The organism is Actinopolyspora mzabensis (assembly GCF_900101095.1).
Taxonomy (GTDB): domain Bacteria; phylum Actinomycetota; class Actinomycetes; order Mycobacteriales; family Pseudonocardiaceae; genus Actinopolyspora; species Actinopolyspora mzabensis.
In genome coordinates this window covers 345787-403311 of the sequence record NZ_FNFM01000004.1, presented here as the reverse complement: position 1 = coordinate 403311, position 57525 = coordinate 345787, and the positions used below count along the sequence as shown (strand labels likewise).

53 protein-coding genes (2 of these 53 cut by a window edge) are annotated in these 57525 nt (G+C 66.2%); 34 read left to right on the top strand and 19 right to left on the bottom strand.

The window, feature by feature from the left end; all coding sequences use genetic code 11:
- The 13 genes from BLR41_RS08930 to BLR41_RS22825 all read left to right on the top strand — a co-directional run.
- Positions 1–966 carry the 3' end of an SDR family oxidoreductase gene (locus tag BLR41_RS08930; protein WP_092627506.1) on the top strand. Its footprint begins 1035 nt before the window's first position, so 966 of the gene's 2001 nt are visible here — the last part of the coding sequence; its start codon lies beyond the left edge, outside the window; the stop codon is at positions 964–966.
- Between the two features lie 102 nt (positions 967–1068).
- Complete coding sequence (locus BLR41_RS08925) at positions 1069–2313, top strand: MFS transporter (protein ID WP_245694010.1); 1245 nt, start codon at positions 1069–1071, stop codon at positions 2311–2313.
- Between the two features lie 6 nt (positions 2314–2319).
- Positions 2320–2709 (top strand): phosphopantetheine-binding protein, encoded by a 390-nt coding sequence (locus tag BLR41_RS08920; protein WP_092627505.1) that lies wholly within the window; start codon positions 2320–2322, stop codon positions 2707–2709.
- Positions 2706–3482 (top strand): 4'-phosphopantetheinyl transferase family protein, encoded by a 777-nt coding sequence (locus BLR41_RS08915; RefSeq protein ID WP_092627504.1) that lies wholly within the window; start codon positions 2706–2708, stop codon positions 3480–3482. The genes BLR41_RS08920 and BLR41_RS08915 overlap by 4 nt, the downstream gene beginning before the upstream one ends.
- Before the next feature lie 48 nt (positions 3483–3530).
- Positions 3531–5075 carry an acyl-CoA carboxylase subunit beta gene (locus BLR41_RS08910; RefSeq protein WP_092627503.1) on the top strand — a complete coding sequence of 515 codons (1545 nt, stop codon included), beginning with the start codon at positions 3531–3533 and terminating at the stop codon, positions 5073–5075.
- Positions 5076–5089: 14 nt separating this feature from the next.
- A complete protein-coding gene (locus BLR41_RS23985) occupies positions 5090–5293 on the top strand; it encodes an acyl-CoA carboxylase subunit epsilon (RefSeq protein WP_092627502.1) in 204 nt (67 codons plus the stop codon).
- Positions 5239–6252, top strand: coding sequence for an NmrA family NAD(P)-binding protein (locus BLR41_RS08900; RefSeq protein ID WP_245694009.1), 1014 nt, complete (start codon positions 5239–5241; stop codon positions 6250–6252). Before BLR41_RS23985 ends, BLR41_RS08900 begins: the two co-directional genes overlap by 55 nt.
- Positions 6253–6273: 21 nt before the next feature.
- Positions 6274–6957: an antibiotic biosynthesis monooxygenase gene (locus tag BLR41_RS08895; RefSeq protein WP_176797887.1), complete on the top strand. Its 684-nt coding sequence runs from the start codon at positions 6274–6276 to the stop codon at positions 6955–6957.
- Between the two features lie 64 nt (positions 6958–7021).
- Positions 7022–7888, top strand: a complete 867-nt coding sequence (locus BLR41_RS08890) for an alpha/beta hydrolase (RefSeq protein WP_092627500.1) — start codon at positions 7022–7024, stop codon at positions 7886–7888.
- An 89-nt stretch (positions 7889–7977) separates the two neighbouring features.
- Positions 7978–9213, top strand: coding sequence for a cytochrome P450 family protein (locus BLR41_RS08885; RefSeq protein ID WP_245694008.1), 1236 nt, complete (start codon positions 7978–7980; stop codon positions 9211–9213).
- Positions 9214–9227: 14 nt separating this feature from the next.
- On the top strand, positions 9228–9440 hold the full coding sequence (locus BLR41_RS23980; RefSeq protein WP_092627499.1) for a ferredoxin: 213 nt from the start codon (positions 9228–9230) through the stop codon (positions 9438–9440).
- Between the two features lie 31 nt (positions 9441–9471).
- The gene (locus tag BLR41_RS08875; protein WP_092627498.1) at positions 9472–10260 is read left to right on the top strand and encodes a class I SAM-dependent methyltransferase; all 789 of its coding nucleotides are present in this window, start codon (positions 9472–9474) and stop codon (positions 10258–10260) included.
- Positions 10261–10717: 457 nt separating this feature from the next.
- Complete coding sequence (locus BLR41_RS22825; RefSeq protein WP_176797886.1) at positions 10718–10861, top strand: hypothetical protein; 144 nt, start codon at positions 10718–10720, stop codon at positions 10859–10861.
- A gap of 455 nt (positions 10862–11316) precedes the next feature.
- Here the strand turns inward: BLR41_RS22825 and BLR41_RS08870 are convergent, their stop codons facing one another.
- Complete coding sequence (locus tag BLR41_RS08870) at positions 11317–11922, bottom strand: TetR/AcrR family transcriptional regulator (protein WP_245694007.1); 606 nt, start codon at positions 11920–11922, stop codon at positions 11317–11319.
- Between the two features lie 103 nt (positions 11923–12025).
- Between BLR41_RS08870 and BLR41_RS08865 the strand changes: the two genes are divergently transcribed.
- From BLR41_RS08865 to BLR41_RS08845, 5 genes are all read left to right on the top strand, one after another.
- Complete coding sequence (locus BLR41_RS08865; protein WP_092627497.1) at positions 12026–13546, top strand: MDR family MFS transporter; 1521 nt, start codon at positions 12026–12028, stop codon at positions 13544–13546.
- A 134-nt stretch (positions 13547–13680) separates the two neighbouring features.
- A complete protein-coding gene (locus tag BLR41_RS08860; RefSeq protein ID WP_092627496.1) occupies positions 13681–14328 on the top strand; it encodes a DsbA family oxidoreductase in 648 nt (215 codons plus the stop codon).
- A gap of 171 nt (positions 14329–14499) precedes the next feature.
- Positions 14500–14823 carry a VOC family protein gene (locus BLR41_RS08855; protein WP_092627495.1) on the top strand — a complete coding sequence of 108 codons (324 nt, stop codon included), beginning with the start codon at positions 14500–14502 and terminating at the stop codon, positions 14821–14823.
- 231 nt (positions 14824–15054) lie between these two features.
- Positions 15055–15645 (top strand): NADPH-dependent FMN reductase, encoded by a 591-nt coding sequence (locus tag BLR41_RS08850; protein ID WP_092627494.1) that lies wholly within the window; start codon positions 15055–15057, stop codon positions 15643–15645.
- A 493-nt stretch (positions 15646–16138) separates the two neighbouring features.
- Positions 16139–17914: an acetyl/propionyl/methylcrotonyl-CoA carboxylase subunit alpha gene (locus BLR41_RS08845; protein ID WP_092627493.1), complete on the top strand. Its 1776-nt coding sequence runs from the start codon at positions 16139–16141 to the stop codon at positions 17912–17914.
- Positions 17915–18158: 244 nt separating this feature from the next.
- Here BLR41_RS08845 and BLR41_RS08840 read toward each other — a convergent pair whose 3' ends face one another.
- The gene (locus tag BLR41_RS08840; RefSeq protein WP_342745350.1) at positions 18159–18536 is read right to left on the bottom strand and encodes a hypothetical protein; all 378 of its coding nucleotides are present in this window, start codon (positions 18534–18536) and stop codon (positions 18159–18161) included.
- Between the two features lie 260 nt (positions 18537–18796).
- Between BLR41_RS08840 and BLR41_RS08835 the strand changes: the two genes are divergently transcribed.
- A complete protein-coding gene (locus BLR41_RS08835) occupies positions 18797–20098 on the top strand; it encodes a sensor domain-containing diguanylate cyclase (protein ID WP_176797885.1) in 1302 nt (433 codons plus the stop codon).
- Positions 20099–20344: 246 nt separating this feature from the next.
- Here BLR41_RS08835 and BLR41_RS08830 read toward each other — a convergent pair whose 3' ends face one another.
- The 3 genes from BLR41_RS08830 to BLR41_RS08820 form a co-directional block, all read right to left on the bottom strand.
- On the bottom strand, positions 20345–21052 hold the full coding sequence (locus BLR41_RS08830; RefSeq protein ID WP_092627491.1) for a GNAT family N-acetyltransferase: 708 nt from the start codon (positions 21050–21052) through the stop codon (positions 20345–20347).
- A 267-nt stretch (positions 21053–21319) separates the two neighbouring features.
- The gene (locus tag BLR41_RS08825; RefSeq protein WP_092627490.1) at positions 21320–22039 is read right to left on the bottom strand and encodes an ABC transporter permease; all 720 of its coding nucleotides are present in this window, start codon (positions 22037–22039) and stop codon (positions 21320–21322) included.
- Positions 22040–22073: 34 nt separating this feature from the next.
- Entirely contained in the window at positions 22074–22958 is an 885-nt protein-coding gene (locus BLR41_RS08820) for an ABC transporter ATP-binding protein (protein ID WP_092627489.1), read from the bottom strand.
- Between the two features lie 263 nt (positions 22959–23221).
- Here BLR41_RS08820 and BLR41_RS08815 point away from each other — a divergent pair, with 263 nt between their 5' ends.
- From BLR41_RS08815 to BLR41_RS08800, 4 genes are all read left to right on the top strand, one after another.
- Positions 23222–24364: a sensor histidine kinase gene (locus tag BLR41_RS08815; RefSeq protein ID WP_092627602.1), complete on the top strand. Its 1143-nt coding sequence runs from the start codon at positions 23222–23224 to the stop codon at positions 24362–24364.
- Complete coding sequence (locus BLR41_RS08810; protein ID WP_092627488.1) at positions 24361–24963, top strand: response regulator transcription factor; 603 nt, start codon at positions 24361–24363, stop codon at positions 24961–24963. The genes BLR41_RS08815 and BLR41_RS08810 overlap by 4 nt, the downstream gene beginning before the upstream one ends.
- A gap of 429 nt (positions 24964–25392) precedes the next feature.
- The gene (locus BLR41_RS08805) at positions 25393–25806 is read left to right on the top strand and encodes a hypothetical protein (RefSeq protein WP_143013027.1); all 414 of its coding nucleotides are present in this window, start codon (positions 25393–25395) and stop codon (positions 25804–25806) included.
- A 92-nt stretch (positions 25807–25898) separates the two neighbouring features.
- Entirely contained in the window at positions 25899–26321 is a 423-nt protein-coding gene (locus BLR41_RS08800) for a nuclear transport factor 2 family protein (protein WP_092627601.1), read from the top strand.
- Between the two features lie 180 nt (positions 26322–26501).
- On the opposite strand, the gene BLR41_RS23675 is transcribed toward BLR41_RS08800, so the two are convergent.
- Both BLR41_RS23675 and BLR41_RS22820 read right to left on the bottom strand, forming a co-directional pair.
- Positions 26502–26630, bottom strand: a complete 129-nt coding sequence (locus tag BLR41_RS23675; RefSeq protein ID WP_281240947.1) for a hypothetical protein — start codon at positions 26628–26630, stop codon at positions 26502–26504.
- A gap of 9 nt (positions 26631–26639) precedes the next feature.
- Positions 26640–26813, bottom strand: coding sequence for a hypothetical protein (locus BLR41_RS22820; protein WP_176797884.1), 174 nt, complete (start codon positions 26811–26813; stop codon positions 26640–26642).
- Between the two features lie 221 nt (positions 26814–27034).
- Here BLR41_RS22820 and BLR41_RS08795 point away from each other — a divergent pair, with 221 nt between their 5' ends.
- From BLR41_RS08795 to BLR41_RS08785, 3 genes are read left to right on the top strand one after another with little or no spacing between them, the layout of a single operon-like run.
- Positions 27035–27895 (top strand): helix-turn-helix domain-containing protein, encoded by an 861-nt coding sequence (locus BLR41_RS08795; protein WP_218120010.1) that lies wholly within the window; start codon positions 27035–27037, stop codon positions 27893–27895.
- Positions 27892–28242, top strand: a complete 351-nt coding sequence (locus BLR41_RS23465) for a DUF397 domain-containing protein (RefSeq protein WP_092627485.1) — start codon at positions 27892–27894, stop codon at positions 28240–28242. Before BLR41_RS08795 ends, BLR41_RS23465 begins: the two co-directional genes overlap by 4 nt.
- A gap of 31 nt (positions 28243–28273) precedes the next feature.
- A complete protein-coding gene (locus tag BLR41_RS08785) occupies positions 28274–28849 on the top strand; it encodes a YdeI/OmpD-associated family protein (RefSeq protein WP_092627484.1) in 576 nt (191 codons plus the stop codon).
- A 49-nt stretch (positions 28850–28898) separates the two neighbouring features.
- On the opposite strand, the gene BLR41_RS08780 is transcribed toward BLR41_RS08785, so the two are convergent.
- The gene (locus tag BLR41_RS08780) at positions 28899–29270 is read right to left on the bottom strand and encodes a cupin domain-containing protein (RefSeq protein ID WP_092627483.1); all 372 of its coding nucleotides are present in this window, start codon (positions 29268–29270) and stop codon (positions 28899–28901) included.
- A 444-nt stretch (positions 29271–29714) separates the two neighbouring features.
- Between BLR41_RS08780 and BLR41_RS08775 the strand changes: the two genes are divergently transcribed.
- Positions 29715–30947, top strand: coding sequence for a PucR-like N-terminal domain-containing protein (locus tag BLR41_RS08775; protein ID WP_092627482.1), 1233 nt, complete (start codon positions 29715–29717; stop codon positions 30945–30947).
- Positions 30948–31146: 199 nt separating this feature from the next.
- Here BLR41_RS08775 and BLR41_RS08770 read toward each other — a convergent pair whose 3' ends face one another.
- From BLR41_RS08770 to BLR41_RS08755, 4 genes are all read right to left on the bottom strand, one after another.
- Positions 31147–32721 carry an acyl-CoA carboxylase subunit beta gene (locus BLR41_RS08770; RefSeq protein ID WP_092627481.1) on the bottom strand — a complete coding sequence of 525 codons (1575 nt, stop codon included), beginning with the start codon at positions 32719–32721 and terminating at the stop codon, positions 31147–31149.
- 3 nt (positions 32722–32724) lie between these two features.
- On the bottom strand, positions 32725–39246 hold the full coding sequence (locus BLR41_RS08765) for a type I polyketide synthase (RefSeq protein ID WP_092627480.1): 6522 nt from the start codon (positions 39244–39246) through the stop codon (positions 32725–32727).
- A complete protein-coding gene (locus BLR41_RS08760) occupies positions 39239–41008 on the bottom strand; it encodes a fatty acyl-AMP ligase (RefSeq protein WP_092627479.1) in 1770 nt (589 codons plus the stop codon). The genes BLR41_RS08765 and BLR41_RS08760 overlap by 8 nt, the downstream gene beginning before the upstream one ends.
- 664 nt (positions 41009–41672) lie before the next feature.
- Entirely contained in the window at positions 41673–42227 is a 555-nt protein-coding gene (locus BLR41_RS08755) for a GNAT family N-acetyltransferase (protein ID WP_092627478.1), read from the bottom strand.
- 285 nt (positions 42228–42512) lie between these two features.
- On the opposite strand from BLR41_RS08755, the gene BLR41_RS08750 reads away from it, so the two are divergent.
- On the top strand, positions 42513–43151 hold the full coding sequence (locus tag BLR41_RS08750; protein ID WP_092627477.1) for a class I SAM-dependent methyltransferase: 639 nt from the start codon (positions 42513–42515) through the stop codon (positions 43149–43151).
- On the opposite strand, the gene BLR41_RS08745 is transcribed toward BLR41_RS08750, so the two are convergent.
- From BLR41_RS08745 to BLR41_RS08730, 4 genes are all read right to left on the bottom strand, one after another.
- Complete coding sequence (locus BLR41_RS08745) at positions 43107–44207, bottom strand: prenyltransferase/squalene oxidase repeat-containing protein (protein ID WP_092627476.1); 1101 nt, start codon at positions 44205–44207, stop codon at positions 43107–43109. The genes BLR41_RS08750 and BLR41_RS08745 overlap by 45 nt on opposite strands.
- Entirely contained in the window at positions 44200–44922 is a 723-nt protein-coding gene (locus tag BLR41_RS08740) for a class I SAM-dependent methyltransferase (protein WP_092627475.1), read from the bottom strand. Before BLR41_RS08740 ends, BLR41_RS08745 begins: the two co-directional genes overlap by 8 nt.
- Before the next feature lie 4 nt (positions 44923–44926).
- Positions 44927–46165, bottom strand: coding sequence for a glycosyltransferase family 4 protein (locus tag BLR41_RS08735; protein ID WP_092627474.1), 1239 nt, complete (start codon positions 46163–46165; stop codon positions 44927–44929).
- 332 nt (positions 46166–46497) lie between these two features.
- Entirely contained in the window at positions 46498–47937 is a 1440-nt protein-coding gene (locus BLR41_RS08730) for a GH25 family lysozyme (protein ID WP_092627600.1), read from the bottom strand.
- 258 nt (positions 47938–48195) lie between these two features.
- Between BLR41_RS08730 and BLR41_RS08725 the strand changes: the two genes are divergently transcribed.
- Together BLR41_RS08725 and BLR41_RS08720 are read left to right on the top strand one after the other, a co-directional pair.
- Entirely contained in the window at positions 48196–48588 is a 393-nt protein-coding gene (locus tag BLR41_RS08725; protein ID WP_092627473.1) for a DUF2237 family protein, read from the top strand.
- 117 nt (positions 48589–48705) lie between these two features.
- Positions 48706–49206: a SixA phosphatase family protein gene (locus BLR41_RS08720; protein WP_092627472.1), complete on the top strand. Its 501-nt coding sequence runs from the start codon at positions 48706–48708 to the stop codon at positions 49204–49206.
- Positions 49207–49469: 263 nt separating this feature from the next.
- Here the strand turns inward: BLR41_RS08720 and BLR41_RS08715 are convergent, their stop codons facing one another.
- Entirely contained in the window at positions 49470–50495 is a 1026-nt protein-coding gene (locus tag BLR41_RS08715) for a coiled-coil domain-containing protein (protein ID WP_092627599.1), read from the bottom strand.
- Between the two features lie 235 nt (positions 50496–50730).
- Entirely contained in the window at positions 50731–51342 is a 612-nt protein-coding gene (locus tag BLR41_RS08710; protein ID WP_092627598.1) for a TetR/AcrR family transcriptional regulator, read from the bottom strand.
- A gap of 477 nt (positions 51343–51819) precedes the next feature.
- Between BLR41_RS08710 and BLR41_RS08705 the strand changes: the two genes are divergently transcribed.
- Positions 51820–53367, top strand: a complete 1548-nt coding sequence (locus BLR41_RS08705; RefSeq protein ID WP_092627471.1) for an aldehyde dehydrogenase family protein — start codon at positions 51820–51822, stop codon at positions 53365–53367.
- A 223-nt stretch (positions 53368–53590) separates the two neighbouring features.
- The gene (locus tag BLR41_RS08700; RefSeq protein ID WP_092627470.1) at positions 53591–55144 is read left to right on the top strand and encodes a GMC family oxidoreductase; all 1554 of its coding nucleotides are present in this window, start codon (positions 53591–53593) and stop codon (positions 55142–55144) included.
- A gap of 68 nt (positions 55145–55212) precedes the next feature.
- On the opposite strand, the gene BLR41_RS08695 is transcribed toward BLR41_RS08700, so the two are convergent.
- A complete protein-coding gene (locus BLR41_RS08695) occupies positions 55213–55854 on the bottom strand; it encodes a cyclase (RefSeq protein ID WP_092627469.1) in 642 nt (213 codons plus the stop codon).
- A gap of 408 nt (positions 55855–56262) precedes the next feature.
- Here BLR41_RS08695 and BLR41_RS08690 point away from each other — a divergent pair, with 408 nt between their 5' ends.
- Together BLR41_RS08690 and BLR41_RS08685 are read left to right on the top strand one after the other, a co-directional pair.
- Positions 56263–56925, top strand: coding sequence for an HAD family hydrolase (locus BLR41_RS08690; protein ID WP_092627597.1), 663 nt, complete (start codon positions 56263–56265; stop codon positions 56923–56925).
- Positions 56926–56927: 2 nt separating this feature from the next.
- Positions 56928–57525, top strand: the 5' portion of a protein-coding gene (locus BLR41_RS08685; protein ID WP_092627468.1) for a phosphotransferase family protein. The gene runs 443 nt beyond the window's last position; only the first 598 of its 1041 coding nucleotides appear in the window; its start codon is at positions 56928–56930; its stop codon lies beyond the right edge, outside the window.

Sequence of the window (57525 nt, the reverse complement as noted above, 5' to 3'; positions counted from 1 at the left end):
ATCGAGGCACAGGCGCAGCTGCTGCTCGGCGGGCCCGAGGTCGAAGCCCTGCGCGAGGTCGTCGGCGAACTCATGGAGCTGGGGACAGCGCGTCGTCATCTGGCAACCATGATCAGCGGACTGGACACCCCTTACCCGGCCCGAGAGACGCGACAACGGCGCGACACGGAATCGACACCTTCCAGGCAGAGGAGCACCGCGATGGGCAAGCTCAGCGAAAAGACCGCACTCGTAACGGGATCCAGTCGAGGAATAGGTCGGGCGACCGCGATTCTGCTGGCTCGGGAGGGCGCACTTGTGGCCGTGCATTGCGCGAACAACCGTACGGCAGCGGACGAGGTCGTGGCCGAGATCGAGAAGGAAGGTGGGCGCGCGTTCGCCGTGCAGGCCGAACTCGGTGTAACCGGCGACATCCACGAGCTCTTCCTCGCACTGGAACACGGACTGAAGGAACGTACCGGCAGCACCGACCTCAACATCCTGGTCAACAATGCCGGTGTGATGGGTGGTGTGGCTCCCGAGGAACTCACCTCAGAGCAGTTCGACCGGCTCTACACCGTCAATGCCAAGGCACCGTTCTTCATCGTCCAACGCGCGTTGGAGAACATGCCCGACGGCGGTCGCATCATCAACATCTCCTCCGGGCTCACCAAGTTCGCGAACCCGCAGGAGGTCGCGTACGCGATGACCAAGGGTGCGGTCGATCAGATCACGCTGCACTACGCCAAACACCTGGGCAGCCGCGGTATCACCGTGAACAGTGTGGGCCCCGGCATCACCAACAACGGCACCGAGGTGTTCGACATCCCCGAGGCCGTGGAGCAGATGGCAGCGCTGTCGGTGTTCAACCGTGTGGGTGAGGGAGACGATGTCGCGTCAGCCGTGGCGTTCCTCGCCAGTGACGACGCTCGCTGGATCACCGGCTCCTACATCGACGCCAGCGGGGGAACGCTGCTGGGGGGTTGATTCGGCCCCGCCGGTCTCGCAGCGGACGGGCCGGCCGAGGCCTCGCACCACGGCCGGCCCCTTCCCGAATCCCGACAACCTCGACATCCGCAAGGAACAGGCATGGAGGGTGCCACCGAAATGGTTACCAAACCCACCCCTCGGTCGGTCACGAAAGGAGGCTGGGACGCGCGGCTGTGGATGCTGCTCTTCGTGCTCTCCGGGAACATGCTCATCGATGCGCTCGAAGTCTCGGTGGTGTTGCCCGCTCTTCCCGGTATAGCCGACGATTTCGAGCTGCCGCTGTGGCAGGTTCAGCTGGTGATGAGCGGCTTCGCGCTCGGATTCGGCTCCCTCCTGCTGCTGGGACGGCGGGTGACCGCGTACTGGGGCAGGCGCCGGGTGTATCTGATCGCGCTGCTCGTCTTCGCCGCCGCCTCGTTGATCGGTGGATGGACCACCAGCTGGGCAGTACTCGTGCTGACCCGAATCGTGAAGGGCATGTGCGCCGCTCTCACCGCACCGGTGGGGCTGGCGATCATCAACGCGACCTTCTCCGAAGGACCGGACCAGCGGCGCGCGGTTTCGTTCTACTCCATGTTCGGGGCCGCGGGTTTCACCGGAGGACTGGTGTTGTCCGCGGCGCTGAACGCACTGAGCTGGCGTTGGCTGTTCGTGGTTCCGGCACTGGCAGCCCTGGTGCTGGCACCGTTCGCGGCACGACTGATCCCCGCACAGGCCCCCGCTCGGATCCGACCGCCCGGGCACGGACTTTCATCGACGGTCAACGGACCACTGGTCCGCTCGTCAGTCGGCGCTGCGGTGCTCAACGGGACGTATCTGAGCACGCTGTTGTTACTGACCTTCGAACTACGAGATCACTGGGACTGGGACAGATGGCAGGTCGCGCTGGCATTTCTGCCCGCTTGCCTGCCACTGGCGTTGTCCTCCCCGTTCACGGGAAGGATGGTCGAACGATTCGGCACCGGGTCGTTGATAGCCCTCGGGGCGATGGCCGCGACAGCGGGATACGCGTTCCGCCTGACTCCGCTCGCCGCTGAGTCCTACTCGGTCGGAGTGCTCCCCACGTTGCTGCTCGTCGGAGTCGGCTTCGTGCTCTCGTTCGGGGCGCTGAACATGCGGGCCACTTCCCGAGTACGTCCGCAGGACCGAGAACGAGCGGTTGCCATGTACCAGAGTGCGGTGCAGTTCTCGGCCGTAATCATGTTGTCCCTGGTAGCGGTAGTGCTGGCGGTGTCCGAGCAGGACCGCCCGGCTCTGCTGCTCATCACAGCTGTCGGAGTCGTCGGTGTGCTGGTCGCGGTATCCGGACGCGGATCCGACGAGGCAACACGGCAGGAAGGGTGATCGACGATGAACACGAGGAGCACAGCACGCGATCGCGCACCGTGCACGGATCCGGAGACGCTGCGCGCCACCGACATCGACGAACGCGTGGAAAGCATCGAGAGATTCCTCTGCCAGGAGGTGACCAGGGCCCTGGAACTTCCCTCCGAGCACAGTGTGGATCCTAGTAAGCCGTTGCACACCCAGGGAGTGGGCTCCATAGTGGCGCTCCGGCTCGAGCGGAGGATCCGGCTGCTCCTGCGCATCGACATCGGGGCGGTCCGGATCCTGCGGGCGTCAAGTGTGACCGAACTGGCCGCGTTGTGCGCGATGCGAATCGTGGATCCGTACCCGCTGAGGAGCGATCCCGAGGGTGTGAGCGACTCGGTGCCGTGGACGGACGGCGGGCGATTATGAGTCCGCATCGAAACGGAGCGGGATGGTTGCACCTGTGGCTGCTCCGGCAGCCGTGGACCGAACCGCCAGGGGCTCCGTTGCAGACCGGCGAGCTCGACGAGAGCGAGCGGCAACGCGCTTCGGCGTTCCTCCGGCCACACGACAGGCTCCTGTACCTCACCGCGCATATCGCCTTGAGACGTATCCTGGCCGCCTACCTGGACACCGTTCCCGGTGAGGTTCGCCTGAGCCGGACCTCCTGCCCCGCTTGCGGGGGGCTGCACGGCAAGCCGGTCATGGTCGGTACACCACTGCACTACTCGTTGTCGCACACCAGTGGTCTCGCGCTCTTCGGCGTGGCAACGGAACCGGTCGGAGTAGACGTGGAGGTGCTGCCCTCCGAGGAAACAGTGGAAATGTGCAGCCCTGCGCTGCACCCGGACGAACAAGCGGAACTGGCGCGATACCCGAGTGCACGGCGCCAGCTTCCCTTCGGACGCCTGTGGACGCGCAAGGAGGCCTACCTCAAGGGACTCGGCACCGGGCTCTGCCGTGACCTGGCAGCCGATTATTTGGGGAGGGCCGACGATGGTCCGGCTCCCTCCGCCCCGCCCGGGTGGGTGGTCGACAACATCGCCTGCGGCTCCGAACACGTCAATCACGTCGCAGCGGCAGCGGTGGTCGACGGTGTCAGCCGTCCCACCAACGCACGCTGGTTGCCGGCCGACTGCCTCTATTCCGCGTATTCGGCCGAATTGCTCGGAACGGACTTCCGCGTGGGCACGAAATCCTGATTTCCAACGCGTAACGGGTGGATTCAATTCCGAAACGGAGGAGCGACGATGCGGGAATGTGTCGACGAACTCGTCGAGAACAGGCGGTGGGTTCAGCAGGGACCTGATCCGAAGGCCACCGAACGACAGCACGCCAAGGGCAAGCAAACCGCGCGGGAGCGAATCGACTCGCTGCTGGACGAGGGAACCTTCCAGGAGTTGGAGCAGTTCCGGCGCCACCGCGCGAGCGGGTTCGGTCTGGAGCAGCGCAGGCCCTACACCGATGGCGTGGTAACCGGCTGGGGAACGGTGTACGGACGAACGGTGTTCGTCTACGCGCACGACTTCCGGATCTTCGGTGGCGCGCTCGGGGAAGCGCACGCACAGAAGATCCACAACCTCATGGACCGGGCCATCGCCGCCGGTGCACCTTTGGTCTCCCTCAACGACGGTGCGGGCGCGCGAATCCAGGAAGGCGTCACCGCACTGGCCGGTTACGGCGGTATCTTCAGCCGCAACACCAAGGCGTCCGGTGTCATCCCGCAGATCAGCGTGATGCTCGGGCCGTGCGCCGGTGGTGCGGCGTACTCCCCGGCGTTGACCGACTTCGTGTTCATGGTGCGGGACACCTCGCAGATGTTCATCACCGGACCCGACGTGGTCCAGTCCGTGACGGGTGAGGAGATCAGCCACGACGGCCTCGGCGGCGCCGATGTGCACGCGGGCACCTCGGGAGTGGCCCACTTCGCCTACGACGACGAGGAGACCTGCCTGGATGAGGTTCGATATCTGCTGTCGATGCTGCCCTCCAACAACCGCGAGCTGCCCCCCGTCGAGTCGACGGGGGACCCGGTCGACCGACGCAACGACTCTCTGGGTGACCTGGTGCCGGTCGACGGGAACCGTCCCTACGACGTCCGCGGGGTGATCGGTGAGGTCGTCGACGACGCGGACTACTTCGAGATCAGCCCCTCCTGGGCGGACAACGTGGTATGCGCGCTCGCCCGACTCGGGGGTGAGACGGTCGGCATCGTGGCGAACCAGCCGCAGTCACTGGCCGGGGTTCTGGACATCCACTCCAGTGAGAAGGCGGCGCGATTCGTCCAGTTCTGCGACTCGTTCAACATCCCGCTCATCACGCTGGTGGACGTCCCCGGCTTCCTCCCGGGGGTGGGACAGGAGCACGGCGGCATCATCCGGCACGGCGCGAAACTGCTCTACGCCTACTGCAACGCCACGGTGCCGCGGATCTCGCTGGTGCTGCGCAAGGCCTACGGTGGCGCCTACATCGTGATGGACTCGCGCTCCATCGGATCCGATGTCTCGCTGTCGTGGCCCACGAACGAGATCGCGGTCATGGGCGCGGAGGGGGCCGCCAACGTCATCTTCCGCAAGGAGATCGACGCCGCCGACGATCCCGAGAGCGTGCGGCAGCAACGCATCAAGGAGTACCGGGCGGATCTGATGCACCCGTACTACGCGGCCGAACGTGGTCTCGTCGACGACGTCATCGATCCCGGGGAGACACGACAGGTACTGGTCCGCTCCTTGGGGATGCTGCGAGCCAAGCACGCCGAACTACCGAGTCGCAAGCACGGCAACCAGCCACAGTGAGCCGGGTAATCCTAATGGACGAATCGACAACGCACGAAAGAATCAGCATAACCAAGGGCAGACCGAACGCCTCCGAGATCGCCGCGCTCACCGCGGTGCTCCTCGCCTGCGAAGCCACCGTCGAAAACATCGCGGAAGATTCAACGAGCCACCGTTCCGCGGATTGGACGGAACCGGTCACCCAAGGGGGACGAAGCTGGCGGCAAAGAAACCGCTGACAACCCTTGACGAATTGTCCGCAAACTCCGAAACTTTCCAGCCGAAACCTCGAACCAGCACGGGAACAAACTCGAAAAGATTGGACAACACCATGACGGAAAAACAGAAAGTGGTTGTCATCGGGGCAACCGGAAACGTTGGACCTCACGCAGTTTCACAGCTTCTCGAAAAGGGCGTCGAAACGCGAGCCCTGACACTGCCTGACGACCCGAAAATCAACAGGCTCGAAGAGGGCGTGGAGGTGTTTCACGGCGATCTGAGCGATCCCGATTCGCTGGATCGCTGCCTGGAAGGAGCAACGAGCGTGTTCCTGATGTGGCCTTTCTTCACCCTGGACGTGGAAACTGTCCCGGACGTGCTCAAGCGCATTAAGCAACACACCGAGAAAGTGGTTTTCGTCTCCTCGATCGGTGTGCAAAACGGAATCGAAACGGTGGACAACCGCTGCCATGCTTTCGTCGAACGGGAGATCGAGCGCCTCGGGATGGAGTGGACCTTCCTCCGCACTACCGGCTTCTGCTGCAATGCCGGGACCGGCTGGGCACATCAGATCCGATCGGAGGGAGTGGTTCGTTCTCCTTACGGCAACGCCACTCGTAGCCCGATCCACGAGGCTGACCTGGCAGCTGTCGCGGTTCGGGCGCTGACCGAGGAAGGCCACTCCGGACAGCGGTACGTCGTAACCGGCCCCGAGGCACTGAGTCAGATCGAACAGTTGCGGATCATCTCCGAGGTGAGCGGACGAGAAGCGCGATGGGTCGATGTTCCCCACGAGTCGGCCAGCACGAATATGATCGAAAGCGGCTGGCCCGCCGCGTACGCCGAGGGCGCGCTGGAGTACTTCGCGATACTGACCAAGGAGCCCGAGAGGGTCACTTCGACCGTCGAGGAGGTCCTCGAAAGGCCTGCGCGCACGTTTCGGCAGTGGTCGGAGGAGAACTCCGACCTGTTCCGCTGAGCGAGCGGTTTGGAGGCGATGATGAGCACGACGAGCACCTCGGAAACGAACTCGGAATACGTCACCTTCTGCACCTTGCGGACAACCGATCCCGAAACCGGCCGGGAGCTCGCCGAAACAGCCGCGAGAGAAGTCCGCGACTCGATCAGCGATTCAGAAGGTTTCCGCTCCGCACTCGTACACATCAGTACGGACGACACAACAGTGGTTATCCTGACCGGATGGTCCGGTGCTGCCGACCACCGGCGAATCATCCTGGAATCCCCGGAGGCCGAGAAACTCCGTACGTTGGCGGACCGTCCCGGCGTCGTTTCAGCCGAGAGCTTCAGCGGAGTTCCCGCGCCGGGTATCCACGGTCCGGATTCGGACAAGGAACCCGGAATAGTGGTACTGGCGACACGGCAAGTCGGCGGACACGACAACGCGAATGCGCTCGCCGATTTATTGGTGCGCAGCGGGGAGTGGAAGCGTCACTTCCCCGGCTTCGTCGGTGCCACGCCGTACATCAGCGTCGACGGCGAGACGTACATCAACTACCCGGGCTGGGTCGACGACGAGGCGTGCGACGCCTACCTGGCGGATCCGCGAAACGCGGCCGGGCAACCGGACATCGCCGCGCTCGAGGTGTCCGAACCGAAATTCCTGTGGTGCACGGTCTTCCGAAGGATATCCGGACGGAAAAAGGGAGATCGAGAACCGGCGTGATCGAGAGCCGGTGAGCCGCCAGCCGGGAATACCCACCCTGTCGGAGCGCCGCAGGAGAACACAGATGAACGAATCCACCGACGAGATCACCCTGGACGCGGCGGGAGTTCCGCTGTCCGGCTTGTTGGCCGAGCCCACTCACACGGAACCCCGGGGGGTCGTGGTCGCACTGCACGGTGCGGGGATGCGGGCAGGGTACTTCCACGGTCACTCGTACCCCGGGCAATCACTTCTGGAAACCGGAACGAGGTTGGGGTGGACTGTACTCGCGCTCGACCGCCCGGGGTACGGCTCATCGGCTCACCGCCTACCGCGGGGGCAGGAACTGGACGAACAGGCAGCCACGCTACGCGCTGGTTTGAAGGACTTCACCGACCGTTATTCCAGCGGAGCCGGTCTGTTCCTGCTGGGACACTCCTTCGGAGGAAAGCTCGTGCTCACAGTGGCCGGAAACGGTGGTGAGCAAGAGCTGCTCGGTGTCGATGTCTCGGGATGCGGACACCAGTACGCGGTGAGTCCCGATGAAATCTCCGACCTGCACGACAGAAGACGCTGGTGGCTGAACTGGGGCAAACTCGGATTCTACCCACCCGGTACCTTCCGCCACAGCGAGTCGATAGTGACACCGGTCCCCTGCCGTGAGATCGACGTGGCGAAGCGCTGGCCCGACATCTTTCCGACCATAGCGGCGAGGATACGTGTTCCGGTGCGCCTCACATTCGCCGAGCAGGAGAAATGGTGGCTCCACGGGGACGAGTCCACGACCGCCCTGGAAGAGCTGTTCCGCTCCACCACCGTCAAGGTGGAGCGGCAGCCGAACGCGGGCCACAACATCAGTCTGGGATGGGCGGCTCGCTCTTACCACCTCCGTGCAATCTCCTTCGCGGAAGAGTGCTTGGTGCGGCGCACCGTCGCTTTCGCACGAAAATAGCGAAATCCAACCTCAGCAACGTCGGTCCGAGCGCAATCGGACGCGATCGCTGACGAACTCATCACGAGACGCGAAAGAGTGGAACAAATATGACGCCGATCGAACATTTCCCACCAGCCGAGTTGTTCACCAAGGATTACTACCAGAACCCCTACCCCACTTTCGAGTGGCTGCGCACCAACTCTCCGGTGCACGAGTTCGATTTTCCGGTGGGCAACGTCCGCACCTGGATGGTTACACGCTACGACGACGTGAGAACGGTGCTGGCGGACCCACGGTTCAGCTCCGAGGGCGGGACGTGGGGAAACGCCGAGTTCCGCGAAGCCGGGCTGGTCAGCGGTTCCGGCAGCGTGCTGGAACGAGCGATCACAGTGGTGGATCCGCCTGCGCACACCCGGTTGCGGCGGCTGGCCATGAGTACCTTCACAACCCGTCGTATCGCTCATTGGCGGGACACCGTTCAGCGCATTGTCGAGAACACCCTGGACGATTGCGCGCGGCGTGGTTCCTTCGACGTGATGGACGATTACGCCGGTGTCGTCTCGTCCGATGTGCTGGGCGAGATCCTCGGATTCCGCATCGAACGGCACCGTGAACTGGTCGAGGCCATCGGCCAGGCGTTTCCGTCCGACCCGGGGCTCATGGATCAGGTTCCCGAAGGATTCAGGCGGATCTGCGAGTACGCCGAGGAGCTCGTCGCCGATAAACGTCGCGAGCCCGGTGATGACCTGACCTCGGCACTGGTGCACGCCAGCGAGGACGGTGACCGGCTGGACCACGAGGAACTGGTCGCCATGGTAGCCGCGATGATCATGGCCGGGAGCGACACGGTACGTGCGTTCGTGGGCAATGCCGTACTCGCGCTGCTGGACCATCCGGAACAGTGCGGATTGATGCTCTCCTCGCCGGAGTACACCAGCTCGGCGGTCGAGGAGCTACTGCGCTACGAGGGAGCGCTCAGCACCGCGCTGTTCCGCGTGACGACCGAGGAGCTGGAGCTGGCGGGAACCGTCCTGCCCGCGGGAGCACCGGTTATCGCGGTACTGCTGTCGGCGAACCGGGACCCCGACCGGTTCACCGCACCGGACCGGTTGGACATCACCCGCAACGAGTCGCGCCACGTCGGCTTCGGGCACGGGCTGCACAACTGCCTGGGGGCGGCACTGGCCCGGTTGGAGGGCGAGATCGCCATACCCGCCCTGTTCCGGCGGTTTCCGGATCTCGCCCGTGACATCCCACGAGAGGAGGTCGGCTACATCGAGAACTGGGCCATGCGACGGCTGGTTCGACTTCCGGTTTCCACCGGGATCCCAGTTCGTCCCTGACGGGAGGGAAAACCATGCGTGCAACCGCTCGAGTCGACCGGAGTCTCTGCCAAGGTGCCGGACTGTGCGAGGCGATGGGACCGGAACTCTTCAGAATCGACGAGGAAGGATACTCGGAGAATTCGCAGCGAAACATCACGAACGAGGAAAAAGTCCTATTGCTGCAGGACATCGCGGATTGTTGCCCCACGGGGGCTATAAGCGTGACCGTCTCCGAACAGGACTGACCGACAGCACGATCAGACGGAGGAGTTTTTCATGACCAATCGAGCGACCCATCCGGAACAGGACTCCGGAACGATAATCGGGAAGTTGTGGGAGCGAAATTACGACCCGCCCACCCGGCGGATCATCGAGAACCTGCCGATCGGGTCGGACTGGCGTTGCCTCGACGTGGGTGCCGGGCTCGGTTCCATGTCCCGCTGGCTGGCAGAGCGAACCCCACGCGGGTCGGTGCTCGCCATGGACGTCGACACCAGTCGGTTGGAGACTTCCGGAGCATCCAATCTGACGGTGCGGGAGGCCGACATCACCACCGCGGAGTTCGCCTCCGAGTCGTTCGAACTCGTGCTGATCCGTGCCGTGCTGTCGGAGTTGGACGACCCGGTGGATCTCCTCACCCGTGCGGCGGATTGGCTGTCGCCCGGCGGTTGGCTGGTTGCCGAGGACTTCTACTTCATGCCCAGCGAGGATGCGACCACTCCGGTGGGCAGCAGGGTCATCGACGGTTACATCAAGGCCGCCATGGCGGGCGGTGTCGACTGGCGTCAAGCACGCAGGCTACCCGCGACGCTCTCAAGGGTCGGGCTGGAATCGGTTGATGTCACTGTGCGTCCGCTCGGGCCGGGCCAGGGTCGTGAGGAGAACGAGTTGATGCGAGCCCGCATGGAACTGCAGGGGCAACCACTGGTGGACAACGGCCTGGTCGCGGCTGAGGACATCGAGGCGTTCCTGGCCGGACTCGATCGCCCCGAAGCACGCGACGTGACGACGCTGCAGTTCTCCGCATGGGGCCAACGGCCCGCGTCGGAACGGCGCAGCCGCTAGTCAGGTGGTGCCGCTGGTGCTACGCACCAGAGCGGTTGCACACCACTGCGCACCCTCGGACCGTCTTACGGCACGGACACCTCGACACGGACGTGCGGAGACGACCCGCTGAAGCACGGCCGGCGGTACCTCGGCGCGTCGCGGCTGCGACCGTTGGCCATGCCGATCATCATGGAGTACATCCGGCGGGATTTTCTCCGCTGCCGAGAAGTGGTGTTCACGAGGGCCGTGAAGTGACCACAGCCCGGCTGCCGGGAGCCGTAGCACCGGATCCCGGCAGCTCCGGACCGGCGCAGGGACTCGGCGGACAGTGCGCTGCTTCGCCGAGCAGGAGCAGAGCGATCCCTGCGTCATGCGCCCTCGGTGAATCATCGGTTCCACTCTCCGTCGCTCTCGTCGAACCGGCGCTCCGGTTCGACGACTTCGTCGAGACGGGCAACCACTCGAGGAGGTAATCGTGGAAACATCCATTCAGCAGGTCGAACAGCATTGCGCTCCCGTCGCCACGGACACGGGGGAGCCCGAGTTCAACGCTTCCCCGTGGTTTCCACCGGAACATCCCGAGGCCGACGAACCGAACGTGATTCGCGGTTACGACTGAGTGCGGCATCACAGTTCTGCCGCATCGACGCGCATTCCTCCGACAACCCGATCGTGAGTTCTTCCGTGCTTTGCGGGCATGCGGGAAAAGAGCCGACGCGGTCACGTTTCAGCGATGAACCGCCGACGAATCAGTGGCGTGCGAACCGAGGGGGCGTGATATTTCGGCCGTCCCGCTCGAACCCGGTACTGCTCGTCACGGGCGCGCGACGGGCGGTCTCGTGACGAGCAGTACCGGGGCTCGTGAGCCCATCGGAGGACGAGTCCCGAACGAACACGTTCGACCGGAACACGTTTCGGCGTGCCGGCTGCGCCCCGATAACCGAGCACACCGGTTCCCGGGCACAGCGCGGGAACCATCCGTCTTCCGTTGCCGCGGGGACGGCGCGGGGAGAGGCGATCGGAAACCCGGGCGGTGTGGTCGGCCGAGGCCTCCGGCCGCGCTCGCAGAAGGCCTCAGCACATGGTGGCCGCTTCGCTCGAACGGATCAGGGTCAGCGTTCGGCGCACGTGTTCGGTGACCTGCTCCTCACGAAGTGGCTGGTGCAGGACGAGCCGGTGGTAGTACAGCGGACCGGCCAGGAGGCTGACCGCCCACTCCAGGTCGAGCGATTCCGGTAGCTCACCCTCCTGCTGTGCTTCGGTGAGCAGGTCGACCACGCTCTGTCTCCGGATGGCGATGTAATCCCGATAAGCCGCAGCCAGGGTTTGATCGTATTCGGCGGCCACGGCCAGGCTACCGGCGATCGGCCCCCACTCGGAGGACCTCAGGCCCGCCCCCAGCGATCCGATCAGGCGTTGCACCTTCTCGTCGAAGGACTCGTCCTCCGGGAGATCCTCGGAGTCCTCACGCCGCAGTCGAGCGCCCAGGTGCTCGATAGCGTCGACGAGCAACGGGACTCGCTCCGGCCAGTGCCGGTACAGCGTACTGCGCGAGACACCCGCCGCTGCAGCGACGGCATCCATCGTCGTGGACTCGACTCCACGTTCGGCCAGCAGGTTCACGGTCGCCTCGAGCACCCGATTACGGGTGCGGATGGCGCGTGGATCACTTCGGTTCACACGTCCTCCCGCCTATAGAACAATACTGTTGCATACTTTCCTCGGCTCGTTTATAGTACACAACTGTTGCATAAGTGGTCACGTTACGAGGAGGGGTCGAAGCATGAGAGCGACGAGCACAGGGGATGGGCAGGAAGCCCTGCCCGCCCCGCCGCGGGGCGCGGTGGCCGCGTTCTCCGGGATGATGGTGGTGGTTTTCCTCGCCGGGATCGACAGCACGGTCGTGGCCACGGTCCTACCCTCGATCCTGGCCGACCTGGGGGGCGCTTCCCTGCTGACATGGGTGGTGACCTCCTACCTGCTGACCACGGCGGTGTCCGTTCCGCTGTGGGGCAAGGCGGCCGACCTGACCGGTAAGAGGCGACTGTACGTGCTGGCCACGACCGTTTTCCTCGTCGGATCCGTGGCTGTGGCCGTGGCGCCCAACATGCCGGTCATGCTCACCGCCCGGGCCTTGCAGGGAATCGGCACCGGAGGTCTGATGGCGCTGACCCCGACGATCGTCGGGGAACTGTTCCCCGTGGAGATACGCGGACGCTTCCACGGACGGCAGGGGGCGATACTGGCAGGCGCCAACATCGTCGGACCGCTGGTGGGCGGCGTGTTCACGGCAACCCTGGGGTGGCGTGCGGCTTTCTGGATCAACCTGCCGCTGGCGTTACCGGCGCTGGTACTGGTGATGCGCCACCTGAGTTCCGTTGCTCCGGTGCAGCGGTCTCGCCGCCTCGACCTCGTCGGCGCGACTCTGCTGGCAGCGGCCAGTGCGGCGCTGCTGTTGGCGCTGAGTCAGGACTCGGCGCTGGCTTCCGGTTCATCCAGGATCGTACTACTGATCATCGCCGGTACCGCCGTGATGGCATACCTGCCCTGGCAAAACCGTCACAGTGATCCGATCCTGCCGCTGCGAGTGTTGCGCTCCCCCACCATCGCGGGTGCGATCACGCTCTCCTTCCTCGCAGGGGCCACCATGCTCACCGTCGTCACTTACGCACCAATGTATGCCCAGACGGTGCAAAACCAGTCGGCGGCGATGTCCGGTGCGCAACTGCTCCCACTGACAGCGGCCGTGCTGGTCAGCAACCTGCTCGGCGGCTCGCTCATCACCTGGTTCGGACGCTACCGCCCGTTCATACTGCTCGGCACCCTGGCCACCACGGCCGGCTCCGTCCTGCTCGCAACCCTCGACATCAACACCCCCGCCGCAGTGTTCACCGCGGCACTGATACTGATGGGCGTGGGGATGGGACTGACCATGCAGCCTGCCGTGCTCGTACTGCAAAACGCCGTCGGTAAGTCCGACCTCGGTTCCGCCACGGCGGCGAGCACCTTCTTCCGCCAGATCGGCTCCACACTGGCCATCGGAATCCTGGGGGGACTGCTGACGGCACGTACCGGTCCCCAACTGTCCGAACTCGCGCACGGCATGGAAAGCGGTGCCGCAGCCACCGCGGCCCGTACCGAGATCGCCTCCGCCTTCGGCGACATCTTCCTGATGCTGACGCCGGTGATGGCGATCGGAGTCATCGTCGCACTGATACTGCCGGAAAAGCCCCTCTCCAGTTCCGCTCCCGCGGAGCAGGAACCGAAGGCGGAGCCCGAGAGCAAGACCACGACCTCGAGCTGATCCACCACGGCCCCGGGGTCACGAGTTCTCCCGGACGGGAAGCGGACTCCGCCACGCCGCAAACAACCGACCTGCGACAACAGATCTTCAACGAGAACAACGCAACCGGACCGAAACGACCGCGGGAAACCACCATGTCGGAAAAAACCGAACGGAAAACCCACGCTCCGCACAGGATCGGCATCGTCCTCGACATCGCCTGCGTGTGGTCCTACCTCGGATACACACGTTTCAGCAGGGTCGCCGCACGCCGACGAAACGCCGGGTACTCGCTGGAGGTGACCTTCCACCCCTTCCAAGTGGCCCCCGAGGCATCCCCCCAGGGCGAGTGGCTGACGACGGCTCACCAGCGCGACTTCGGATCCGAGGCGGAACAGAAGGAGCAGCAGCTGACCCGGTTCGCCGCCGCGGAAGGGATCCCGATTCACTTCGATCGGGCGGTGTTCACCAACACCTTCGAGGCACACCGCCTCATCGCGGTAGCCGCCGAGCAGGGGATGGGCGAAGCGATCACCGAACGCCTGTTCCGCGCCTATTTCGTCGAAGGCCACAATGTCGCCGACCGGGACACGCTCAGCTCGCTGGCCGCCGAATCCGGGGTCGCGTGGAGCGAGGAAGGCGCAGCAAGACTACGGGACGAACTCGCCCGGACGAGGGAAAACACCAACGCCGTACCACGGTTCATCGTCGAAGGCGGCAAAACGCTCACAGGGCTCCAATCGGAAGAATCCCTGGACGCCGCCCTGGAAGCCGCGGAAGACGAACACTCGAATCAGAGTTGATCTCTTATTTTTCCGCGCTCCGTCCCGCGGAAACGGATTACGAGACGAAGCGCACCTCGAGCCACCACCGGACGACGCCGACCGAGTAGCAACGGCGCAACCGGTAGCGCTCGGCCCGGCAACATCGTCCGTACCTGACCGGATCACGGTCACGACGAAAGGAATGAAGCAGTGTTCGGCAACCTCACCGTCACCGTCATCGACTGCGACGACGTCGACGAAATGACCCGCTTCTACCGGGACCGCCTCAATCTGAAAGTGCTGGACCAGGGGGAGAACCACACCGTCTTCGACACCGGGAACGGCGGAGAACTGGTGGTCGAGTCGCACGGTGTGCGGCACCCCGTGAGCATGGCGTTCACAGACGTCGACATCTCGAAGGCGCACAGCGCGCTCGCCGACCTGGCGCCCACGGAACCAGTCCCCCACAAGGACGGACAACGATTCTCCGCGCAGGATCCCGAAGGGAACAGGATTATCTTCGTCGACGCGTAGTTCGCCGATTCGGGTGAACAATATCGCCCGATCAGTGCTCGGGCGCCGAGTCCGCCCCGTGGAGGACACTTCGGACGGAGCACCGAATCGGACCCGAGAAGAAACACGAGTACAACTCTGTGTCAAGTCCGTTGCACCACTCGACGTTTCTTGGGGACACTCGGCGTGTCCTCCGGATCATGCTCGTAACGAGCGAAGGCACTGACAATGTCGATTCACGATGGAGAAGAAATGACGGAGAACATCACCAAGCTCGCGGTCATCATCGGAAGCGTGCGTGATGGCCGCTTCGGGCCGACCGTGGCGAACTGGTTCGTCGAACAGGCCGAACGACACGGGGGCATCGAAGTCGAGCTGATCGATCTGTTGGACTACCCGCTTCCCCTGAACATGCCGTCGGCGGACAGTCTCGACGCGGAGACGAAGACGCTGCACCGACAGCTGCAGGCCAAGATCTCCGACGCAGACGCCTACGCGGTGGTCACGCCGGAGTACAACCACACCACTTCGCCGGCACTGTCGAACACCATCGACTGGTTCCTCCAGGAATGGAAGGCCAAGCCGGTGGGGCTCATCTCTTACGGCGGTATGGGCGGTGGCCTGCGCGCGGCCGAGCACCTGCGGCAGATCTTCGCCGAGTTGCACGCCGTAACGGTGCGGGACATGCTCAGCTTCCACAATCCCTGGGGCAAGTTCGGGGAGGGTGATGTTCCGGTGGCTCCCGAGGGCAGCGAGGAAGCGGCCAAGGTGCTGCTGGATCAGCTGGTTTGGTGGGGACAAGCGCTGCGACGGGCGCGGACGGAGGTACCCTACGTCGCCTGAGCCCGGGGGTGCCGCCGCACGTTTCCCAGCTCCCGGAGGCACGCCTGCGTCGAATTTGCAATTGGTTTCTCATTTCGTTCCAGGGGATTCCACGGCGTCGGATGACTTCGAACCGGTTCGTCGCACCCGCACCGCACGAGAGGGACGGATTCGACTGCGTTCATCGGGCAGCGGTCCGTTCGGAGATCGGTGCGGTACCGAACCCTTGACGTGATCATGGCGGAGTGCCTGTCACCACGATGCGGAATTCCTCTCGCTCAATCACGCGCGGCCACTGAACGACACCCCGACACGGAACTGAATATTTTTCGTGCTCCCAACTCGTGCTTCGTCCCATCGGCACACGGTTGACCACGGGGATGAATGCGAGTTCCTTACGGATCCCACGCCTTCTCGGCGAGATGGGTTCGTGACATCGCGGGGTACGAGTCGGCCGGTCGTTCCGACGCCGTCCGTCGGTTCGGCGTCATCCAGCACGGAAGGACGTATCAAGGTGCACAAGGTACTGATAGCCAATCGGGGCGAGATCGCTGTAAGAGTGGCCCGTGCATGTCGGGACGCGGGACTGGCCAGTGTTGCCGTTTACGCGGAACCGGACCGTGCTGCCATGCACGTTCGGCTATCGGAGGAGGCGCACGCGTTGGGGGGCAACTCCCCGGCCGAGAGCTACCTCGACATGGACAAAGTACTCAAAGCGGTCAAGGACTCCGGTGCGGATGCCGTACACCCCGGTTACGGGTTCCTCTCGGAGAGTCCGGAGTTCGCCGAGAGGATCATCGACGCGGGGGTTACCTGGATCGGCCCCTCCCCCGGGGCCATCCGAGCCCTGGGGGACAAGGTGGCCGCGCGTCACATCGCACAGCAGGTCGAAGCACCGCTGGTGGCGGGCACGGCCGATCCGGTCACCGACACGGCGGAGGTCGTGGCCTTCGCCGAGGAACACGGCCTGCCGATCGCCATCAAGGCCGCCCACGGTGGCGGGGGGCGCGGGCTGAAGGTGGCTCGCAGCCTGGAGGAGATTCCCGAACTTCACGACTCGGCAGTACGCGAGGCCGTAACCGCTTTCGGCCGCGGTGAGTGCTTCGTGGAACGCTATCTGGACCGGCCGAGACATGTGGAGACCCAGTGTCTGGCGGACGAACACGGCAACGTGGTGGTGGTTTCCACCCGTGACTGCTCACTGCAGCGTCGGCACCAGAAACTCGTGGAGGAGGCCCCCGCGCCCTTCCTGAGCCGAGCGCAGCACGAGGAGCTGTATCGCGCTTCGAAGGCGATCCTGCGGCAGGCGGGTTACGTCGGAGCGGGCACGTGCGAGTTCCTTGTCGGTCAGGACGGCACCATTTCCTTTCTGGAGGTCAACACCCGATTACAGGTCGAACATCCGGTGACCGAGGAAGTGACGGGGATCGACCTCGTCCGTGAGATGTTCCGCATAGCCGACGGTGGCGAGTTGGACTACGAAGACCCTCCGGCACGCGGCCATTCCTTCGAGTTCCGAATCAACGGTGAGGACGCGGGAAGAGATTTTCTCCCGGCCCCGGGAACGGTGAACGAGTTCGCCGTTCCGGCCGGGCCGGGGGTGCGGCTGGACACCGGCGTGGAGGAAGGAAGCGTTATCGGCCCGTCCTGGGACTCCTTGCTGGGCAAACTGATCGTGACGGGTCCGAGTCGCGAAGCGGCCCTGCAACGGGCGAATCGCGCGCTGGAGGAGTTCCGGATCACGGGCATGGCCACGGTACTTCCGTTCCACCGCAAGGTGATCCTGGAATCAGCTTTCGCTCCGGAATCGCACGGCTCCGGAGCTCGGTTCGATGTGCACACGCGTTGGATCGAAACGGAATTCGACAACACGATCGCGGCCTACGAGGGGGACGCCGAGCCCGAGGCGGAGCGCGACCCCCTCGAACACCGCCGGACGGTGGTCGCCGAGGTCGACGGGAGGCGCTTGGAGATCTCCCTGCCCGCTTCCCTGATCACCACCGGTCGGAACAACGGTGTGGAGTCGAGGAAGCCCAGACGTGTCGCGGGGACGAGCGGTTCGACGACCTTGTCGGCAGAAGAACTGACCGCACCCATGCAGGGAACCGTCGTCAAGGTCGCCGTGGCGGAGAACCAGCGGGTCGAGGAGGGAGAGCTCGTTGTCGTCGTGGAGGCGATGAAGATGGAGCAACCCATCAGCGCGCATCGAAGCGGCGTGGTCAAAAACATCGACCTCGAAAGCGGCACGGGAGTCTCGGCCGGGTCGGTGCTTTGTCGGATCGAGGACTGAGGTACCGGCCCGAAACCGCCGAGCGCTAGGAGTTTCGAGGCTGTTTCAGGGTGAGCGCAACAGCTCGGAAAGGCTTGATCAGGGGATCCTCGCGACGGATTCGTCGGGCTCTTTGCCGGGCAGGTCACGACCGTGCCCGGCGGAGCGGCCCGCATGTGCCCCTGACCCGCGGTATGCCACGTGCCGCACTCCCCGTTCGAGCAGGAGTCCAACTCCTCCGAGAACGATCATCGACTGCCCCTGATCACCGGGATTCGTCGGTCTCGTCCCGAGGGTGTGTGGTCGTTTCCTGAATGTGTTGCACTTCCGACCAGTACCCCTGGGCCTGTTCGGAGGCCTGATTCAGTACGTGTCGCAGATTGCTGAGATGCTCGACGGCCCGGTCGAGCGCCTCGTGCGGGTGATCCTGAAGTGCTCGACGGTAGAGGCGTTCGCGGTCGTCCTCGTTGATCTGGGTAACCAACTCGCCCGCGAACGCGGCCATCGCAGCCAGCGTTCCCACCAGAGCCGAGCCGTAAGCGGTCCAGTCCATCTCCTCGAGACGGGTATGGCGCTGGCCTTGCGCGGCGTTTTCGAGTTCGGTCCGCGCGTTGTAGATCGATTCCAGCGGGTGTTCCGGCATGCTCACGGATTTCACCATACCTCGGCAACGGAGGGCATGCTCGCTGTTTGACGGCCGAGAACGTCCTTGTCGACCTTTCCCAGGGGCGGACGGAACGAGAGCGCGGCCGGGCCCGAGACTGCTGCCCGCGTGGGAATATCCGGCAAGTGTCCCGTGGCGCCACCACACCCGTTTTCCGCTACAGCGCACCGAGCATCGCTCCCGCTTCACGCGGTATTTCCGAGCGGTGAATCCGCCTCCCGGCGGTTAACGTGGAAACCGTGGAGTTCGGGGCATGGCGAGCGAAGGAACACGTGCTGTGGGAAGCCTTGTGGAATCAGGCAGCAGGTCCGATCGCGCTTGTCGACCTGTCGGGCCGTCACCTGGATGTAAACCCCGCTCTGTGCGATCTCCTCGGCTACGACCGCGAGACGCTACTCCACCTGTCACCCGTGGAGATCACGTACCCGGGTGACTACGCGATGGAACGAGAAACGATCAACAGCCTCATACGGGAGGAGATCGACGGCTTCTCCTCGGAGAAGCGGCTACTGCGTTCCGACGGCCGCGCCGTCCTCATGCTCGTCAACAGCTCGCTGATCAGGGCTCCGGACGGCTCCCCAGAGATGATCGTCTCACAGTTTCACGACATCACCGCCCGCCGGGAGTCGGAACGACTGTGGCAGCAGACGCTGGTCAACACCCCGGTGGGCGTGGCATCGACCGACTTGGCGGGCCGGTTGTCCGAAGCCAACGGCAAGTTCTGCGAGTTGGTCGGTCTGCGCAGGCAGGAACTACTGGGGCAACCGTTCACCGATTTGATCTACAACGGGGATCAGGCACGAGTGGAGGCCCTGCAAACCGAGTTCCGAGAAGGAAGTATCGACACGAGCACGATCGAGATTCGTCTACGACACCGGGACGGTCATACCCTGTGGGTTCTGGGCAGGCTCGGACTTGTGCGGGGACTCGAGGAGCTGCCTGCCTATGTCGTCGGCCAGTACGAGCCGATCGGCGACGACACACAGCTCAGCGAAGAACGCCTGGCCGAGCTGACCCGCATGGCGCTGCACGATCCGTTGACCGAAGTAGCCAACCGTTCCCTGCTCGGCGACCGCTTCCAGCAGGAACTCTGCACGTTGTCGAAAGCGGGTGGCGTGCTCCTCGTACTGCTGGTCGACCTCGACGGGTTCAAGGAGGTCAACGATCAGTACGGCCACGACGCCGGTGACGAGATCCTGAGAGCCGCGGCTCGCGAACTGTCGAACGTCGTACGCTCGGGCGATACCGTGGCCCGCATCGGGGGAGACGAGTTCGTCGTGCTCGCCTATCTGACCAACCAGGGAGAGGCCATCAAGCTGCGTGCCAGGGTCGAGCAACGGCTCAACACCGCGACCAGCATAGCCGGCGGGCGCATTCGAGTCACAGCCAGCGTCGGAATGTCCACCACTCGCGACCCCTCGACCTCCTACAGCGACCTGAAAAACGAAGCCGATCAAGACATGTACATACGCAAGCACAACCTTCCGAGTAGCACGAGGACTTCAGGGCAGCTCCGAATCCGGCGAAGAGGTCCCTATTGACGGATTACACCGGACCAGACATCGGAAACCGAATTCGGCGACGATTCGGATGATCGTGAGCCAGCCCCACCGCAACTTTTCCGATGCGGTTGCGCGGGGCGAATGAGGCTTCCGGGAAGCACGGTCGTTACCGCCCCCTCGAGGGAACTGATCGCTGCTCACCGGCCAGGGTTCGGCTCGTGACACGCCGCTTCGCGGAATCCGCCCCCCGACGACCGGACGCTGCCAGTCCGGTTCACGAAGACGTCACGGCGTCCGGAAACCGCGAAAAGCCACCTGGTTGCGGATCACGAAACCGAGCCGTTCGTAGAGCGCGCGGGCGCCGGTGTTGGCAGCCGCCACGTGCAGGAAGGGGCGCTCGCCCCGGCCCTCGATACGTTCGATCAGCGCGCGCACCAGCCTGGCGGCGTGACCTCGTCCGCGAGCCTCGGGAGCGGTGCACACGGCACTGATCTCGGACCAGCCCGTGGGGCGGAGCCGCTCGCCCGCCATCGCTACCAGCGTGCCGTTCTCGCGGATGCCCAGATAGGTGCCGAGTTCGCGCGTTCGGGGCCGGAACGGCCCCGGAGAGGTCCGTTCGGTGAGGTCGAGCATCTCGGGAACGTCGTCGGTTCCCAGCTCGACCACGGCCGGATCGCGCCCCACACCGGCGTACTCCTCGGATCGTCCGTCGACGGGAAGGATCATCTGGAGACCTTCGAGGGAGAAGACGGGCTCCCAGTCCGCCGGCGGGTTCGCCGGGCAGCTGAACATGTCGGCCAGTGCGCCACGACCGAGCAACTCGGCCAGATCCGACCACGAGTCCTGGTCCGGCTCGGCGGGCAGCGCGCAGAAGGTGGCGACTTCCGGCGTGTAGGTGGCCGCCCGGCCGACCAGGCGTGCGAGGTGCGCGTGGTGCCCGCGCAACGACTCGCCGACGGGGTCGTCGAGTACCTCCGCGTCGCGCTCGACCATCGTTGTGCCCCTCCTCCGGCCAGCAGGTGTTCGTGGCGATCTCCGCCGTCCGGAGCATCCCACCGACCGATCCCTGCGCTACCGGGAGCTCAGGTTTCGGCCCGCACGACCAACCACACTGGACGAGCCGACCTTCCCGAGTCCAACAGGGTCGAGTTATGAGGATGGACTCCCACCGACCCGCACGGGCGCAGGCCCCTGGAGAGGCTCTCCGGTGAGGCACTACGGATCGGTGTCATGCCGGGAAAGTTCGGTTGCCAGGTCTCGTCAACGGCGCGGTTCCCACTGGAAGAGCCGAGAAGCCAGCACGCCGGCGATGGCGACCCACGCCAGGGTGGGTGCGAGCAGCAACAGGGAGCCCGTCACAGCGGCGCCGCCGTTCCAGGCGTTGACGACCAGCTCGGTGGCCGACCCGCCGGGTAGCAATCGTTTGAGCAGGGTGAACCGCTCGGTGCCGGTGATACCCACCCAGCTGGCCACTCCGATGACGCCGAGGGTGACGGGCAGCGTGGTCACCTGGGCGTGTTCGGGGGAATTGGTCAGCCCTGCCGTGGCCAACCCCAGGCCGAGCATCATGATCACAGTCGCGAGGACGGCCGTAGCCAGGAGAGCGATGTTGCCCGGCAGACCGGCGACCGCGCCCAGCACGGTCAGGATGACCACCACCTGAGTCAGCGCGATGACGGAGAGCGGCAGCAACAAGCCGACTAGGATTCCGGCGTCACCAGCTGCGGTTGAGCGCAGCCGCTTGAGGAAAAGATTCTGGCGGCGAGAGGCCAGGGTGGTCACAGCCGTGGTGTAGAACCCGAACGCCCCCACGGTGAACAGCACGATGGCGGCGATGTAGCCGATGCTGGCCACCGAGGCGAAGAGCTCGTGCTGCCGGATGAAGAACGCACTGACCGCCGCGGGCATCACGAAACCGGATACCAGCACCAGCCTGTTCCGAAAAATCTGAATCAGCTCACTGCGGGCGATGGAAAGCATGGAAAGTCCTTCTCCGAGAAGTCACGAACGTGGTTCAGTCGTCGCCGATGGCCCGGAAGACGTCGTCGAGCCTGGTCGGGCCGGCTTCGAGATCGCACAACTCCACCGCGTGGTACTGCGCCCACCCGAGCAGGGTGTACATGTCCCGCTGCAGGTGATGCGTCTCGATGAAGCAACTGCCGTCGTTCTCACACGTTGCCCGCAGCGGCAGGGCCGGTGTGGTGTTCGTGAGGGTGAAGCGGATAACGGCAGGGAGGGTCCGCGTCAGTTCGGAAACGGTCCCTTCCCTGTGCAGGGTTCCCCGGTGCATGAGCCCGATGCGATCGGCGCGCTGCTGGGCCTCCTCCAGGTAGTGCGTGGTGAGCACGATGGTCGACCCCGCGGCACGCAGCTTGTCCACGGAACTCCACAGGGCGTCACGGGACTGGATGTCCAAGCCGGTGGTGGGTTCGTCCAGGAAGATCAGCTCCGGTGCCCCGTACACAGCGGTGGCGAAATCCAGTCGCCTTTTCTCGCCCCCGGAGAGCTGGGAGACCTTGGTACCGGCCTTGCTCGTGAGGTCGACAATGCCCAGGACGTGTTCGACCGTGTCCGTACGCCCGGTGAGTTTCCCGATCAACCGGACCGATTCCCGCACTGTCAGATCCGGGGAGAACCCGCTCTCCTGCAGCATGATGCCCGTCCTGGGACGCACCGCACGCCGATCGCGCGGGTCCTGGCCGAAGACCCGTACGGTGCCCGAGGTGGCGGCGCGGTGGCCTTCGACGATCTCCAGGGTCGATGTCTTGCCGGCCCCGTTCGTACCGAGCAGGGCGTAGAGCTCTCCGCTTCGTACCTGAAGGGACACGTCCTTCACGGCATGATGGTCACCGTAGGTGAGATTCAGCCGTGCCACGTCGATGACCGGAGTCGAGTTCATGGCTTCGATCCCAGCAACCACGGCACTCACCGACCAGTGGAATCACGTCACCTGTTCACCATGACATTTTTCGAGTGAACGTATGACACCGTGTCACTACCCGGCATGGCGAGCCGGGAGGACACTCGGACGAACTCAGCCGTTCGATCCCGGAACATCGGAACGGCACCCGGAAGGCCGCGTGTTCCACCGGTACCGACGCTATCGGCTTCCTTCCGGTCCCCGTGGCGTACCTTTTCGACCGGCTCGACGACGAGGAGCACATGACGAACGAGCGCATCGAGACCACGCGGGGACGGATGCGCAGACTGAACGTCGCGACGATGGTCGTGGCCATCGCTCCGGTCGGCGCACTGCTGGTGGTGCTCGACTCCCGCACGTGGTGGGAGACCACCGTCCTGAGCCTGGGCGTCGCCGCGGCACTGGTGGCCGTCGCGCGATGGACGCCGACCGGCATCTCGCGGGTCGTGCTGCCCTGTCTGCTCGTCACCTCGGCGGTGTGGCTCGCCGGAGTACTGGTGATGAACGGCGATACGGCGTTCTACGGTGTCACGATCGTAGGAGCCGTCTACGCTCCGAAGCTGCCCCGGTATCGTGGCGTGAGCGCCGTGGCGTTGACCGCCTTCGTCGCCGCGACGGGTGCGGCGCGGCTGCTGGTGTCACAACAGAGCGTCCCCGACGTGCTGTTCGCCAACGTCCTCATCCCGGTGGGGACCACTGTGGTGGTGACCGCGGGCATGTTCGCGGGCCAGTGGTACTACGACGTTCTGGAGGAGTTGGCGGAGTCCCGCGAGCGGGAAGCGGAACTGGCCGTCGCCAGGGAACGCGTGCGGTTCGCCGGTGATCTGCACGACATTCAGGGGCACACCCTGCACGTGGTCAAGTTGAAGATCGCGCTGGCCCAGAAGCTGGTGCGTGCCGACGCCGACCGCGTCGAGGGGGAGCTCCGGGAAATCAGCGCCCTGATCACCGACACCATCACCAGGACCAGGGAGCTCGTGTACGCGCAGCGGCGACTCAACCTCGCCGCGGAGCTGGAGAACGCGAAGAACCTTCTGGAAGCCGCGGGCATCGGCGTGCTCGTCGACCGGGACGCCGAGCTCGAGGAACGGGACAACGAACTGCTCGGTCAGGTCCTCCGGGAGACGACGACCAACATCCTGCGACACGCCCAGGCGAACCAGGTTCGGATCACGCTCTCGGATTCCGGCATCACCATCGTCAACGACGGTGTCCAGGAAACCTCGCTGCCCGAACTCGGCGGGCTCACCACCCTCCGAGAGCGAGTGGTCGACCACGGAGGCGAGCTGAGGGTGGAGCAACGGGACGGGCGTTTCGTCACCGCCGCGACATTGCCGCACTCACACACCGACACCGCGCGCAGACGAGAGGAGGAAGATCAATGACTACGGTGGTGCTCGCCGATGACGAGGCCCTGCTCCGCAAGGCACTGGCGTCGTTGCTTCCGCTCGAGGGCGAGATCACTGTGCTCGCCGAAGCCGAGGAGGGCGAGGCGGCAGTCCGGACCACGCTGTATCACCGGCCCGATGTGCTCGTCATCGACCTGGAGATGCCGGGTGTGGACGGTCTCGGCGCCGTCTCGTCGATCCGTCACGAGCGATCGGACCAGGTGATTCTCATGCTGACCCGCCACGCCAGGCCCGGAGTGCTCCGCAAAGCGCTGAAGCTCGGGGTGCAGGGCTTCGTCAGCAAGTCCGCGGAACCGGCGCACATCGCCTCGGTCATCGCGACGCTGCACGAGGGCAAGCGCTGGATCGACCCGGAAGTGTCCGCACTCGCCGTCGTCGACGACTGCCCGCTCAGCGACCGTGAGCTGGACGTGTTGCGGGTGACTGGCGAGGGCTACTCGGTCGCCGACATCGCTACCCGGCTCCACCTGGCGGAGGGCACGATACGTAACTACCTCTCCAGCGCGATGCAGAAGACCCAGAGCCGTACCAGACACGAGGCAGCGAGATACGCAAGGGAGCACGACTGGTTGTAGACGCGCGGTCGATGTAGGCACGCAACCCCGGTCGGCACCGGCCGAGCGGCGCCGGGAAATCCGTTCGCGTCGGAGGGCGGTGCCTGGCAGGCTGCGTGATCATGCCCGCCGCGGATGAGAAACCGAGGGTCGGTGACGCGTTCGGCGCTGCTCTTCGGCAGCACCACCAGGGCAGGGCGGCCTTCGAGATCGTCGAGCGCGACGACGGTCTGATCGGCGTGAACGACCTCGCTCCCTACTTCGCCAACCGGGCCGACTGGCCCGCGATCGAGCGGCGTGCCGCACCGGGGATCACCGGCAGGGTGCTCGACCTCGGCTGCGGGGTGGGCAGGCACGCCGTTCCGCTGACCAGCTACGGTTTCGACGTGCTCGGGGGTCGACTCCTCGCCCGGCGCCGTGCACGCGGCACGCGATCGCGGTGCCGCCGCGATGGTCGGGTGCGCCGACGCCCTGCCGGACGGTGTCGGTGCCTTCGACACGATCCTGCTGCTCGGCCAGAACATCGGACTGCCGGGTGGCCGTGAGCAGGCGGCTCGCGTACTCGAAGAGCTCGCCCGGGTGTCCAACCCGGATACGCGGGTGCTCGCGTCCGGCTTCGATCCGCACCACACCGAGGCTTCCGAGCACCTCGACTACCACCGGCACAACCGCGCGCGAGGAAGACTGCCGGGACAACTCCGGATGCGAATCCGGCACGCACGATGGGCGACACCGTTCTTCGACTACCTGCTGTGCTCCGTCGAGGAGCTCACGAGGCTGTCGGAGTTCTCGTCCTGGCGGTTGAGCGAGGTGGACCACGAGGAAACGGGACACGGCTACCTCGCCATCCTCGTCCGCCGCTGACCGAACCGTTCACGCGACCCCGCTTTCCGAGATTGACTTCGAGTTCGGTCGAGGTCCTAACCTCGGTTCGATTCCGTTCGGAGGAGCAGCGCATGACCACGAAGATCCGACCACGACTGGATGACCCGACGGTTCGGGAAGCTGCGGAGCGGGCGGTGGAGCGCTTCACCGCCCAGCTGCAGCGGGGCCTGGACACCTACGACACCGAACTCTACGACCGCGACTTCGCGGCGGACGTGCTTTGGGGCACTCCCTACGGGGAGACGCTGGACGACGTCGAGGAACTGCTCGACACGCATCGCGTGCTCATGGCGGCGGAGGCGGCGCCACCCTCGCGGTTCGAGGTCGTGCGGGTCACCGCTCCGGCTCCCGGCGTGGCGATCGCGCACATCCGCCGTCGGGCGCTCGACGAGACGGGGTTCTCCGAGATGGCGCTGTACACCCTGGTCGAACGGGACGGGCGGTGGTGGCTGGCCGCCGCGCAGAACACGCCGATCGTCGAGCCGCACGACTGAGTACCCACCGCGCTCCGGCCGAGGGAACGGACAACCGCCCGGCCACGACCGCTGTGGACCGAACAGCGATTTTCCGAAAGGTTCCCTACCGCTGCCCCAACCCAGGCGAATACCGGTGAACGCGTCGTCGAACACGAATCCGCGGCGACGACGCGTTCCGCCCGGCGAAGCAACATCGGCTCACGGTTCCGGCAACCAGACCAGCCGGAGCTCGCGAGTCATCCCGAACACCTCGCACGCGCTCTCGGCGGAGCCGAAACTTCCCCGCAGCCGCCCCTCCACACCGAACACTTCGGCATGTTCTTCCAAGGCGAGGCCTCACGCGGAGATCTCGGCGTCGCCGCGCTCCCCCCCCCCCATCTCCTCGGCCAGCGCGAACACGCGCGGCGCCTGCTCGCGAACGAAGCTCTCCACCAGCGCGGCGAACTCGGCTTCGTCTCCCATCGGCTCAGCCGGTGCGTGCTCCGCAGCGAGGATCTCGTTGTTGCTCATGACTACCTCCTGACCTGAAAGTTTCCGCCTTGTGCCGGACTCCCTCTCAAGGAGAAGGGTTGTGATATCCAGCACTACTTATAGACTAAACTTAGCTTCTAAGTATCTCTATTGCCTGATCAGGTGTAGTGATATGACACTGCGTGTTCAAACGATACTGTTGGCGAACACTCGTACGTCGTGGACGAAGAGACAGGCACGGAAGAGACCGGAGGTCAGGCGTGGCTTCAAGCCCGACCGTGTGGCGCAGATGGCTGGCCCACGAACTGACGCGTCTGCGCAAAGAGGCCACGCTTGAACGCGGGGATGTGGCGAAGAAGCTGCGCTGCAGCCCCCAGAAGGTCGGCCACATTGAGACAGCCTTCGTGCCACCCAAGGTCCGCGATCTCGAGGAGATCCTGCTCCCGCTGTTCGGTGTGCCTGAGGACCGCTGGCCCTACTATCTTCAAGCCGCCAGGGACGCCCGTAAGAAGGGCTGGTGGGAGAGTTACGAATCCGAAGCCCTCCCCGACTGGTTCTCCCCGTTCGTCGGTCTCGAACAAGGTGCCTCGCAGATACGCATCTATGAGGCCCAACTCATCCCCGGTTTGCTTCAGACACGCGAGTACGCGAGGGCTGTTTCCCAACGGGGCACAGTGGAACGGCACCAGGAACAAATAGACCAGCACGTCGAAGTCCGCATGTCCAGGCAGAAATCGCTCACTCGGGAAGACAAGCCGCTGCGTGTATGGGCAGTGTTGGATGAGGCAGTGCTACGTCGCAGTGTCGGTAGCAGAGAGGTCATGCACGAACAGCTCGTGCATCTGAACTCGATGAGCAAGCGGCCAAAAATCACCGTGCAGGTCATCCCTTTCGAGTACGGCGCTCATCCGGGTATGATTGGTCGCTTCCAGGTCCTGGATTTTCCTTGGGCTGACGACCCGGGCGTCACCTACGTCGAACATCGAGCAGGTGCACTCTACTTGGAGGAACCCGGTGAAATCGAGGCGCACACCGTGGCTTTCGAACATCTCTGTGCTCTTGCCCTGTCTCCGGACGACTCAACCACAATGATCGAATCGGTCGCGAAGGAGTACTCATGATTTCGCTCTCGCAGTCACGACTGACCTGGATCAAGAGCAGTCACAGCGCTGACCAGGGATCCTGCGTGGAAGTGGCGACTGTCCCGGAGGAGATGAGCTGGCGCAAGAGCAGCTACAGCGGAGATCAGGGTTCCTGTGTGGAAGTGGCGACCGTTCCGGAGAAGAGTTGGCGCAAGAGCAGCCGCAGCTCGGACCAGGGCGGCAACTGCGTCGAGGTCGCCTACCCGACCGGCGGCGTGGCGATGCGGGACTCGAAGAATCCGCACGGCGGCGTGCTGGTCTTCGACCGCTCGCACTGGAACAACTTCCTGGACGCCGTGCGGCGGGGGGCGCTGGAGTACAGCTGAGAGCGGGAACCGGTTCTGGTTGGATCGGGGCATGACGACGGAGAACGAACCGGTACTCGAATTCGCCTCCGGCGAGGAGTGGCGGAACTGGTTGGCGAACAACCACGACGACTCCTCGGGGGTGTGGCTGCGCATCGCGAAGAAGAACGCGGCGACGACCTCCGTCTCCTACGCGCGAGCCCTGGACGAGGCGCTGTGCTTCGGCTGGATCGACGCCGTGAAGCGCTCCTTCGACGACAGCTCCTGGTTGCAGCGCTTCACCCCGCGCAAACCTCGGAGCAAGTGGTCGAGGATCAACCGGGACAACGCGGAGCGCCTCATCGAAGCGGGGCGGATGCGCGAGCCCGGACAACGCGAGGTCGAGAAGGCCAAGCAGGACGGCAGGTGGCAGGCGGCCTACGAACCGCAGCGCACGGCCACGGTGCCCGAAGACCTCCGGCGTGAGCTGGACGCCAACCCGACGGCCAGGGAGTTCTTCGACGCCCTCGACAGCCAGAACCGGTACGCGATCCTGCACCGGGTGGCCGACGCCAAACGAGCCGACACCCGCGCTCGCCGAATCTCCCGCTTCGTAGCCATGCTGGCCGAGCACCGCAAGTTGCACTGAGCACCGGGCCGCTCCCACCGCCTCCTCTCGGCTCCGGACTGTCCGGCGCTCAGGCCAGCGAATCGTCGTAGGACGCCGTCAGTGAGCTGTCCGTCGCGTCACCGGTGTTGACCACTCCGCGCGGCTCCATGAGAACCGCGTGCACCTCCCCCTCGGCCACGGGGCAGTGCTCCACCCCGCGAGGAACGACGTACAACTGCCCGGGGCGCAGTCGAACATCGCCGTCCCGCAACTGAATGGTCAGTTCACCGTCGACGACGAGGAAGAGTTCGTCGGTGTCCTCGTGGGTGTGCCAGACGAACTCGCCCTGAACCTTGACCACCTTGATCTCGTAGTCGTTGAGCCGGGCCACCACTTTCGGCGCCCAGTGCTCGGAAACCCGGGAGAGCTTGTCCGCGATGTCAACCGGATGATCAGTCATGCCCCGAGTCTAGTGCGACTCCGTCGACTCGGCCTCCGCGTTCCCGATCGGCGGAACCCCTCGCGAATTCTCGCTCCGCGCGCTCGACATCGGGCGGCCGGATCCCTACTTTCCCGACGCTACGGGTTGCTCTGGAACTACGGCTCGGCGAACACCCCGAACCACACGAACCGGAAAAGTCACGCTCTTCGAAATGGCACCGCGCGGACATTCGTGCAATTGCAGATGCATATTCGAACCTACTGCGCGAAAACCTAACGAAAAACAAAATATCTCCATTTTTCACGTGTTACCAATAAATGACACACCGCGCTCACCCAAACGGGCTATTAAGCATCCCGGGAAACTGTCACTAGAGTGATTACTCATCAGTAGCACGAACTACGGAGCAAGAACCGGAGTCGCGAACCGGTTCTCCTCGCCTCCGTTCCACGAGGGAGGGTTATGCCGAAACTGGCCAACAGTACCGAGTCCACCAGACTGTGGGCCGCGCTCCCCGACAATCTCGCCACCCTGTTGCGGCCCGAGATACCCAGTCTGGCGACCCAGATCCTCACCGAGATCCAACGGCGGATCCCCGAGTACGCCCGCCCGCTGGACCAGCACTACGTACACGCGATACGTCGTGGTATCGAGGAAGCCCTGACCAGGTTCGTCGACCGCATCGCCGAACCGAGCACACCGCTGCGACGCTGCGCAGAGGTGCATCGCGCGCTGGGCAAGGCCGAGATGCGAGAGGGTCGCAGTCTGGACAGCCTGCAGGCCGCCTACCGGATCGGCGCACGGCTGGCGTGGCGGCGGGTGGCGGGCATCGGCGAGCGGATACGGCTTGCACCACGCACCACGCTGTTGCTGGGCGAGGCGATCTTCGCCCACATCGACGAGCTGACCGCCCTGGCGGTGGAAGGCTACGCGGCCGCGCAGGCCCGTGCCGCGGGCACACTGGCCCGCAGGCGCAGGAGGCTGCTGGAGTTGCTGGTCTCGGAGCCACAACCGGCACAGCGCACCATCGAGGAAGCGGCCGTCACCGCGCAGTGGCGGGTGCCGCGGCAGGTAACCGTGGCGGCACTGGAGCGGTACGACGAAACCCGCGCCGGAACCGGCACCCCGTTGGCCCGCTGGAACGCCCTGGTCGATCTGGAGTGCGTCGAACCGCACGTGTTGCTGCCCAGTGACCACGGTGAACCGGACGAGATCGAATGGGATACCGAACTGGCCGGGTGGCGGGTGGTGGTGGGTTCCCCGGTCGCCCTCGACCAAGCGGGCAAGTCGCTGCGCTGGTGCCGTCGGATGATGGGGCTGATCCGCTCCGGCGTGTGGCCGGACCAGCACATCAACCGGTGTCACGAGGACCTGTCGAGCATCCTGCTGCTGCAGGACGAACATCTGATCAAGGAACTCGCCAGGCAGCGGCTGGCACCGCTGAGCGGGCTGCGTCCGAAACAGCGGACGCGGCTGGCCGCCACCCTGCTGAGCTGGCTGCAGACACGCGGTGGCGCCCCCGAGATCGCCCAGCGGCTGCGGGTACACCCGCAGACCGTCCGCTACCGGTTACGGCAGCTGGACGAGTTGTTCGGCGAAGCACTGCACGACCCCGAGTCCCGTTTCGACATGGAGATAGTGCTGCGGGCATCGAACATGCTCTCCGGCGACACCGAGGACTGGCTGGCGGAATGAAGGCTCCCCGCTCGGGGTGACAGGCCCCCGCTAGGCGGAACCTTCCGCCCACTCTCATTCCGGAAGACCCGACGTCGAGTAGGACGCCTACGCCCGTCGGGTTTTCCTCGCTAGAGCACGGTTTCCGGCGGGAGACGGTCCGCCTCGGATCTCGTTTTCTCGCGAAATCGCCGGGACGGTGAGCCCTGTCGCCAGGGGATCACAGCGGCATGGTGCTGTGCTTCTTCGGCGGGGAGTCCTCCCGTTTCGCCTCGAGCATCAGCAACGCGTCGGACACTCGGGCGCGCGTAAGGGAGGGCCGGATCACCGAATCGACGTAACCGCGTTCGGCCGCCACGTAGGGAGTCGTCATGGTGGCCCGATACTCGGCGATCAACTTCGCGCGGACCGAGGCGCGGACGCCGTTGGTCTCGGCTTCGGCCAACTCGGCACGGTGGAGCAGTTCGACCGCACCTTCGGCCCCCATGACCGCGATCTCGGCGGTGGGCCAGGCCAGGTTGACGTCGGCACCGAGATGTTTGGATCCCATCACGGCGTAACCGCCACCGTAGGCCTTCCTGGTCACCACGGTCACCTTCGGAACGGTGGCCTCCGAATAGGCGTAGAGCAGCTTGGCGCCGCGTCGGATTATTCCCCGCTGTTCCTGTTCCCCGCCGGGGAGATAACCGGGTACGTCGACGAACGTGAGCAGGGCGATGTTGAACGCGTCGCAGAAGCGCACGAAGCGTGCGGCCTTCTCGGACGCGTCGATGTCCATGATTCCCGACTGCCGCAGCGGCTGGTTGGCGACCACTCCGACGGTTCGTCCTCGCAGTCGACCGAAACCGCACAGCACGTTCGGGGCGAACGAGGCGTGCACCTCCAGCAGTTCGCCGTCGTCGAGCACCGCAGCCAGCACCCGCCGCATGTCGTAGGACTGGTTGGGTGAGTCGGGCACCACGGTGTCGAGCTCGGCTGCGGAAGCGGCGGGCTCCAGCGCCGGGTACTCCGGTGCCACGGCCAGGTTGTTGGCGGGCAGGAACGCCAGCAGCGTGCGCACCCAGTCGAGCGCGTCGACCTCGTCCGAGGCGACGTAGTGGGCGTTGCCGCTCACGCTGCCGTTGACCTCGGCTCCCCCGAGCTCCTCGGCCGAGATGTTCTCCCCGGTCACCGAACGCACCACGTCGGGGCCGGTGACGAACATGCGCGAGGTCCGGTCGACCATCACGGTGAAGTCGGTCAGCGCGGGCGTGTAGACGGCGCCGCCCGCGCACGGCCCCATGACCACCGATATCTGGGGCACCACTCCCGAGGCTCTCGAGTTGCGCCTGCTCAGCTCCGCGTAGTAGGCGAGCGAGACCACCCCTTCCTGGATTCGCGCCCCGCCGGAATCGTTGATTCCGACGACGGGGCAGCCCGCCTTGGTGGCCATGTCCATGATCTTGAGAACCTTCTCGCCGAATGCCTCCCCCATGCTTCCGCCGTAGGTGGTGAAGTCGTGCGAGAAGAGGCAGATCCGCCTGCCGTCCACCGTGGCGTAGCCGGTCACCACCCCGTCGCCGTAGCAGCGCTCGGCACCCGCGTCGAACGCGGTGGCGCGCTGCAGCGTGAACTCGCCCACCTCGACGAAGGAGTCCTCGTCGACCAGTAGCTCGATTCGTTCCCGCGCGGTGTACTTGCCTTTGGGATGCTGCTTGGCCGCCGCGACCTCGTCGGCTCGGGAAACCGCTTCGCCACGCCGTTGTTCGAGATCGTCGAGGCGTTGGGACGTACCACGGGGTTCGTTGTCCGGCATGGGTCACTCCCTGACTTCACTGCTGTCACCGATGCCGAGCACTCGCCGGAGGTGGTCGGCCATGACGTCGACGTGCGGTGGGTCGATCATCGAGAGGTGGTCTCCGGGTACCCGCACGACTTCCAGGTCCGTGGCGTACTCCTCCCAACCGAGTGAGTCGTCAGCACGCAGGTAGCGGGGATCGAGGGTGGTCGTGGTGCTTTCGGCCTCGGCGGCGCGGTAGAGCACCACCGGCCCCTCGTAGCGACCGGGTTCGTAGCGTTCCGCGATTCTGGCGTCCACATAGGATGTGTACTGGTGCCGCAGCACACCGGCGCCGATACCGAGTTCCTCACCAGCGAGCGCCGCCATGATCCGTTCCAGCTGTTCCTGCTCGTCGAACTCGTCCAGCTCGTCGACCGGAACCGGCAGCGAGACCCCGTAGGTGTGCTCGATGTGTTCGACGAATCGCCGGAAGCGGCGGGTTATCAGTTCCTCGTCCGAGATCCCCTGGGCCGGCAGCGGCAGGATGGAGTCGATGAGTAGGAGCGTTTCCACTTCCTCGCCCCGGTCGGCCAGTTGACGTGCCGTCTCGAAGGCCAGACACCCACCGAAGGACCAACCACCCAGGCGGTAGGGCCCCTCGGGCTGGATCTCGCGGATCAGCTCGATGTAGTGGGCGGCTTTCTCGGGAACGGTCTCGTACCGGTCCAACCGTTCCATGCCGTAGCAGGGCTGCTCTCCGCCGAGCCGTTCGACCAGGGGCTGGTACACGCTGGTGGGACCACCGGCGGGATGGAACAGGAACAGTGGCGTGGCCCGCCCCTCGGTGTGGAGTGTCCGTACCGGCCCGCCCGAGAGTTCGAAGGAATCCCGGAGGAGGTCGGCCATTCGCTCGATCGTGGGCTGCCCGAACAGTGTCGGTACCTCGGTGCCCAGCCGCTCCCGCACCGCCGTGGTGACCTTCTCCGCCAGCGACTCGTCACCGCCGAGCCGGTAGAAGTCCTGGTCGACTCCTACGCTCTCCAGCCCCAGAACCTCGCGCCACAGGTGCGCCAACCAGCGTTCCGTGGCATCGCGCGCACCGATCGAGCGCGGGGCTGCCGGTTCGGGGTTAACCCGCTGGGCGCCGGGGGGATCGATCCCGAGGTCGGTGATCAGCCGGGTCGCCAGTTCGGCGGTGCTGCAGCCCCGCAACAGCATGGCGGGGGCGATACCGACCCCGAACTCGCGTTCGACCGCGTTGCGAGCTCGCATGGCCATCAGCGAGTCGAGTCCGAGCTCGGTCAACGGCCGGTCGGGGTCCACATCGGCCGCGGCCGTGCCGATGATCTCGCCCAGCAGCCGCGTCAGCGTCGAAGTCACCGTGCGCAGTGCTGCTTCCGGGGTGGCAGCGCGGAGCTGTTCGGGGTCGGTACCGACAGCGGCGCGCGGTTGCTCGCCCACCACGTGCCGGAAGAACGGGCGTGCGGACAGTTCCGGGAACATCCGGCCGGCCCGGTTCCCATCGAGCCATGCCACTCCCGTAACCGGTTGTTCGGCCCCCAACAGGGCTTCGAACGCCTCGGTACCGGTGGCGGTGGACAACGGGCGCAGCACCCCGGTGAAGGACTCGCTCGCGCCCCCCGCCTCGCCCCACACCCCCCATTGCACGCTGGTGCCGACGAGCCCTTGTGCGCGGCGCCACCGCACCAGGTCGTCCAGGGCCGCGTTGGCGGTGGCGTAAGCGGCCTGACCCGGTGAACCGAGCAGGGCCGCCGCAGAGGAGAAGGCGACCCACCAGTCCGGTTCGGAGCCGAGGGTGGCCTCGTGCAGCCGTAGGCCGCCCCCGACCTTGGCGTGCCAGACGCGCTCCAGCCCCTGCTCGGTCGACTCGGTGAACGGACCGTCGTCCAGCGTCCCGGCGGCGTGCAGCACCCCGCACAGCGTGAGCCCCCCGTCGGTGGCGGCCGCGACCAGCCGCTCGGCCGTGCCCGCTTCGCCGATGTCGCCGGTGACCACCACGACCTCGGTTCCACCCGCGCGGAGTCGTTCGATGTCGCGCTCGACGTCCGGAGCCGGGTCGCGACGACCGTTGAGCACCACCCGAGCGGCGCCCCGCTCGGCCAGCCAGCGGGCGAAGGTGCGGCCGAGGCCGCCCAACCCACCGGTGATCAGGTAGGACTGCGGCCGCACCGCGGGTGCGGCGACCGGGGGATCGGGCCGCACGCTGTGCAGCCTGGCGACGTGGCGACGTTCTCCGTCGCGACACACGTCGTCCTCGGCGGTCTCGGCGCACAACTCGTCGGCCAGCGCCTCCGCGTCCGCCCCGCCTCCCTCGAGAAGCGAAACACGAAGCCCGGGGTGTTCGAAGGTGAGCACCCGGACCAACGCCCGAAGCTCCGCGTCGGCCGAACTGGTGCTGACCAGCCACAGCCTCGCGGGAGCACCGTCGTGGCTCGCCAGGACCCGCACCAGCCCCGCCAGGCGGAGCAACCGCTCTCGCGCTGCAGAGAAGCGAGCTTCGAGGGTGTCGTGCTCCCCGATGAGAACGATCACTCCCGCGGGGGCACCGGCCGCTTCCAGGAAGCCTTCGGCCTCGTCGAGTTTTCGCGGCAGCCCGCCATCCGGCCACGGGGTGGCACTGGTGACGCGTCGACCACGGTCCCGCAGCCGCTGGGCCAGTTCCGGGGCCGCGCCGAACAGCAGCCAGTCACCGCCACCGCGAGTGGGCTCCGGAAGGTCGGACTCCTCCCAGCACAACCGCAATCCGGCTTCGGCGGGATCACGCGGTACGGGAGTGGCCCCCATGCGGCGTGCGCGGACCAGTCCGATCCGCAGCACCGCACGCTCGTGCTCGTCGGTGACGAACACGGAGCCGGTCACCTCAGGCTCTCCGGGACTCGTGACCAGCCTGGCGTGACAACGAACCCGGGAGGGCACGTGTCGGAACAGCCGCACGTCGCGCAACTCGACCGGAACGAACAGCTCGACTTCCGCGGAGCCGTCGGTACCGATCGCGGCCGCGACGAGCGTCTGCAGACAGCCGTCCGCGATCACCGGATGCACGAGGAACTCCCGGCAGCTTCCCGCCTCGGCGGGCAACGCGAGTTCGGCAACCGCGCCCGCGTCACCGGCCTGTGCTCGCCGCACGGGCCGGAAGGCCGGTCCGTACTCCTGCCCCGCCGCGCGCAGCGCGGGATACAGCCGCACCTGTTCGGTCCCGTTTTCGGAAGCGGTGGGGTCCCACCCGGCGGAGTCACGCTCTGCGGGAGTCTCGGGAGTCGCGCGAATCACTTCGGCGACGGCGTGTCGACGCCAACCGCCGTTCGCGGAACGGCTGTGCACCTCGACGGTCACACCACCGGTGCCGTACTGCTCGGGTTCGTGCGGGGTGACCACCGTGGTAACCGTCAGCTCCGGAGCGAGCACGAGCATGTCGTGCAGTCCGAGCTCGTCGAGCAACAGCCGCTCCGGCTGGAGGTCCAGGGCCCGGGCCGCGGCGGCCAGCGTCATCTCCAGATACCCGGTACCGGCCAGCACTCCGGTGTCGTGCACCCGGTGATCGCCCAGCCAGGGAAGGGAGCCGGTCCCGATCTCGCCCTGCCAGGCGTGCCGCCCGTCCGGGAGCTCCACGTGATGTCCGAGCAACCGATGCTCTCCCCCGGCGGCGTTCGCCCTGCCGGCGGAGATCCAGTACCGCTGGTGCTCCCAGACGGGCAACGGCAACTCGGCGATGTTGCCCGCGGGAACACCGGGCGGTTCGGGTAGTCGTCCGTTGACGTGCAGTCGAACGAGATTCTCGCGGAACGTCGCCGTCTCGTCGGTGTCCCGACGTGAACCGAACACCAGCAGCGGGTCACCCGCACCGGCGTCGACCGCCGACTCCTCGACACCAGCCGTGACTATCGGGTGCGGGGCGATCTCGACGAAGGTGTCGAACCCCTCGGCCACCGCTTCCCGCACGGCGCGGTCCAGCAACACCGGGCGACGCAGGTTCCGCGCCCAGTAGTCGGCGTCGAACGTCGGAGTGACCCCGGATTCGTGTTCGACGGTGCTGTAGACGGGGATCTCCGGGGTGGCCGGGGCGAGATCGGCCAGTTCCTCCCGCAACCTGCCCAGCAGCGGATCGACGGCGGAGGTGTGTCCGGCTCCGGCCACGTCGAGCACCCGGGCCACGCGGTCACGGCGCCGGAAATGCGCGGCCAACAGCTCGATCTCGTCGGCCGGGCCCGCGACCGTGCAGCGACGGGAGGAAGTGTGTACCGCCACGACCGCCCCTGGAAACCAGTCAGTCAGCTCGGCGATTTCGTCGGGCGCTCCCTCCAGGACCGCCATGGCCCCACCGCCCGCGACTTCCATCTCGGCCAACAGCCTGGTACGGGTGTCCATGACCCGCAGTCCCGTACCGTAATCCAGCGCCCCGGCCGCCACGGCGGCGGCCACCTCCCCCATGGAGTGCCCGATGATCGCGCCCGGGCGGGCGCCGTGGGACTTCCACAGTTCAGCCAGTGCGAGCTGGGTACCGAACAGTCCGAGCTGGGTTCGGTACAGCCCGTCGAGTTCGGAGCCCGCCGCGAGCGTCTCGTACAGCGAGAACCCGGTCACGGCGTCGAACTCGGTGTCGTGCCGTCGCAACGACTCCGCTAGGGCGGGCTCGTCCCGCAGCAGTTCGCGGCACATTCCGGGCCACTGTGAACCGTAGCCGGAGAACACCCACACCGGTTCACCCACCCAACCGCCGTGCCCACGCACCACTCCGGCGGCGTTCTCCCCAGCGGCGAGCGCGTCCAACCCCTCCGCGAGCCGGGCGCGGTCCTGCCCGACGACAGCGCCGCGCCGAGCGTGCTGCCTGCGGTGCCGCAGCAGGGTGTGGGCGATGTCGGTGATCGGAGTGTCGGCGTGTCCGCGATCGCGTAGTCGTTCGGCCAACCGCGCCGCCGTCCGTCGCAGGTGGGACTCGGTACTTCCGGACAGGAACAGCGTGTGCGGTCCGGGAACTTCCCGCTCGCTCTCGGGTGGGTCCGGCCAGGACTCCAGCACCACGTGCGCGTTGGTGCCACCGAATCCGAAACCGGAGACACCGGCACGTGCGACGCCGGAGTACTCCGGCCAGGGCCGCTCGTGCCCCACGACCTCCAGACGCGCGCGTTCGAAGGGAATGTGGGGGTTGGGAGTGTGATAGTGCGGTGTGGCCGGTAACCGGCCGTGCCGCATGGCCAGTACCACCTTGATGATCCCGGCGATGCCCGCCGCCGCCTCCAGATGCCCGAGGTTCGCCTTGACCGAACCGAGCAGCAGCGGCCGATCCACCGTGCGATCGGCACCGAACACCGCCCCCAGCGCCCTCGCCTCGATCGGATCCCCCAGCAGGGTTCCCGTGCCGTGGGCCTCCACGTAGTCCAGCACGCCGGGGTCGAGATCGGCGGTGGCGCAGGCCGAACGCAGCAGTCCTTCCTGGGCCGCGGGGTTGGGGGCCATGAGCCCGTTGGAACGGCCGTCGGAGTTCACCGCGGAACCGCGGATCACCGCGTGCACCCGGTCACCGTCCCGATTGGCCTCGGACAGCAGCTTGAGCACGACGAGGCCGCATCCCTCGCCACGGACGATGCCGTCGGCGGCGGCGTCGAAGGGTTTGCAGCGCCCGTCGGCGGCCAGCGCACCGGCACTGTGGAAATTGGCGGTGACCGCTGGGGCCAACAGCAGGTTCACCCCGCCCGCCAGGGCAGTGCGGCTCTCCCCCGCACGCAGGCTGGCGCACGCCTGGTGCAGCGCCACCAGCGAGGAGGAGCAAGCGGTGTCGACAGCGAGGCTGGGACCGCGTAGATCCAGCAGATAGGACAGCCGGTTGGCGATCACGCTCATCGCACCGCCCGTTCCGGTCCACGCGTCGATCGATCCGAGATCCCTCGTGGTCAGCTGGTTGTACTCCGCGGCGGAGACCCCCACGAAAACCCCGGTGTTCGAGCCCCGCAACCGTTCGGGAACCACGCCCGCGTTCTCCAGCGCCTCCCAACTCACCTCGAGCAGCAACCGCTGCTGCGGATCCATGACCTCGGCTTCACGCGGGGAAATCTCGAAGAACCCCGCGTCGAACGCGGCCACGTCCGTCAGATATCCCCCCGAGGTGGGAAGGTCCTCCAGCACTGCCCGCTGCCCGGGCGCGAAGTCCTGCCAACGTCGGTCGGGAACGGTGCCGACCGCATCGGTTCCCGAACGCAGCAGCTCCCAGAACCGTTCCGGGCCGTCGGCTCCCGGGAAACGACACCCGAGTCCGATCACCGCGACCGGTTCGGCAGGCTCGGTTCCGGCAACGGTCGAACCGGCCGAACCGGAACCGGCCAGCGCCTCGGCCAGCCGTTCGATCGTGGGAAACTCCCAGAGCAGCGTCGCGGGAAGTGATCTGCCCAGCAGAGTTTCCAGATCACCCGACAGCGCCACGACGTCCCGAGAGGAGAGCCCGAACTCGTCGAAGGGTCTGTCGGTTTCGATCCGTGCGGGACTCATCCCGGTGCGTTCGGCGATACGGTGCACGAGCCACTCGCCGAGTTCCCACCGATCAGTCATGGGCCTTCTCCGAGCTCAGTTCACCATCGAGGTAACGCCGCCTGCAGTCGCGGCGCGCCACCTTGCCGCTGGACGTGTGGGGGACGGTGTCCGGTTCGAGCAGCAGCAGCTCGTGCAGGCTCACGCCGTGGGCACCGGCGATGTCCTTGCGCAGGGCCACTTCGGTTTCCGAGGGGAACCGTCGTTCGGGTGGGAGCGAGCGGGAGTACTCGGCGGCTATCACCACTCGTTCGGTGCCGTCGACGCTGACGGAGAACGCCGCGGTGTGGTGCTTGCGCACCTCGGACCGCTGTTCCACGGTCTGTTCCAGGTCCTGCGGATAGTGGTTGCGACCGTCCAGAATGATCAGATCCTTGATCCTGCCCGTCACGAACAGCTCACCGTCGTAACGAACCCCGAGATCACCGGTGCGCAGCCAGCCGATTTCCGGTAACTCACCCGGTTCGTGCAACCGAGCTCGGAAAACCTCGGCGGAGGCGGCACCGTCCCAGTTCCAATAGCCCTGCCCGATGTTGGGGCCGTTCACCCAGATCTCCCCCACGGACGCGTCCGGGAGCGGACGATGGGACTGGGGATCGACGATGGCAACCCGCTGCCCGAGCGGGCTGCCACAGGAGACCAACGTGCTCGACGGGGTCCCGTCGTCCGCCGTCACCGCTGTCCCCGTGCCGAGGGCGTCCCGGTCGAACCGAACGCTCCGGGGGACGGTCCCGGCCGGGCTGGTGGCGACGAACACGGTCGCCTCCGCCAGCCCGAACGAACAACGGTGAACCTCCGGCCGCAGGCCACAGGACTCGAACGCCCGGTTGAAGCGCTCCACGGTCCACGGCAGCACGGGCTCGCTGCCATTGATCATCGCGACCACCCGGTCCAACCTCGTCCACGCCTTCTCCCGGTCGGTCACCCTGGCCGCGGTGTAGTCGAAGGCGAAGTTCGGAGCGGCGGTGATGCAGCGCGGGTTCGCCGCGAGCTGGCGCAACCAGCGTCCCGGCTGCTGCAGGAAAGCCGCGGGATCCAGCAGGACGGACTTGATGCCGCCCACCACGGGGGCGGCCACCGAAAGCACCAGCCCCATGTCGTGGAACAGCGGTAGCCAACTGACGGTGGCTCCGCCCTCGACCCGCTCGCCGAAGTAGGCGGACAGGGCCTGTCGCGCGTTGGCGACCACATTGGCGTGGGTGATCCGCACACCGGCGGGTACCCGAGTGGAACCGGAGGTGTACTGCAGGTAGGCGACATCGTCCGGCGCGGCGGGCGGCGAAAGCGGCTCGGCCGACCACTCCTCCTGGAGGGTGTCGACGGCCAGGCACTCCCGCGGCGCGCGGGCCCCGCGCTGCCGGATCACCTCCCGCACCCGGTCGAACGCGTCCTTCGTGGTCAGTACGCACGCCGGTTCGCAGTCGTCGAGTACGGCGTCGAGCCTGCCCTCCTGCCCGGGCATGTCCGGGTGGAACAGCGGTACCGCGACGGCACCGGCCCGAACGGCCCCCAGGAAACCGATGACGTACTCGATTCCCTGCGGAGCCAGGATCGCCACCCGTTCTCCCGGATCGCAACGGTGTGCCGCCCAGGCCGCCACCGCGTGCACACGACGATGCAGCTCGGAGATCGTCAACGAAGTGGTGAGACCGTCCTTGCTCGCCTCGTAGTCGACGAAGGTGATCGCGACGGCATCCGGACGCTCCGCCACGGAGCGGTCCAGATACCCGGTCAGGGTCGTCCCACCGTCGTGCGGCGCCGGTCCCGCGGCCGTAAATTCCATAACACCTTCCCACGCCGGGAGCGAAACACGAATACCGAGAACGAAACGAAAAGCACGAACTATCGGGTCCAGCAATGGGGAGAATTTTTCACGCGACCCGGATGGTGTCAAGAAGAGCAAACACACCAAACACGAGAACAGAAACAACACGCATTCCCCTGCGCATGACGGACGATCTTCTTGTCACGCGTCTGACAATCACAGCGAAGACCACGACAGCGGCGGAATCGCCGCACTTTCGCCGTCGGACCAACGGACTCGGGAGCCCCACCCCACTGGCCATACCAGGCTGCCATGGAGCGCACGAAGACACGGAACCCGATTACGGTGGGGGAACCACGTGCCCCCTCCCGGACACGGCCGTCCCGCGGCTCCACGCGAAACCGGACCTCTCGACGGCATCGCGCACCGGAGGAACAAAAAACCTAACCGAGAGCGAACGGTCCACCTGCGAACGATTCCACCGGTGGAGCGCAACGTGGGATGAACGGGACGACCGCATTAGCGGCAGGCTCACCACGAACCGTACTACAACCGAATTTTTACCTTCCAACGGGAAACCGCACCGAATTGCCCGCCGCCACCGAGAACAATACGAGGGACCGCCGCCGGAAACGGGCGGAAACACGTGATTCGGCCGTGTGAGCACCGAACACGGCCGAGGTCACTCCCGCGGCGGCACCGGACCGGTGAAGTCGGCTCGTCGCACGCGGAACACCTGCAGCAGCAGACCGTAGTACTTGGTGGTCTCACCGACCCACTCCATACCGAGCTTTCGCGCGGTGGACACCGCGCGTGCGTTGGAGGAACGCGCGACCGCGAAGACCTCGTCGAGGTCCTGGGTGAACGCCCATCCGAGCAGCGCCCGCGCGCCTTCCGTGGCATAGCCCTTCCCCCACTCGTGCTGGCTGACCTGCCACCGGATCTCGATGTCCTCCTCGTAAGGTGGAAGCAGCCGCAACGCGAGCCCCCCGATCAGCACGTCGTCCGAACGGCGCACCATCGCCCAGCGCCCGGCCGGCGGTGCCAGATTGGGGGCGGCTTCCACCCACGCCTCCAGCACCGAGCGCATCGCACTCTGATCGGTGACGCGCTGCATCATGGGGGCGAGCCACATCGCGACTTCGGGATTGCCGTAGATGCGGAAAGCGGCATCGGCGTCCTCGACCCTCCAGTCGCGTATCCACAGCCGCTCGGTGGTCAGCGAGAGTGACGCCATACGGCCACGCTACCCGTTTCGGCCGTACTCGGCCGATCGACGACCGAGGTGCCCGAACGCCCCGGCGAAGGCACCGGACGAGGAAACCCACCGCACTCGGCGTCTTCCGCCCGCCGGGTGAGAGCCCGCCGGCGGTCCCGTCGGGCGGAAGCAGCGGAGAAACCGGTCAACGCGGCCCTACTAGAATCACCTTCGACAGCGAGTCCACAGTCCAACGACACGAGGGGAACCAGGGTGGCCGCAGCCTCGCCGACAGACGACACAGCCGAACCGCCGGGGCACCGAATGCCACCGCGGTTGCTCGAAGCGGCCCGCTCCGCCACCGGATTCATGCCGGATTCCGAGGGAACGGCGTTGTTCGAAACGGCGATGGCCCACCTCGCCGGCGGGGTCGCCGTGGAGATCGGTACCTACTGCGGCAAATCGGCGATCTATCTGGGAGCCGCCGCCGCCGAGACCGGTGGCATGGTGGTGACGGTCGACCACCACCGGGGTTCCGAGGAGCACCAACCGGGCTGGGAGTACCACGACCCCGAACTGGTGGATCCCGAAGACGAACGGCTGGACACGCTGGGACGGTTCCGCCGAACCATCTCCGGTGCCGGACTCGAGGACCGGGTCATGGCGGTCGTGGGCGGCTCGGCCGAACTCGCCGCGATCTGGCGCACCCCGATCTCGATGCTGTTCGTCGACGGCGGGCACACCGACGAGGCGGCGAACGCCGACTTCGAGGGTTGGTCCCCCTGGATACGGCTCGGGGGCGTACTGGTGCTGCACGACGTGTTCCCCGATCCCGCCGACGGCGGCCGAGCGCCGTACCGGATCTATCGAAGAGCCCTGGACAGCGGCGAGTTCCGCGAGGTTTCGGTCACCGGCTCGCTACGGGTGCTGCAGCGCGTCGGCGGCGGGGTCGACCTCGGTTAGGCAATCGCACTCGGACTCGTTCTCACCGAGTAGCCCCTCCGGTAGCCCTCGCCCGCGGAAAACACCGTTTCCCGGCGTGGTCCGGGAGAGCGCGTCGGCGGCCAGGACCACGGCGGCCGACGTCCAAGTGGTGCGTTCCACGGGCCAGTTCTTACCGTCGCTGTATACGAAACCGGTCCAGTAGGAACCGTCGACCTCGCGCAGGTGTTGCATGTCGCGGAACAGTCGAACGGCGTCGGCGTGCCACCCGAGGGCGTCCAGGCTAAGCACGAGTTCGCAGGTCTCGGCACCGGTCACCCAGGGGTGGTCGGACACGCAGCGGGCACCGTGACCGGCGACCACGAACTCGGACCAGCGGTCACGCAACCGCTCGCACCCCTGCTCGCCGCGGAGCGCACCGCCGAGGACGGGGTAGTACCAGTCCATCGAGTAGCGGTCCTTACGCACGAACGCCTCCGGATGGGCACGCAGCACGTGACCCAACCTGCCCAGCGCGATCTCCCAACTCGGCTGGGGACGCCCCACCGACTCGGCCAACGCCAACGCGCAGCGCAGGCTGTGGTGGATACTGGAACACCCGGTGAGCAGCGACTCCGGTAACGTGGCCCCTTCGACGCCGACCGCCCAACGAATCTCGCCGCGGGGCAGTTGGGTCGAGAGCACGAAATCGACACCGGCTCGCACGGTGGGCCACAATCTTGCGGCGAACTCACGGTCACCGGTGATTAGGAAATGATGCCAGACGCCGACCGCGATATAGGCGCAGAAGTTGGTGTCCGCGCCGTGGTCCTCGATCGCCCCGTCCCGGAACCGCATGGGCCAGGAGCCGTCGGAACGCTGATTGCGCGCCGACCACGCGTAGGCCTGTTCGGCGGCGGCGAAGTGCCCGCCCACGGACAGCGCCATGGCCGATTCGACGTGATCCCACGGATCGAGGTGGCCACCCGGGTACCAGGGAATCGCTCCGGAGGGCTCCTGGGCGGCTCGAACGGATTCGACGGTGGTGGCCACCTCGGTCGCCGACAGCACTCCGTCGACTGCCGGGACCTCAGGCAATTGTCACCCCGGGCTTGTAGAGGTAGGTGACGATGCTCTTGCCCAGCACCGGATTGAGAACGTGCTCCAGGCTCCGGGTCAACCACGGTGCCCGGAGCATGTCCCACACCAGCATCCGGTGGTACAATCGCGTGAGCGGATGATCGCGCTCGACCCCCACCGCGCACTTCAGCCACCAGTACGGCGAGTGCAGCGCGTGGGCGTAGTGGTGGTGAACCGGCCGCAGCCCGGCCGAGCGCAGCCTGCCGAACAACTGCCGTCGCTCGTAGATACGGACGTGGCCGCCCTCGACGCGGTGGTACTCCTCGGAGAGCGCCCAACAGATCCGTTCCGGAAACCTGCTGGGAACGGTGACGGAGACACGCCCACCCGGTTTGAGGACCCGCACCAGCTCGTGCATCGCCTTGTCGTCCTCGGGAATGTGTTCGAGGATCTCCGAGGCGATGACGTGATCGAAGGACTCGTCCGGAAACGGCAAGTCGAGCGCGTCGCCCTGCACCGTGGTGGCAGCCCCCGTGGCGGGAACCTCGCCCGCCTGTTCCATGGCGCCGAACATGGCGGCCACGTCGGCCAGATCGGATTCGTTGTGGTCGAAGGCAACCACGTCCAACCCACGCCGATAGAGTTCGAACGCGTGCCGACCGGCACCACACCCCAGATCCAGCACTCGCTGGCCCGCTCGCACTCCGAGCGTGTCGAAATCCACCGTCAGCAACGCTTCACCGCCCTTTCCTGCTTGCTTCGATCGCCTCGGCGTAGCAGTCGACCGTGGCGGCGGCCACCGACGACCAGCTGTAGCGGGTGAGAACCCGCTGTCTGCCCGCCTCGCCCAGCGCTGCCCTGCGGCTGGGATCGGCCAGCAACGTGCCCAACCGGGCGGCGAGTGCTTCCGCGTCCCCGGGCGGTACGAGTTCGGCGGTGGTGCCCTCGGGTCCCACCACTTCGGGAATCGCGCCCGCCCGGCTGGCGACCAGCGGGGTACCGCAGGCCATGGCCTCCACCGTCGGCAACGAGAAACCCTCGTACAGCGACGGAACGCAGGCGATCTCGGCGGAGCCGAACAGTTCGGCGAGCCGCTCGTCGGTGAGTCCGCTGACCGTGCGGACCACATCGCCGATGGCCAGTTCCTCGATCAGCCGTTCGGTGGGTCCGCCCCTGGTGGGTTTGGCGACCAGCACCAGTTCCACGGCGCGCTCGGTGCGCAGTTTCGCCACGGCCTCCAGCAGCGTGCCGATGCCCTTCATCGGGGTATCCGCGCTGGCCATGGCCACGATCCGCCCCGGAACCCTGCGGCGATGGGGTGGGCGGAAAACCTCGGGGTCCACGCCGAGCGGCACGACCCGCAGGTTCGCCCGGTCCACGGCGAAGTCGCGCACGATGTCCTCTGCCGAGGACTCCGAGACGGTCAGCACTCGCGGTATCCGGCGAGCCACCCGGCGCTGCATCCGAAGGAAGCCGTACCAGCGGCGAACCCCGAGTTTGCGCCATCCCCGGGCGGCTGCGAGTTCGACACGCCGATCATGGGTGATGGGATGGTGCACGGTGGCCACCAGCGGAATCCCGGAACGGCGCAAATTGAGCAGACCGTAACCGAGGGACTGGTTGTCGTGCACCACGTCGAACTCGCCCGCCCTGGAACGCAGTATCCGTGCGGCGCGCACGCTGAAGGTCAACGGTTCGGGAAAGCCCGCCGACCACATGATCCCCAGTTCGGCCAGGTCGAGCGGGCCGCGCAGCTCCCGAGGGTGCGGGGTGCGGAACGGGTCGGACTCCCGGTACAGATCGAGGCTGGGCACCGGGGTCAGCCGCACTCCCTCGTCCAGCTCCGGGTACGGCTGGCCCGACAGGACCTCGACCTCGTGTCCGAGTTCGGCGAGTCCACTGCTGAGGTGGCGAACATAGATACCCTGCCCGCCGCTGTGCGGCTTGCTTCGATAGGAAAGCAGCGCAATTCGCACGATTCACCTCACGCATCCGGAACATCGCAGAACGAGCAGGCTGACACATGTTTCGGTTCCGGCTCCGCATAAGCTTACCCGGTAGTAACTCGGCCCGATCACCCTCCTGGCCACAGCGGGCGGTGTGAATCGGAACCGCTGCGCAAAGCGGAGGCGAGCCACCGGAAAGCGTAAGACCGGGCCGAGGGCCGGTTTCACCCCCGGAAACACGAAACAGGGGCGTCCACCCGGGTGGACGCCCCTGTCGTCGCTACTGCCCTGTCGTCGCTACTGCGCTGTCGTCACGATCGTTCTGTTGTCGACCGCACGGTGTCGCTCACCGGATGTCGTACTCACCGGGTGAGTTCGAGCAGGTCGGAACCGCTGCCCTGGAACAGGTTCCTGTCCACCGGGCCGGTGATACCGGGGACGCTGCCCTTGTTGGTGTACTGCCAGAAGGAGTAGGCGTCCCAGCCACCGAACACGCTCGGCTGCGGGACCCCGTAGGAGGCCAACCACAGCGGGTTTTCCGAGAACGCCTGCGAACCCGCCATGCAGCTGCTCCAGAACGAGGGACTGGCGTAGACGATGGCGTCCTGGCCGGTCTTGGACTTCACTCGGTCGAGGAAGCTCTGGGTCCAGGAGTGCAGCTGGCCGGACGTCTTGCCGTAGCAGCCGCCGCCGTTGGGCGAGACCTCCAGGTCCAGCACCGGCGGAAGGGTCTTTCCGTCGTCGGTCGAGCCCACCGTGTTCAGCAACCGATCCGCCTGGCCGACAGCGGAGCCGGTGGGCCTGCCGAAGTGGTAGGCACCGGCGAGCATTCCGGCGTTCTTGGCGCCGTTGAACTGCTGGTCGAACATCGGGTTGGTGAAGTTTCCGCCATCGGTTGCCAGCACGAAGGCGTAGTGCTCACCGGAGGCGGCCACCTTGTTCCACTGGATGGGACCGTTGTGGTTGGAAACGTCGATGCCGTGCGCGTTCGGCGGAATGTCGACGGCGGATTCCGACGGGGAACTCTTGGCTTCGGGGGCGCTGTCCGAGTCGGGGTTCTCGGCGCGCGCCTGGGCCTGGTCCTGGCCCGAGTTGGAGTCCTGTTCGGTTCCGCCCTGGTCGGACTGCGACCCGTCGGACTGCGCCTGATCGGGAGAACGCAGCTCGACCGTGTGGGCCGCCGGGGTGCTCCGCTCGCCGGTGTCAGGGCCCGCCGTGCCGACGAGGATCGCCAGCACGCCGAACGCCGCCACAGCCGCGGTCAGCTGGACCGAACGGCTGCGCAGCTGCGCCCGGTGGCGCCCCGAACTCTCCGGCAGCCTCGCGCGCAGTTTGGCAGCGCGGGGTTGGAACTCGTCGCGAATCCTGCGTGCCGTGGGGGCCAGCCGCTGCCGGACCGGTTCGATCACCGGCGAGAGCCGCTGCCACACGCGCCGCGCGACTGGATCGATTCGACGTTGCACACCCTCGATGGCGGAAACCAGCCACGCGTGCGCGCGCCGCGCGTAAGGAGCGGCCCGGCGCACCACACGTTGGGTCAGCGTCGCCAGTGCGGCCAGCACTTGCCGCAACCACCGGACGATCCGATCCGTGGTTCGACGCGCGACGGGTCGCAGCCGGTAGGCGGCGTCACGCGCGAACTGTTCGGTCCCACGCGCGGTACGCTGCCCACCGTTGGAAGCACCCGGTGCGTTCGAGGGCCGCTCCGGGTTCGCTCGACGCTCGGTGGCGTCTGCCGACTCGGAAGAGCCGACCGGTTCACGGGGTTCTTCTTCGGGGTTGTGTTGGCCGGGGGTATTCACGAGTCCCCAGACTCCCAGCACTGAGTGTGCACGTAACCACCGGAAAACACGTACACGACTACCTAGATTGGCCCCATAGGTAGTACTCGGAGGACCGAAAAGTCACACAACGTGTTGATATCGTCCCGAAATGCCGGAATCAGCTCGTCCGAACCGCGACAACAGAGGTCCGGATCACACCCCATCGATCCTATACCTTCCGCCGCGGCCGTCGAAGCAGGCGGTGATCCGTGTCGCGGTGGCTGCCATGCTGGGGGTATGAGCAACGAGCGCAACGTCCTCGGCGAGCCTCTCGAAGAGTGCGGCACCGATCCGCTTACCGGTTTCCACCGCGACGGCTGCTGTGCCTCGGGGCCGGAGGACACCGGAAACCACTCGGTGTGCGCGGTGGTCACCAATGAGTTCCTGGAGCAACAACGCGAGTCGGGCAACGATCTCACGGCCGCGCTGCCCCAGTTCGGTTTCCCCGGCCTGCAGGCAGGGGACCGCTGGTGCGTCTGCGCCTCCCGCTGGCTCGAGGCCCACCAGGCGGGAGTGGCGCCTCCGGTGGTACTGGCGGCCACACACGAACGTGCCCTCGAGGTCGTCTCCCTCGACGTACTACGCGAACACGGGGTGGACGTCCCTGCCGACCCGAGTGCGTTGAGCTGAACGGGGCTGCACAGAACCGTGGTGGATCCCTGGACCGTGGTGGATCCCTGGACCGTGGTGGATCCCTGGACCGTGGTGGATCCCTGGACCGTGGTGGATCCCTGGTGAGGAGGGGCGATGCGAGACCGATCACGCGGACTCGTCGTGGTTCGGCACGCGAAGTCGGACCGAACGGTCACCGGTGCAGACCACGATCGGCCGCTGGCCGCGCGTGGGCGACGCGAAGCTCCGCTCGCGGGGGAATGGCTGCGCGAGCAGGAGGCCGCTGTCGACCTCGTACGCTGCTCCACGGCGACGCGGGCACGGCAGACCGGGGAACTACTCCTCCCGGAGCTGTCCGGTTCCCCGCGGCTCGAGCACGACCCGCGATTGTACGGGGCGGACACCACCGGTCTGCTCGAGGTGGTGCACGATCTCCCCGCCGAGTACCAGGTCGCCCTGTTGATAGCACACAATCCCGGCCTGGAGGAGCTGGTCGCGCTGCTGACCGGCACGAGCATCGAGCTCAAGACCTCGGGGGTCGCGGTGCTGCGTACCTCCGGCACGTGGTCCGAGGCCGGCGCGGGATGGGCCGAGCTGGCGGCACACGCCACCCCCCGCCCACCGGAACAGCTCTGAGTCCCCAAGCGCGGGGCCGGCGACCCCGGAGTTTCCACGCCACCGGCAGCACGAACACTCGCCTCCCCGGCACGACCGACACACGGTGAGCCCCGTTTCGTCCTGTCTCCCACGAGGATGAGTACGGATGCCCGGTGCCCGTTCTCGGAACACTCCGAAAGCGGGCACCGCGCACTCCGACTCGGTCTGCTCATGAGGTTCACACCCGACGAATCGGGACGAGCCACCGAAGTCACCCGGTACTGCCCGGAGGGGCGAACGTCTCAGTTCGCCTCACGCTGCCCACCGGAGGCGGCCGACAACACGTTCTCGTCCTCGGACACGTCGGCCTGCTCGACCGCCCGCTGCCTGGGCAGTTCGACCGGCTCGTCCCGCATCTCGTCCGAGTCCTCGCCGCGGGCGGTCTCCCGCACGTAGGTGTCGGCCTGCTCGGATTCGGTTCCGGTCACCGAGGCCGCCAGGAACGGCTCAGCCTCGCTGAGCAGATGCTGGCCCGCCCTGACCTGCTCGGCCATGTTGCGGCGCAGTGCCCGCATCGCCTCGACCTGCTCGTTGGCACGTTTGGTGCGTCGTTCCGCCTCGGCGGCGGCCTCACTGATCCGCCGCTCGGCCTCCTGCCTGCTGGCGGAGTCACGCTCGGCCAGTTCACGCATGGCTTCCTGGCGGCGTGCGGCCATCGAGATCTCGAAGTCACGCTCGATCTCGTTGCGTCGCTGCTCGGCTTCCCGATCCAACCTGCGACGGTGTTGCTCGGCCTCCTCGGCCATTCGCTCGATCTCACGGCTGGTCTGTTCCAGCGCCTGCTGCCGCTGGTCCTGCGCCTGTTGCCGCCATTCGTCCGCCTCGGCGACCAACCGCTCGTACCTGGCACGCAGTTCGGAAGCGGCCTGCTCCGAACGAGACCACTCGTGCTCGGCGGTCGCTCGAGCCGAGGAAATGATCTCGGCGGCCTCGTCGTTGGCCAGCTGGACCATACGACGCAATCGATCCGCCAGTGCCTTCTCCTCGACGGGAGTCCGGCAGACGTCGTCCAGCTGCCTGCGTAATGAATCGATCTCGGCACGTGCCTGTTCGAGCTGGGTATTGAGATCGGATACCTGGCTGAGAGCGGAATCGCGATCCTCGGTCAGCATCCGGACCTCGGCCTCGGTCTGCTGAATGTAGAACTGCACCTGCGAACGCCGGAATCCGCGCCACACGACGTCGAAATCCGACTCGAGCGGCACTAGCTCACGGCTGTCATTGTGCCCCACGGTCTCACCCCATCCCTGATCACTCAGTGGTTGCATGTGGTTGGAGCGAGCCACGCCCCCGACGCGGCAATTTCCGTTTCTACACCCGAAGCGCGTCCTGCGATGTCCGCCACTCGACTGAACTACGTACGGTTCACATCGCACTGTGCACACGGGCTCAAAACGGATCGCTGCCCCACATTGTCCACACCAACCGGTGCGGCGATCAACGGCAGGGACGAAAAAGGGGGTAACCGTCCGGTGTCGGACCGGACAATACGAGAAAACCGGCTCAGCCGTGGGCGGTATCACCGACCGCACGCCGAAAGATCGTCTCGATCTCGTCGCGCTCGGGCAACGGTTCACGAACGATCCCCTGCCACAGCAGACCACAGAACACCGCCGCGAGCATCTTGCCCGAGACCTCGTCGGTGTAAGCGGTGAAAAGATCCCGCAACGCCCCGTCCCACTCGGTGCTGGCGGCCCGCAGGGCGGGACGGTGCAACGCTGCCACGTAGAGTTCGTGCTCCACCACGGTACGCTCCCGCTCGGGGCCGAGGTAGCGCAACACCAGATCGGTCAACACGGCGGGCAGATCGACGCCGGAATCCATTCCGTCCGCCCACTCCCGCAGTTCGGCGACGTTGTCCTGGGCGGCCTGCCGCAGCGCCACGGCGAGCAGGTCGTCCAGCGTGGCGAAGTGGTAGGTGGTGGAACCGAGCGGAACCCCGGCCGCCGCGGCCACCGCCCGATGGGTGATCTTCTCGATGCCACGCTCGGCGACGACGCTGATCGCGGCCCGAGCGATCCGTTCCCGCCGTCCGGGATCCTTGCGCGAACCGCCGTTCCGACCTCGTCGTTCGTCGACCGTCGCGTGAAGCGACTCGGAGTCCGTCGTGGTCATCGCCTGTCGTGCGCCCTCCACCGGTTCACCTGCATATCGTGTTCGCCGGAACACCTTCGGTGATTCCGACCATCAGAACGAACAACACCCTGCCACGAAACCACCGGCAGGCGATGCGACCCACCTCACGACATCAGTTTCTTCGCTGGTCAAAGCCTCGACGATGATCGTACCGAGGTTCACGCGAACAACTATGTGTACATCTGTACATAAAAACTGCTAGAGTTCGGCCCCGGCAGCCGCGGCGTGTGTCGTACGGGCTCACCCCGGGTACACACCGCCCCGGTGCACGACGACGGAAGCAGTGGCCGCACCGGACAACCACACGGCGACGGGACACCCCCGTCCGGACCGGACGAAACCTGAGAAGCGCTCACCGTCGCCGCGGTGACCCCACCGAGTGTTGCCGGGCACGGCCGAGCGGCCGGGTGCGTGCCACTCGGAAAGCAAGCAAGCAGCCTCGACGGGAAACTCACTATGTCGCAGACCCACGCCCCGCCGAACGAGTCGATCGCCACGCGAACCGGGGATCCGACCGCTTCCGGCACCCTGCTCATCGACGGTGTGTGGCAGGCGGGCTCGGCCGGGAAGACCCGGGAGATCCGCTGCCCCGCCGACGGTTCTCCGGTGCTCACGGTCTCCGAGGGCGACCGCACGGACGCCGAACGCGCCATAGCGGCGGCCCGAGCCGCGTTCGACGAGGGCACGTGGTCCGCCACCTCGCCCTGGGAACGCGGCGACCTGCTGCTACGGGTGAGTGAGATCCTGGTACGCGACCGTGCGGAATTCGCCCGCGCGGAGTCGCTCGACACCGGTAAGCGGCTGGTCGAGAGCGGCTACGACATGGACGACATCGCCGCGTGCTTCCGCTACTACGGCAAGATCGCCGGAACCGACGCGGGCCACGTCGTCAACACCGGTTCCACCGAGGCCATCAGCAGGGTCGACTACGAACCGGTCGGCGTGTGCGGCCTGATCACGCCCTGGAACTTCCCGCTGCTGCAGGTGGCCTGGAAGGTCGCCCCCGCTCTCGCCGCGGGCAACACCTTCGTGCTCAAGCCCAGTGAATTGACCCCCAGCACCGCGATACTGCTGCTGCGCGCACTCCGCGAGGCGGGCATGCCGGCGGGAGTGGGCAACCTGGTTCTCGGCAACGGCGCCGAGACCGGAGCCCCGCTCGCGGAACACCCCGACGTCGACCTGGTCTCGTTCACGGGGGGACTGCACACCGGCCGGAAGATCGCCGCCTCGGCCGCCGCCACCGTTAAGCGGGTCGCCCTCGAGCTGGGCGGGAAGAACCCGAACGTCGTGTTCGCCGACGCGGACTTCGAAACCGCGGTGGACTACGCGTTGACCGCGATCTTCCTGCACTCCGGTCAGGTCTGCTCGGCGGGTGCCCGACTGATCGTGCAGGACGAGATCCACGACGCACTGGTCGACGAGATCGTGCGGCGCGCCGAGCGCATCGAACTCGGCGGCCCCTTCGACGAGACCGCCGAGTCCGGCCCGCTGATCTCGGCCGAACACCGCGCCAAGGTCGAGGACTACGTGGCTCGCTCGATCGATGAGGGAGCGGTGCTGCGTACCGGCGGGAGCCGGCCGGAGGCCGCCGACCTGCAAGCGGGCTACTTCTACCTGCCCACCGTGCTCGACGAGGTGCGGCAGGGCTCGGCCGCCGTGTCGGAGGAGTCCTTCGGACCGGTGCTGACCGTGGAACGTTTCCACGACGAGGACGAGGCCGTGCGCATCGCCAACGACACGCACTACGGCCTGGCCGGTGCGGTGTTCACCTCCGATGTGAGCAAGGCGCAGCGGGTAGCCGGACGGCTGCGGCACGGAACCGTGTGGATCAACGACTTCCACCCCTACCTCCCCCAGGCCGAGTGGGGTGGCTTCAAGCAGTCCGGTATCGGACGTGAGCTGGGTGGCGGCGGTCTCCGGGAGTACCAGGAGGCCAAGCACGTCTACCAGAACCTCCGTCCGGGACCGCAGTACTGGTTCGCGGGACAGCAACCCGACGAGTGAGTTCCCCCGCCTCGGGGCGTCGAGGACCGACGTGACCACCGAGGAGAACGACTCGTTCCGCCGTCTCGACTCCGAAATCCCCCGAACCACCGACGCCCGGCACCAACCGCGCCGGATCCACCCGCGCCGACCCGTCCGACAGCTGCGGGGCGAGCCGGCGAGCTTCCCCGCTTCGACGCGCCCGGGCGTATCGCGGTGTCGTGCACAGAACAGGAGAGCAACGATGAGTGATGAGGCGACCGCTTTCGACTACGTCGTCGTGGGTGGCGGCAGCGGAGGAGCCGCGCTCGCCGCACGGCTGTCGGAGGACCCGGACATCACGGTGTGCCTGCTGGAGGCCGGCCCCACCGACCAGGACAAACGCGAGGTCCTGGAACTGAAGCAGTGGATGTCGCTGCTGGAGTCCGGCTTCGACTGGGACTACCCGATCGAGCCGCAGGAAAGCGGCAACTCCTTCATGCGGCACGCGCGTGCGAAAGTGCTCGGCGGTTGTTCCTCGCACAACTCCTGCATCGCCTTCTGGGCCCCGGCGGAGGACCTCGACGAGTGGGAGTCGTTGGGGGCCACGGGCTGGAGCGCGGCGGACGTCTTCCCGCTTTACCGCAGGCTGGAGAACAACGAGTCGCCTTCGGAACATCACGGTCACCAGGGGCCGGTCCGACTGCGCAACGTTCCGCCGAATGACCCCTGCGGCAGTGCGCTGCTGCGTGCCTGTGAACAGACCGGCATCCCGATCACGGAGTTCAATTCCGGCCGGACGGTCACCCACGGTGCCAACTGGTTCCAGATCAACGCCCACGAGGACGGCACCAGGGCGTCCTCCTCGGTGTCGTACCTGCATCCGATCATGGGCAATCGTCCGAACCTGCACGTGCGCACCGACGCCAGGGTCAAGCGGGTGGTCTTCGAGGGGAACCGGGCCACGGGAGTGGAATACCTGGCGGCCGACGGCATCCGAACCGACCGGGTCACCGCGCGGCGGGAGGTGGTACTCAGCTCGGGCGCCATCGACACTCCGAAGCTGCTGATGCTGTCCGGTATCGGTCCCGCCGAACACCTTCGTTCGGTCGGGGTGGACGTGCTGGTCGACTCCCCCGGGGTGGGTTCGAATCTGCAGGACCACCCCGAGGGGGTGATCGGCTGGGACGCGGCCAAGCCGATGGTGCAGGACTCCACCCAGTGGTGGGAGATCGGTATCTTCACGACCACCGAGGCCGGCCTCGATCGCCCCGATCTGATGTTCCACTTCGGCTCGGTGCCGTTCGACATGCACACCGTGCGGCAGGGATATCCGAGCACGGAGAACGGGTTCTGCCTGACGCCGAACGTCACGCGGAGCCGTTCGGTGGGAACGGTGCGCCTGCGCAGCAGGGACTTCCGGGACAAACCCGCCGTGGATCCGCGTTACTTCACCGACCCGCACGACATCAGGGTGATGACCCACGGCGTCAAACTGGCACGCGAGATCGTGGGCCAGCCCGCCATGCGAGAGTGGGCGGGAGCCGAACTGCATCCCGGACCGGATGTGGTTTCCGACGACGAGATCGCCGACTATCTGCGTGCCACGCACAACACGGTGTATCACCCGGCTGCCTCGGTTCCGATGGGTAGCGGCGACGACGCGCCGCTGGACGCCAGGCTGCGGGTGAAGGGAGTGCACGGTTTACGGGTGGCCGACGCCTCGGCTATGCCATTCCTCGTGGCGGTGAATCCGAATATCACCACGATGGCGATCGGTGAAAAATGTTCCGACATGCTGAAAGAAGATGCCGCCTGACATCGGCGTGACATTGACGGAACAAAAACTGGAGGGCTTTCCGCGGAAAGCCCTCCAGTTTTTTCGGTTCAGCTGACGCTGGTGGTGGTCAGCACGGGATTGGGCGAGGGGTAGCAACTCGTCGGAACATCGACGCTTCCGATAATCGTGGAAACCTGTGCGTTGAACGTCAGGCCCGGATCATCGTAGGCGGTGCCGTAGAGATGGGTCTCGATCGGACCGGAGCTACCCGCCTGCAGCGTGGCGGTCACGGTGGGAAGCTCGAACTCCGCCCCACCTGAGATCGGACCGGACACGTGCAACGTGGCGATTCCGTTGCTCACGTCGATCGTGGGCGCCGGAGTGCCCAAATTGGATCCCCCGGTCTGCGAGGTCGAGACGTGGGTCGTGTTCTCGGGTACCGGCAGCTTGAGGTCCAGGCCGTCGATCTGCTCCACGCTGAAACCGTTGACCTCGGAGGGTACGGTGTTGACGGTCGGGTCGATGACGATGTCGAACTGCTCACCGGGGGCGACACTCGCCGGAGCGGTGACCTCCGAGTCCTGCTGGTAGCTGAACTGCTGCTCACCGAGCGGAGAATCGCCCGAGCACTCGAAGTTGTGCGAGAAGCTCTCCGCGGCTGCGGGCTGGGCCAGAGCGATCACGGGGGCGACCGCGAAAGCAGCCGCCGCCAATAAGCGCGTCCCGCCCGAACGAATGGAAGATGCCATTGGTCTCACCTCTTAAACGATTGTCCGAAACGTGGATTCCACATGAAATGCCGCGCGACAACCAAAATATCTACCGACCAGTAGGGCTTTTCGTCAATAACGACGAACAGCCCCCGGGAAAACGGGGTGAAAAAATAGATACGAGTCGTGATTCAATTGACTGCGAAATTTCACCGAAACACAGCAGTAACCGGCCGAGCGGAGTCACACCTTTGACGCAGTATCCCTACGCGCAGTTCACGTGATCCGCCGAACGAGGTATCTTCGTTTTTCGCCCGTTCGCTGGCGAGCCAGGGCGCCGGAAGAGCAGGCGACGTGACGCTCCGCAGCGGAGACCGAACAACCGGGTGAAACGAGCGAGGGTCGGAACCCTGGCCAGCATACCGGCTAGTCGGTATGCTCCGCACCATGCGGACCGAACCCGCCATAACCACCGTGGTGTTCGACTACGGGGGCGTACTCACCACACCGGGCCGAACGGCCGTCGAGTCCTGGGCGCGTGCCGAGGGTATCCGACCCGAGAGTTTCTCCGCAGTCCTGCGGGAGTGGGTCGGCCGGAACGCACCGAACGACACCCCGCTCCACCTCCTCGAAACCGGCGAGCTCTCACTCGAGGAGTTCGACGGGATGCTCGCCGAACGACTGCTTCGCGCGGGCGAGCGAGGGGTGGTGGCCGAAGGGCTGCTTTCCAGGATGTTCTCGTTCATGGAGCCGGACGAGGAGATGATGCGGCTGGTCACGACACTTCGCGACTCGGGAACCCGGACGGGGTTGCTGTCCAACAGCTGGGGCAACAGCTATCCGTGGCAACGGCTGGGGCCGATGTTCGATCAAGCGATCGTCTCCGGCGAGGTCGGCCTGCGCAAACCGGACCCCCGGATCTATCACCTGGCGCTACGGCGACTGGACACGGCACCGGAACGCACGCTGTTCGTCGACGACGTGCGGGCCAACCTCGCTGCCGCCGAGGAGCTCGGCATGCACACGATCCTGCATCAGGACTCGAAGCGCACCCGGAACCGTCTCACCGAACTCATCCCAGACCTAGACGCACCCGACCCGCAGGAGTAACCATGTCCGACGAGACCACGGCGTCCCAACCTCCGGGACTGGACCTCGGCGCACTCCGTTCCTACCTGGAACGCGATCACCCGGGGTTGATCGACGGCGAGTTGCACGGCGAGTTGATCCAGGGAGGAAGATCCAACCTCACCTACGCGATCGGCGACGGAAAGAACAGCTGGGTACTACGGCGTCCCCCGCTCGGTCACGTGCTGGCCACCGCACACGACATGAGCCGCGAATACCGCGTGATGAGCGCACTCGCCGGAACCGACGTGCCGGTCCCCGGGACGTACCTGCTCTGCGAGGACGAACAGGTCATCGGTGCGCCGTTCTTCATTATGGACCTGGTCGCGGGGCGGGCGTGCCGCAGTGAGGAGCACACCCGTGCGCTGAGTTCCGAACAGCGCCGTGACCTGGCGATGCACCTGGTCGAGGTATTGGCGCGGCTGCACGCCGTGGATCCGGAGTCGGTCGGCCTCGGCGACTTCGGCAAACCCGAGGGTTTCCTGCAGCGCCAGGTTCGCCGCTGGAGCAAGCAACTGGAGGCCTCGCAACAGCGGGAGCTGCACGGGGTCACCGAGCTGCGGGACCGGCTGGCCGCCCACG

What these genes read in the sequence shown, in the direction of transcription:
- BLR41_RS23465 (WP_092627485.1), top strand. Translation starts at nt 27,892, where the DNA reads ATGATTTCGCTCTCGCAGTCACGACTGACCTGGATCAAGAGCAGTCAC.
- BLR41_RS08825 (WP_092627490.1), bottom strand. Translation starts at nt 22,039, where the DNA reads ATGCTTTCCATCGCCCGCAGTGAGCTGATTCAGATTTTTCGGAACAGG.
- BLR41_RS08820 (WP_092627489.1), bottom strand. Translation starts at nt 22,958, where the DNA reads ATGAACTCGACTCCGGTCATCGACGTGGCACGGCTGAATCTCACCTAC.
- BLR41_RS08690 (WP_092627597.1), top strand. Translation starts at nt 56,263, where the DNA reads ATGCGGACCGAACCCGCCATAACCACCGTGGTGTTCGACTACGGGGGC.
- BLR41_RS08850 (WP_092627494.1), top strand. Translation starts at nt 15,055, where the DNA reads ATGACGGAGAACATCACCAAGCTCGCGGTCATCATCGGAAGCGTGCGT.
- BLR41_RS08860 (WP_092627496.1), top strand. Translation starts at nt 13,681, where the DNA reads ATGTCGGAAAAAACCGAACGGAAAACCCACGCTCCGCACAGGATCGGC.
- BLR41_RS22820 (WP_176797884.1), bottom strand. Translation starts at nt 26,813, where the DNA reads ATGAGCAACAACGAGATCCTCGCTGCGGAGCACGCACCGGCTGAGCCG.
- BLR41_RS08750 (WP_092627477.1), top strand. Translation starts at nt 42,513, where the DNA reads ATGCCACCGCGGTTGCTCGAAGCGGCCCGCTCCGCCACCGGATTCATG.
- BLR41_RS08915 (WP_092627504.1), top strand. Translation starts at nt 2,706, where the DNA reads ATGAGTCCGCATCGAAACGGAGCGGGATGGTTGCACCTGTGGCTGCTC.
- BLR41_RS23985 (WP_092627502.1), top strand. Translation starts at nt 5,090, where the DNA reads ATGGACGAATCGACAACGCACGAAAGAATCAGCATAACCAAGGGCAGA.
- BLR41_RS08710 (WP_092627598.1), bottom strand. Translation starts at nt 51,342, where the DNA reads ATGACCACGACGGACTCCGAGTCGCTTCACGCGACGGTCGACGAACGA.
- BLR41_RS08715 (WP_092627599.1), bottom strand. Translation starts at nt 50,495, where the DNA reads ATGCAACCACTGAGTGATCAGGGATGGGGTGAGACCGTGGGGCACAAT.
- BLR41_RS08805 (WP_143013027.1), top strand. Translation starts at nt 25,393, where the DNA reads ATGGTCGGGTGCGCCGACGCCCTGCCGGACGGTGTCGGTGCCTTCGAC.
- BLR41_RS08755 (WP_092627478.1), bottom strand. Translation starts at nt 42,227, where the DNA reads ATGGCGTCACTCTCGCTGACCACCGAGCGGCTGTGGATACGCGACTGG.
- BLR41_RS08890 (WP_092627500.1), top strand. Translation starts at nt 7,022, where the DNA reads ATGAACGAATCCACCGACGAGATCACCCTGGACGCGGCGGGAGTTCCG.
- BLR41_RS08800 (WP_092627601.1), top strand. Translation starts at nt 25,899, where the DNA reads ATGACCACGAAGATCCGACCACGACTGGATGACCCGACGGTTCGGGAA.
- BLR41_RS08695 (WP_092627469.1), bottom strand. Translation starts at nt 55,854, where the DNA reads ATGGCATCTTCCATTCGTTCGGGCGGGACGCGCTTATTGGCGGCGGCT.
- BLR41_RS08720 (WP_092627472.1), top strand. Translation starts at nt 48,706, where the DNA reads ATGCGAGACCGATCACGCGGACTCGTCGTGGTTCGGCACGCGAAGTCG.
- BLR41_RS08705 (WP_092627471.1), top strand. Translation starts at nt 51,820, where the DNA reads ATGTCGCAGACCCACGCCCCGCCGAACGAGTCGATCGCCACGCGAACC.
- BLR41_RS08875 (WP_092627498.1), top strand. Translation starts at nt 9,472, where the DNA reads ATGACCAATCGAGCGACCCATCCGGAACAGGACTCCGGAACGATAATC.
- BLR41_RS08840 (WP_342745350.1), bottom strand. Translation starts at nt 18,536, where the DNA reads ATGCCGGAACACCCGCTGGAATCGATCTACAACGCGCGGACCGAACTC.
- BLR41_RS08780 (WP_092627483.1), bottom strand. Translation starts at nt 29,270, where the DNA reads ATGACTGATCATCCGGTTGACATCGCGGACAAGCTCTCCCGGGTTTCC.
- BLR41_RS08700 (WP_092627470.1), top strand. Translation starts at nt 53,591, where the DNA reads ATGAGTGATGAGGCGACCGCTTTCGACTACGTCGTCGTGGGTGGCGGC.
- BLR41_RS08810 (WP_092627488.1), top strand. Translation starts at nt 24,361, where the DNA reads ATGACTACGGTGGTGCTCGCCGATGACGAGGCCCTGCTCCGCAAGGCA.
- BLR41_RS08725 (WP_092627473.1), top strand. Translation starts at nt 48,196, where the DNA reads ATGAGCAACGAGCGCAACGTCCTCGGCGAGCCTCTCGAAGAGTGCGGC.
- BLR41_RS08770 (WP_092627481.1), bottom strand. Translation starts at nt 32,721, where the DNA reads ATGCCGGACAACGAACCCCGTGGTACGTCCCAACGCCTCGACGATCTC.
- BLR41_RS08910 (WP_092627503.1), top strand. Translation starts at nt 3,531, where the DNA reads ATGCGGGAATGTGTCGACGAACTCGTCGAGAACAGGCGGTGGGTTCAG.
- BLR41_RS08775 (WP_092627482.1), top strand. Translation starts at nt 29,715, where the DNA reads ATGCCGAAACTGGCCAACAGTACCGAGTCCACCAGACTGTGGGCCGCG.
- BLR41_RS08785 (WP_092627484.1), top strand. Translation starts at nt 28,274, where the DNA reads ATGACGACGGAGAACGAACCGGTACTCGAATTCGCCTCCGGCGAGGAG.
- BLR41_RS23980 (WP_092627499.1), top strand. Translation starts at nt 9,228, where the DNA reads ATGCGTGCAACCGCTCGAGTCGACCGGAGTCTCTGCCAAGGTGCCGGA.
- BLR41_RS08865 (WP_092627497.1), top strand. Translation starts at nt 12,026, where the DNA reads ATGAGAGCGACGAGCACAGGGGATGGGCAGGAAGCCCTGCCCGCCCCG.
- BLR41_RS08815 (WP_092627602.1), top strand. Translation starts at nt 23,222, where the DNA reads ATGACGAACGAGCGCATCGAGACCACGCGGGGACGGATGCGCAGACTG.
- BLR41_RS08885 (WP_245694008.1), top strand. Translation starts at nt 7,978, where the DNA reads ATGACGCCGATCGAACATTTCCCACCAGCCGAGTTGTTCACCAAGGAT.
- BLR41_RS08895 (WP_176797887.1), top strand. Translation starts at nt 6,274, where the DNA reads ATGAGCACGACGAGCACCTCGGAAACGAACTCGGAATACGTCACCTTC.
- BLR41_RS08760 (WP_092627479.1), bottom strand. Translation starts at nt 41,008, where the DNA reads ATGGAATTTACGGCCGCGGGACCGGCGCCGCACGACGGTGGGACGACC.
- BLR41_RS08925 (WP_245694010.1), top strand. Translation starts at nt 1,069, where the DNA reads ATGGAGGGTGCCACCGAAATGGTTACCAAACCCACCCCTCGGTCGGTC.
- BLR41_RS08765 (WP_092627480.1), bottom strand. Translation starts at nt 39,246, where the DNA reads ATGACTGATCGGTGGGAACTCGGCGAGTGGCTCGTGCACCGTATCGCC.
- BLR41_RS08830 (WP_092627491.1), bottom strand. Translation starts at nt 21,052, where the DNA reads ATGGTCGAGCGCGACGCGGAGGTACTCGACGACCCCGTCGGCGAGTCG.
- BLR41_RS08920 (WP_092627505.1), top strand. Translation starts at nt 2,320, where the DNA reads ATGAACACGAGGAGCACAGCACGCGATCGCGCACCGTGCACGGATCCG.